Below are 56254 nucleotides of genomic sequence, written 5' to 3' on the forward strand. Positions count from 1 at the left end.
GGGAGCGAGGGCGCGCGGACGCGGCATGGGATCACCGTGGGCGGCAGGGCATGGGCAAGAGGATAGGACAGGGCCCCCGCCAAGCGGAGCGTGGGGACATATCCGTTAATCAAATGACCGCTCCTCGTGGGAGCGAATTCATTCGCGATCGGGCCTCGCTGCGCCCGGCGCCCATCTACGGGCGGGCGCGCTGGCGCCAGCGGCGGTAGATGGGCTCGGCGAGGAACAGCACCAGCAGCAGGCGCAGCACCTGCAGGGCGGTGACCAGGGGGACGGAAAGCTGCAGGGTCTCGGCGGTGAGGCTCATCTCGGCGATGCCGCCGGGCATCATGCCCAGGGTCAGTGAGCGGATATCCAGGGCGGTGAGCCAGCCCAGGCCGAGGGCGCAGAGGGTGGCGGCGCCGATCATCAGCGCGGTGCCCAGCAGGGTGCGGGCGAGGAAGCTGGGGGCGCGGCGGAAGAAGGCCCGGTCGAAGTGGCAGCCCAGGCCGCTGCCGATCAGCAACTGGCCGACCTGGCTGGCGCCGGGGGGCAGGCCCAGGTGCAGGTCGTAGAGGATGCTGGCGGTGGCGCTCACCAGCAGCGGCCCGAACAGCCAGGGGTTGGGTTGGCGCAGGCGTTGCCAGAGCAGCGCCAGCAGCCCGCCGGCCGGCACCAGCAGGGCCAGCCAGGCCCAATCCACCGGGGCGACCGGGTGCAGCGCCGGGCCGTCGCCCAGCAGCAGCTTGAACACCGCCGGCACGCAAAGCACCACGGCCACCACGCGCAGGCTCTGCCCGGCCGCCACGCGGCTGGGGGAGGCGCCGTTGCGCAGGCCGAGGTTGACCATCTCCCCGGAGCCGCCGGGCATGCTGGAGAAGAAGGCAGTGGCCGGGTCTTCCCCGGTGCGCCGCAGCAGCCACACGGCGGCGGCGCTGGAGAGGGTGGTGAACAGGGCGCCGAAGAGGATCAGCCAGAAGTGCACCAGCACCTGCTCCACCACGGCGGGGGAGAAGTGCAGGCCGATGCCGATGCCGATGATCCATTGCCCGGTCTTGCGGCCCCCTGGCAGATCACGGATCTGCCAGGGGGTGGTGCAGCGGAACAGGATGACCGCCACCAGGGCGCCGATCATCCAGGGCAGCGGCCAGTGGGCGAGGCTGGCCAGCAGCCCGCCCATCGCGCCCACCAGTGGGGTGGCCCACCAGGCGCGCCAGTTCTCAGGCACCGGCCAGCTCCCGGCGCTGCCGGGCGCGGCGGCGCCAGATGCGCAGCAGCGGCAGGGCCAGCATCACCAGCACCAGGGCCCAGGTGCCGAGGGTGATGGGGCTGGACCAGAGGATGCCCAGCTCGCCGTTGGAGATGGACAGCGCGCGGCGCAGGTTCTGCTCCATCAGCCCGCCGAGGATGAAGCCCAGCAGCAGCGGCGAGAGGGGGAAGTCCAGCTTGCGCAGGATGTAGCCGAAGATGCCGATGGCGACCATCAGGAACAGGTCGAAGGTGGTGGCGTGCACGGCGTAGACGCCGATGGAGGTGATGATGGCGATCACCGGCACCAGCACCCAGTTGGGCACGTTGAGGATGCGGGTGAACAACCGGATCATCGGGATGTTGAGGATCACCAGCATGAGGTTGGCGATGAACAGCGAGGCGATCAGCCCCCAGACGATATCCGGCTGGTTCTGGAACAGCATCGGGCCGGGGGTGATGTTGTAGAGCGTCAGCGCGCCGATCATCACCGCGGTGGTGCCGGAGCCGGGAACGCCCAGGGTCAGCATCGGCACCATGGCGCCACAGGCGGAGGCGCCGATGGCGGTTTCCGGCGCCGCCAGGCCGCGCATGTCGCCCTGGCCGAACTTGCCCTTGTCGCCGGCGAGCTTCTTCTCGGTCATGTAGGCCACGGCGCTGGCCAGGGTGGCACCGGCGCCCGGCAGTACGCCGAGGATGAAGCCCAGCAGCCCGCAACGCAGGTTGACCACGGCCACCGAGGCGGCTTCCTTGGCGTTGAACAGCATGCGCCCGGTGGCCTGCACGGCGACGTGGCCGTGGTGGGTCTTCTCCAGCAGCAGGAGGACTTCGCTCACCGAGAACAGGCCGAGCACCAGCACCACGAACTGGATGCCGTCGGCGACATGGATGCTGTCGAAGGTGAAGCGGTACACGCCGCTGTTGGCGTCGATGCCGATGGTGGAGAGGAACAGGCCGAGCAGTGCGGCGATGAAGGTCTTCATCGGCCGGTCGCCGGCCATGCCGCCCAGGGCGACGATGGCGAAGACCATGAGCACGAAGTACTCCGCCGGGCCGAAGGCGATGGCCCACTTGGCCAGCAGCGGAGCGAACAGCACCATGCCGCAGGTGGCGATGAAGGCACCGATGAAGGAGCTCCAGGCCGACAGCGACAGGGCCACGCCGGCCAGGCCCTGGCGGGCCATGGGGTAGCCGTCGAGGGTGGTCATCACGGTGGAGGCTTCGCCGGGGATGTTGAGCAGGATGGAGCTGATGCGCCCACCGTACTCGCAGCCCAGGTAGACGGCGGCCAGCAGGATCAGCGCCGACTCCGGCGGCAGGCCGAGGGCGAAGGCCACCGGGATCAGCAGGGCCACGCCGTTGATCGGGCCGAGGCCCGGCAGCAGGCCGACGATGGTGCCGATCAGGGTGCCGATCAGCGCGGTGATCAGGTTGTAGGGGGAAAGGGCAACGCCGAAGCCCTGGCCCAGGTAGCTCAAGGTTTCCATGTCATCACTCCAGGAAGTCGAGGACGCCCAGCGGCAGCGGCACGTCCAGGGTCTTGTCGAACAGCAGGTAGAGGCCGGCACTGATCAGCAGCGCGGCGATGAGGCTCGGGAGCCAGCGGCCGCCGTAGAGGCGCGCCATGAAGACGCCGACGAGGCTGCTGGAGAGGATGAAGCCCAGCGGCTCGAAGAGCCCGGCATAGACCAGCAGCAGGGCGATGCAGGCACCGACCTTGCGCAGGGCGGCGGCGTCCAGCGGTTGCTCGTCGTGCTTGTGCTCGATGACGGTGGGGCGCAGCGTCAGCCAGAGCAGCGCGACGGCCATCAGCCCGAGCATGAGCAGGGGGAAGGCGCGCGGGCCGACCGGCTCGTAGGAGAAGGCAGCGTGGTAATCCCAGGCCAGCACGGCAAAAACCAGGCATGCAGCGAGCCAGCCCAGACTGAACAGGCGTTGAAAAAGCATGGTGAATTCCTCGCGGATCGAAGGCGCGGAGGGCCGGCTGGCGGGGCGCTCAGCCGGCTGCGGCGGTGAGCCTTATTGGGTCAGGCCGAATTCCTGGGCCATCTGCTTGTACTGGGCGACGCGCGTTTTCACGTAGGCGTCCAGTTCCGGGCCGGTCATGGCGAAGGGGAACAGCTCGCGCTGGTCGCGCAGCTTGGCGAAATCCTCGGAAGCCAGCAGCTGGTCGAAGGCGGCCTTCCACCAGGCGTAGTCCTCGTCGCTGACCTTGGGGCCGAGGTAGAAGCCGCGCACCACCGGCCAGCTGATGTCGTAGCCCTGTTCCTTGGCGGTGGGGATGCCGGACTTGTCGTCCCCCGGCAGGCGCTCGTCGGAGAGCACGGCGAGGATGCGCATGTTGCCGGCGAGGATGTGCGGCATGGAGTCGGAGATGTCGGTACTGCCCACCTGGATGTGCCCGCCGAGCAGCGCGGTGGCGATTTCGCCGCCGCCTTCCAGGGCCACGTAGCGCAGGTTGCGCGGGTCGATGCCGGCGGCCTTGGCCAGCAGCGCGGTCTGCATCCAGTCCTGGCTGCCGACGGTGCCGGAGGAGCCGATCACCACCTTGCCCGGGTCGGCCTTGAGGGCTTTGACCAGGTCGTCGAGGTTCTTGTAGGGCGAGTCGTTGCGCACGGCGATGGCGCCGTAGCTGGTGCCGATGCCGGCCAGCCAGCGCACGGCGTTCTCGTCGAAGCGACCGAACTTGCCCTGGGCGAGGTTGAGCAGCGAGCCGCTGGACCAGGCGGTGAGGGTGCCGGCGTCACCGGGGCGCTGTGCGACCACGGCGTTGTAGGCCACCGCACCGACGCCGCCGGGCATGTAGGTGACGCGCATCGGCTTGCTCAGCAGCTTGGCGTCCATCAGGGCGCTTTGCGCCAGCTTGCAGGTGAGGTCGAAGCCGCCGCCGGGCGCGGCCGGGGCGATGCACTCGGGGCGCTTGGGCTCGGCCAGCAGCTGGCTGGAGAGCAGCAGGCAGGATGCGGCGAGGGCGAGGCGGGTGAGGGCGATCTTCATCGGGGGTTCTCCTGTGGAGTCTTATTGTGGATCACCAGATCGGCAGGGCGTAGCTGACGATCAGGCGCAGCTCGTCCGCGTCACGGGCGAAGTTGGAACGGAAGCCGGCGTGGCGGGCGCGGAAGGTGAGGTCCTTGAGCGTGCCGCTCTGCACCACGTACTTGAATTCGACGTCGCGCTCCCACTCGCGGCCTTCCTCGGCGCTGTTGGTGACCTCGGCGTTGTCGCTGGTGATGTAGCGGGTCATGAAGCTCAGGCCGGGCACGCCCATGGCGGCGAAGTCCAGGTCGTAGCGGGCCTGCCAGGACCGCTGGTCGGCGTTGGCGAAGTCGTTGATCTGCACGAAGTTGACCAGGAAGGGGTCGGTGCCATCGATGTAGGCGAAGCCGGTGTCGCCGCTCATGCGCTGGTAGCCGAGGCCGACCTTGTGGCTGCCCTGGCCGTAGCTGAGCATGCCGTTGAGGGCGCGGTTGTCCACCTTGCCGGCGTCGGCGCGGCCGCTGTCGTCGCTGATGGCGTAGCGCAGGTCGGCGCTGAGGGTGCCGCTGCCCAGGGGCTGGCTGGCCAGGAGGCCGAAGAAGTGCTGGCGGTAGACGTCGTCCAGCTCGGCGAAGTAGTAGCGCCCGGTGAGCTGCTTGCTGAAGGCGTAGTCGGCGCCGGCCAGGTCGAAGTGCGAACCGCTGGCGCCGCTGGCGAAACGGCGGTTCTTGTTGTTCAGGGCGAGGTCTTCGGAGTTGGTCGAGGCGCGGTCCTTGACCTCGCGCAGGCGACCACCGTTGAAGGTCAGGCCGTCGAGCTCCTTGGAGGTCAGCAGGCCGCCCTCGAACACCTGGGGCAGGATGCGGCTGTCGCTGGCCTTGACCACCGGCAGTTCGGGGATGTGGCTGCCCAGGCGCAGCTCGCTCTTGGAGAAGCGCACCTTGGCGGTGAGGCCGAGCTTGCCGTATTCGTCCGGGGTGCCGCCGTCGTCCTGCACCGGGAGCAGGTCGGTGCCGCTCTGGCCGCGACCGGAGTCGAGCTTGATGCCGAGCATGCCGAGGGCGTCCAGGCCGAAGCCGACGGTGCCTTCGGTGTAGCCGGATTCGATGTTGAGGATGAAGCCCTGGGCCCACTCGTCGCGGCGGGACTGGCCGTCGCCATCGCGGAAGTCGCGGTTCAGGTAGATGTTGCGGGCTTCGAGGGTCGCCGTGCTGTCCTTGATGAAGTCAGCCTGGGCGAAGGGGGCCAGGGTGCAGCCGGCGATGGCTAGGGTGAGGGTGCGAACAGGCGGCAGCGCCTGCCGGGAGGCAGTGAGCATCGTTGGTCTCCAATTCTTGTTTTTGTTAGCGCGGGCCCGACCAGGAGCCTGCGTCTGTGGGTGGTTCTTGCCACCCTGGCCGGATGCTAGGGGGTGAAACTTTCGCCAGCCTTTCAGCGTGAAAGAAATCCCGCGTGCCATTCACAGCGGCTTTCGGGCCGTTACACTTCAGCCCGATCGCCGTTCTCCGGAGTACCCCCGCCTTGCGAATCCTGCTGGTCGAAGACCACCCCCAACTGGCCGAGAGCATCGCCCAGGCCTTCAAGGCCGTGGGCTGGACGGTGGACGTGCTGCACGACGGCGTGGCTGCCGACCTGGCCCTGGCCAGCGAGGATTACGCCCTGGCGGTGCTCGACGTGGGGCTGCCGCGCCTGGACGGTTTCGAGGTGCTGGCGCGCCTGCGCGGGCGTGGCAAGACCCTGCCGGTGCTGATGCTGACCGCGCGCGGCGAGGTGAAGGACCGGGTGCACGGCCTCAACCTGGGGGCGGACGACTACCTGGCCAAGCCCTTCGAGCTCACCGAGCTGGAGGCGCGGGTCAAGGCGCTGTTGCGGCGCAGCGTGCTCGGCGGCGAACAGCAGCAGCGCTGCGGGCCCCTGCTCTATGACCTGGGCACGCGGCGCTTCAGCCTGGACGACGAGGTGCTGACCCTGACCTCCCGCGAGCAGGCGGTGCTGGAGGTGCTGATCGCCCGGCCCGGTCGGGTGATGAGCAAGGAGCAGCTGGCGTCCCAGGTGTTCGGCCTGGACCAGGACGCCAGCCCCGACGCCATCGAGATCTACATCCACCGCTTGCGCAAGAAGCTCGAGGGCAGCGCGGTGCGCATCGTCACCTTCCGGGGCCTGGGCTACCTGCTGGAACACCAGGATGCGTGAAGCCGGCAGCCTGCGGGGGCGACTGCTGCGGCGCCTGGCGGCGCTGCTGGCGGTGCTGCTGGTGATCGTCAGCATGAGCGCCTACTGGGGCGCCCGCGATGCCGCCGACACCGCCTATGACCGCACGCTGCTGGCCTCGGCGCGGGCCATCTCCGCCGGGCTTTACGAGGCGGATGGCCGGCTCAAGGCCGATGTGCCCTATGTGGCGCTGGATACCTTTGCCTATGACAGCGCGGGGCGCATCTTCTACCAGGTGACCGATATCGAGGGGAAGCTGGTTTCCGGCTACGAGAACCTGCCCGGCCCGCCGAAGGGCACGCCGCGTACCGATGACTATCCGGCCCTGGCGCGCTTCTACGACGCGCGCTACGACGGCGTGGACGTGCGCGTGGTGAGCCTGCTGCGGCCGGTGAGCGAGGAGAGCATCAATGGCATGGCGGAGATCCGCGTGGCCGAGACCGAGGAGGCCCGCGAGCGCCTGGCCCGTGGCCTGCTGGTGGACAGCCTGTGGCGCCTGGCGGTGATGTCGCTGGCGGCCCTGGCCCTGGTGTGGCTGGTGGTGAGCGCCGCCCTGCGCCCGCTGAACCAGTTGCGCAATGCCGTGGAAGAGCGCCAGGCCGACGACCTGCGGCCGTTGCCGGTGGTGGCGGTGCAGGCCGAGCTGAAACCGCTGGTGGATGCGCTTAACCAGTTCACCGAGCGTCTGCGCGGGTTGTTCCAGCGCCAGGCGGATTTCATCGCCAATGCCTCCCACGAGTTGCGTACGCCCCTGGCGGCGCTCAAGGCGCGGGTGGAGCTGGGGCTGCGCGAGCAGGACCCGCAGCAGTGGCGCAGTACCCTGGAAGACACCGCCGCCAACACCGATCGCCTCACCCACCTGGCCAACCAGTTGCTGTCCCAGGCGCGCATCGAGAGCGGCGCGCGAGCCATCGCCGAAGGGGGCGCCGAGCGCATCGAGCTGGGCGCCCTGGCACGTGAGCTGGGCATGGCCCTGGCGCCGTTGGCCCATGCACGGGGCGTGGCCCTGGCGCTGGAGGCTGAGGATGTGGCCTGGGTGATGGGCGAGCCGACCCTGCTCAACGAGCTGCTGAGCAACCTGATGGATAACGCCCTGGCCCACACGCCCAAGGGCGGCAACGTGACCCTGCGGGTGCTGGCGCCGGCGGTGCTGGAAGTGGAGGACGATGGCAGCGGCATTCCCGCCGAGGACCGCGACAAGGTGTTCCAGCGCTTCTACCGCCGCACGCCCCAGGCCAGTGGCGCCGGATTGGGCCTGGCGATAGTCGGGGACATCTGCCGCGCGCACCTGGCGGACATCAGCCTGCATGACGGCAGCGCTGGCGGGTTGCGGGTACGGATCGCCTTTCCGCCGGCCTAGAGTGGCGGCGCTGCGTGCTGGGGAAGGGCAAGAGTTCCCGGGCTGAAGCCCGGGCTACGGGGGCTCGGATTCAGGCCGGGTAGGGGGGGAGCAGTGGGCTCTTGGGCTCCGGAATGCCCGGAGCCCAAGGTTGGAGCGGGGTGCGCTGGCGTTACTGCAGCATGCCCATGGCCGCTTCCATGGCGGCGGAGAGGTCTTCGTCGGCCTGCATGTCCACCTGCGGGTCGAGGCCCAGCTTGGCGAATGCCGGGATCTGGCTCCAGTCCAGTTGGGTGTAGGGGTGCTCGCTGCCCAGGTAGCTCTGCAGGGTGGCGACCTGGACGATATCGACGTAGTCGACCTTGGGCGAGTTGCGGGTGAAGTCGAGGAACTGGCTCGGCACCTGGGCGATCGGCTCGGGGAATTCCCAGGCGCGCAGGATGCGGTCGCCGATGACCGGGTGGATGCGCTCGATCACGTGGTTGAGGCTGATGGAGTCGGCCAGCAGCTCGTAGTGCTCTTCGGCGTAGGTGAGGATCGGCAGCACGCCGATCTGGTGCACCAGGCCGGCCAGGGTCGCCTGGTCCGGGGCGAGGCGGGTGTAGTGGCGGCAGAGTACGTGGCAGATGCCGGCGATCTCGGTGCTCTTGTTCCACACTTCGCGCATCTTGCGGTCGACCACGTCGGAAGTGGCCTGGAACATCTGCTCCATGGCCAGGCCGGTGGCCAGGTTGCAGGTGTAGTTGATCCCCAGGCGGCTGATGGCCATCTGCAGGTCGGTGATTTCCTTGTTGGTGCGCAGCAGCGGGCTGTTGACCACCTTGATGATACGCGCGGTGAGGGCGGCATCGTTGCCGATCACCTTCGACAGGGCGGGGATGCTGACGTCCGGGTCCTCGGCGGCTTCGCGCACCTTGAGGGCGACCTCGGGGAGGGTCGGCAGGACCAGCTCGTCGTTGTCGATGGCGCTGATCAGTTCTTGCTGGACGCGTTCTGCGAGTTTGCTCATGGATGCTCTCTTGGAAAAAGGGGACGGGTCGGTGCTGTCTAGCGCTGAATCTCGCGGTCGGCATCCAGTACGTAAGGCAGGTTCAGCAGAGTCAGGGCGGGGCCATCGGCCGCGCCCAGGTGGATCCGTCCGTCATTCACCGCATCTTCCTGGAGCACGGCGAGCAATTCGAATCCGTTTTCTGCCGGGGCAGCCAGCACCACTTCGCCGACGCTGCTCTGGTGCACCGGGGAGAAGAGTTCGGCGCCCGGCTCCGGGCGTTCCCCGACGGGCAGGGCGAGGCGCTGCAGGCGACGCTTGAGTTTGCCCAGGTACTGCATGCGGGCGACGATTTCCTGCCCGGTGTAGCAGCCCTTCTTGAAGCTGACGCCACCGACCGCCTGGAGGTTGATCATCTGCGGGATGAACAGCTCGCGGGTGGCGGCGAAGACCTGGCCGATGCCGGCGCGGACCTGGCCGAGCAGCCAGGCATCCAGCGGCGCCTCGGGCAGGTCGGCGGCGAGGCGTGCGTGCAGGGTGTCGGCCTGGCCACGCGGTGCCCAGAGTTCGCTGCGGCCATCGGACAGGCGCAGGGCGATCAGACCATTGGCACGGGCCAGGCTGTCGGCTTCCGGCGGCAGCTCCAGGCCCAGGCCTTGCAGCACGGCGTCACCACCGGCGAGGCCGAAGCGCACCCAGTCGCTGCTTTCATCACCGAGGGTGGACTTGGAGAACACGGCGTACTTTTTCAGGTCGGCCAGTTGTGCATCCAGCAGGGCGGCATCGAGCGCCAGCAGGTAGCCGTCGCCTTCGGAAAGGATGCGGAAGCTGGACACCATGCGGCCCTTGGGGGTGCAGCGGGCGCCGAGGCTGGCGGTCTTGTCGTCGAGGTAGGCGAGGTTGCAGGTGACCTGGCCCTGGAGGAACTTGGCGGCGTCCACGCCACGGACGGCGAGCAGGCCTTCGTGGGTGAGCGGGCAGAAGAATGCTGAGTCGGCCATTGGATATCGCAGGAATTGAGGTCCGGAGCGTCATGATAGAGCCCGGCATCCCCGTTGTCAGCGGGTGCCGCATGCCGCTCGGGCCGTTATACTGCCGCCCTCATTCCTGGAGGCGCTCTGATGGCCGACGCAACTGAACTGAACCGACTCTTCTGGCACAGCCGCCGTGGCATGCTGGAACTCGATGTGCTGCTGGTACCTTTCGTCCGGGAGGTCTACCCGAGCCTCGGCGAGGAGGATCAGGCGCGCTTCCGCAAGCTGCTCGAATGCGAAGACCAGGACATGTTCGGCTGGTTCATGCAGCGCGGCGAGCCGGAAGACGCCGACCTGCGCTACATCGTGAAAATGATCCTGGATCGTGTCCAGCCGAAGTAGCGCCTTCGAATGCCACTGGCGCCCGTCGCGGCGCCTGCTGGTGCTCTACTTGTCCCTGTTTTCCCTGGCCCTGATGGCCGTGGCCTGCGCTGACCTGCCCGTGTGGGCGCGGTTGCTGGGCGTTCTCGCCTGCCTGGCCCATGCCGCCTGGGTGCTGCCGCGCCAGGTGCTGCTGGCCCGCTCCTCTTCCGTGCGTGGCCTGCGCTTGGACGCCGATGGCTGGCGGTTGCGACGCCACGACGGCGAATGGTTTCCCGTGCACCTGAGCCCCGACAGCCTGGCGCTGCCGATGGCGGTGCTGCTGGTCTATCGCTGCGAAGGGGCGTTGATCGGGCGGGGATTGTGCATCCCCGCCGATTCACTGGATGGCGAGAGCCACAGGCGCTTGCGTATGCACCTGCGTTTCAATCGCCATAGATGGATGGCGCCAGGATAGTGTCGCGGGCTTCGGCCAGCTGCTCGGGGTAGTCGAGCGTGTAGTGCAGGCCACGGCTCTCGCGGCGCTGCATGGCCGATTCGATCATCAGCTCGGCGACCTGGGCCAGGTTGCGCAGCTCGATCAGGTCGCGGCTGACCTTGTAGTTGCTGTAGAACTCGTCGATCTCGCTGAGCAGCAGGCGCACCCGGTGCTGGGCGCGCTGCAGGCGCTTGTTGGTGCGCACGATGCCGACGTAGTCCCACATGAATCGCCGCAGTTCGTCCCAGTTGTGCGCAATGATCACGTCCTCGTCCGAGTCGGTGACCTGGCTGGCGTCCCAGGCCGGCAGGCTGGCGGGCAGGGGGATGGCGTCGAGCTGGGCGAGCATGTCTTGGGCGGCGGCGCGGGCGTAGACGAAGCATTCCAGCAGCGAGTTGCTGGCCATGCGGTTGGCGCCGTGCAGGCCGGTGAAGCTGGTTTCACCGATGGCGTAGAGGCCGGGGATGTCGGTGTGGCCGTGCTTGTCCACCACCACACCACCGCAGGTGTAGTGCGCCGCCGGCACCACCGGGATGGGCTGGCGGGTGATGTCGATGCCGAAGTCCAGGCAGCGCTCGTAGACGGTGGGGAAGTGGTTTTTGACGAACTCGGCGGGCTTGTGGCTGATGTCCAGGTAGACGCAGTCGATGCCCAGACGCTTCATCTCGTGGTCGATGGCGCGGGCGACGATGTCGCGCGGGGCCAGTTCGGCGCGCGGGTCGAAGCGCTGCATGAAGCGTTCGCCGTTGGGCAGCTTGAGCAGGCCGCCTTCGCCGCGTACGGCTTCGGTGATGAGGAAGCTCTTGGCCTGCGGGTGATAGAGGCAGGTGGGGTGGAACTGGTTGAACTCGAGGTTGCCCACCCGGCAGCCGGCGCGCCAGGCCATGGCGATGCCGTCGCCACAGGCGCCGTCGGGGTTGCTGGTATAGAGGTAGACCTTGGCCGCGCCGCCGGAGGCGAGGGCGGTGAAGCGCGCGCCGTAGGTGTCGACTTCGCCGCTGGCGCGGTTGAGCACGTAGGCGCCGAGGCAGCGGTGGCCATCCAGGCCGAGCTTGCGCTCGGTGATCAGGTCGACGGCGACGCGCTGTTCCAGCAGCTCGATGTTCGGGCGCTGGCGGGCCTGTGCCAGCAGGGTATTGAAGATGGCGGCACCGGTGGCGTCGGCGGCATGGATGATGCGCCGGTGGCTGTGGCCGCCTTCGCGGGTGAGGTGGAATTCGAAGCCACCGTCCTCGCGGTCATGTTCGTCGTCGCGGGTGAAGGGCACGCCCTGGTCGATCAGCCACTGGATGGCCTGGCGGCTGTTCTCCACGGTGAAGCGCACGGCGTCTTCGCGGCACAGCCCGGCGCCGGCGACGAGGGTGTCCTCGACATGGGAGTCCACCGTGTCGGTGTCGTCCAGAACCGCCGCGACACCGCCCTGGGCCCAATAGGTTGACCCGTTGGAAAGGTCACCTTTACTCAGGACGGCGATGCGCAGGTGCGCGGGTAACGTCAGCGCCAAAGTGAGGCCGGCCGCACCGCTGCCGATCACCAGGACGTCGTGCTGAAAGTGTTGGCTCATGTCGGGTTCCCGCGAAAATGCGGCCACTAGTATATAGAGGGGGTGGGCGGCACAATAGCGGGCTTATGTCCGGTAGAGAATCCTGGGAACTTTCTTAGTCCTCATGGTTTCTTACTTCCGTCGCACATGAGATGACATGCTTGCTGAGTTGTGCCGCGGAGCGCTTCCTGTGCTCCAGGCAGCGGCAAATCAGGCGAAAAATTATCCGCGCAGCAGTGGCCAGTGCCTTGCTGCGCGATTCCGTGCAAGACGGAAACAGTCTTGTAGGAAGCTTGCTTGGAGGGGAGAACTTTTGCGCAACGCCCGAGTCTATTTTGGCAAGCCGATCCACTGGCTGGCGCAACGCCCCTCGAGCTCCAACGAGGAGTGTCCATGCTAACCCAGGAACAGGATCAGCAACTGGTCGAACGGGTGCAGCGAGGCGACAAACGAGCTTTCGATCTTCTGGTGCTGAAGTATCAGCACAAGATACTGGGGCTGATCGTGCGATTCGTCCACGACGCCCAGGAAGCTCAGGATGTTGCTCAGGAGGCCTTCATCAAGGCCTATCGCGCACTTGGTAATTTTCGCGGTGACAGCGCTTTCTATACATGGCTGTACCGCATCGCCATCAACACGGCGAAGAACCATCTGGTGGCGCGCGGTCGGCGCCCACCGGATAGCGATGTAAGTGCCGAGGATGCGGAGTTCTATGACGGCGATCATGCCCTCAAGGACAACGAATCACCGGAACGAGCATTGCTGCGGGATGAGATCGAAGGCACCGTCCATCGGACCATTCAGCAATTGCCGGAAGATTTGCGTACTGCGCTGACTTTACGTGAATTCGATGGTCTGAGTTACGAGGACATCGCCAGCGTCATGCAATGTCCGGTTGGTACGGTTCGCTCGCGTATTTTCAGGGCGCGAGAAGCTATCGATAAAGCCCTGCAACCTTTGTTGCAGGAATCCTGAGACAGCGGCGACAGCTAAGAGAGGAATCGCCATGAGTCGTGAAGCCCTGCAGGAATCGCTGTCCGCGGTGATGGATAACGAAGCGGATGAACTGGAGTTGCGGCGTGTGCTCGCTTCCAGCGGCGATGAGGAGCTGCGTTCCACCTGGTCCCGTTACCAGATCGCCCGTGCCGTGATGCACAAGGAACTGATCGAGCCGCGCCTCGACATCGCCGCTGCGGTTTCCGCCGCGCTGGCCGATGAAGCGTTGCCCGCTCAGCCCGTTCGCGGTCCCTGGCGCAACCTTGGCCGCCTGGCCGTCGCCGCTTCGGTGACCCTGGCCGTGCTGGCAGGTGTGCGCATGTACAACCAGGACGAGGTGGGCACGCAGCAACTGGCCCAGCAAGGCGCATCGCAGCCGGTGATCAGTGCACCGCAGGCGAGCCAGGGCACCGTCCTGGCCGGCTACAGCACCGATTCGCAAGGCGTGCGTCCGCCGCTGTCCGGTGCCGCGCAAGCGACGTCCGGCTGGCATGACCAGCGTCTGCCGGCGTACCTGCGCCAGCATGCGCAGCAGGCTGCCATGAGTGGGACCGACAGTGCGCTGCCCTACGCACGTGCTGCCAGTCTGGAAAGCCGCTAAGGAGAAACATGCGCGCATTTCCACTCTTCGTACTGCTCGGCGGCGGATGGCTGGCTCAGGCCGCCCACGCCGCCGATGCGCAGGATTGGCTGAAGCGACTCGCTGATGCCGAACAGCGGCAGAATTTCCAGGGCACTTTCGTCTACGAGCGAAGTGGCAGCTTTTCCACCCATCAGGTCTGGCATCGCGTCGATGCCGCCGGCAAGGTGCGTGAAAGGCTTCAGCAGCTCGATGGCCCCGCCCAGGAAATCCTCCGCGTGGATGGACGCACCGAATGCGTGAGTGGCGCGCTTTCCGACCAGATGGACGATGGCCAGGTCTGGCCGGTCCGCGACCTCGATGCCGCCCAGATCGCCAAGTCCTATGACATGAGCGTGGTGGGCGAATCGCGGGTTGCGGGGCGACAGGCAATCGTTCTGTCGCTCAATCCTCGTGATCAGCATCGCTATGGCTTCGAGTTGCACCTGGACCGGGAGACCGGCCTGCCGCTCAAGTCGCTGCTGCTCAATGAGAAGGGCATGCTGCTGGAGCGTTTCCAGTTCACCCAGATCGATACATCCCAGGTTCCGGGTGATGCCGTGCTTCAGGCAGGGCAGGATTGCAAGCCTGTGCGCTTCGCTGAGGCGCCGAAGACCCTGGCTAACAACTGGCGCTCCGACTGGCTGCCCGAGGGCTTCACCCTCACCAGCGCCATCCAGCGGCAGAGCCCCGTATCGGCCGATCCAGTGGCCTGCCTGCTCTATGGCGACGGCCTGGCGCGCTTCTCGGTCTTCCTCGAGCCCTTGCATGGTGCACCGGTGGAAGACGTTCGCGTCGAGCTCGGCCCGACCGTGGCCGTGTCCCGCCGGCTCGGCACCAGCGACGGTGACGTGATGGTCACTGTGGTGGGTGAGATCCCCGTGGGAACTGCCGAGCGTATCGCGTTGTCTATGCGTACGGCTGGAACCGCATCCCCCCAGGCAGCTCAGTGAATTGAGCGATGCCGTGGGCGGAGCGGCCATGACCACGGCGACCCGCTGGGCGTCGTGGGCTGATCGTTCCTCGGCGACGGTTCCAGCAGAAGAATTCCTATTGTGTTATCTCGGGCTGGGGGCGACCCCCGGCCCGAATTGCGTTTGCCCGCCAGGCCGGTCGGCCCGCGCCGGGTTCACATTCCTCGTTTCATGACGGGAGCTGTATGTCGATGCTAAGCATGAAATCCTGCCTGTCCGCGTTCGCGGCGGTGCTGCTGCTCGGTCAAACCTTTGTCGCGCATGCCGAATTGCCCGACTTCACGCCGCTGGTGGAGGAGGCCTCCCCGGCGGTCGTCAACATCAGTACCCGGCAGAAGCTGCCCTCGCGTGCGGTCGCCGGTAACCAGGCGATGCCCGATCTGGAAGGCCTGCCGCCCATGCTCCGTGAGTTCTTCGAGCGTAGCATGCCGCAGGTTCCGCGCAGCCCGGGGGGCGGTCGCCAGCGCGAGGCGCAGTCCCTGGGTTCGGGCTTCATCATCTCCAAGGATGGCTACGTCCTGACCAACAACCATGTGGTGGCGGATGCCGATGAAATCATCGTGCGCCTGTCCGACCGCAGCGAGCTGGAAGCCAAGCTGATCGGTGCCGATGCGCGTACCGACGTGGCTCTGCTCAAGGTCGAAGGCAAGGATCTCCCCATCGTCAAGCTCGGCAAGTCCGACGCGCTGAAGGTCGGCAGCTGGGTGCTGGCCATTGGCTCGCCCTTCGGCTTCGACCATTCGGTGACCGCCGGCATCGTCAGCGCCAAGGGGCGCAGCCTGCCGAACGAGAACTACGTGCCCTTCATCCAGACCGACGTGGCCATCAACCCGGGTAACTCCGGCGGCCCGCTGTTCAATCTGGATGGCGAGGTGGTGGGTATCAACTCGCAGATCTTCACCCGCTCCGGCGGCTTCATGGGCCTGTCCTTCGCCATCCCGATCGACGTCGCCATGAGCGTGGCCGACCAGCTCAAGGCCGAAGGCAAGGTCAGCCGTGGCTGGCTCGGTGTGGTGATCCAGGAAGTGAACAAGGACCTGGCCGAATCCTTCGGTCTCGACAAGCCGGCCGGTGCTCTCGTGGCCCAGGTGCTGGACGATGGTCCCGCAGCCAAGGGTGGCCTGCAGGTCGGTGACGTGATCCTCAGCATGAACGGCCAGCCGATCGTCATGTCCGCCGACCTGCCACATCTGGTCGGGGCTCTCAAGCCCGGCAGCAAGATCGACCTCGATGTCGTTCGCGAAGGCTCCCGCAAGAACCTGTCGCTGACCATCGGCTCGCTGCCGGAAGACGGTGAGGAAGTCACCTCCACCGGTGCTCCGCAGGGTGCCGAGCGCAGCAGCAATCGCCTGGGCGTACTGGTCGCCGAGCTGTCCAACGAGCAGAAGAAGAGCCTCGACATCAAGGGCGGTGTGGTGATCAAGGAAGTTCAGGATGGCCCGGCAGCCCTCATGGGCCTGCGCCCGGGTGATGTGATCAGCCACCTGAACAACCAGTCCATCGATTCGGTGCAGACCTTCGCCAAGGTGGCCAAGGAACTGCCGAAGAATCGTTCCGTGTCCATGCGCGTGTTGCGCCAGGGACGCGCCAGCTTCATCACCTTCAAGCTTTCGGAATAATCCGATGCACTGAAAAAGGGCGACCAGGGTCGCCCTTTTTCATGCCCGCGCTCCGCCATGCGGGCGTGACGCCTGAGTCGCCTATCAGGTAAACTCCCCGGCTATTTTTCGGCAAGCAACCGGCTTGCGGCTTTTTTCGAGTGTCGACCCTGTGAGTGACCTGAGTCATATCCGCAATTTTTCGATCATCGCCCACATCGACCATGGCAAGTCGACCCTGGCCGACCGCTTCATCCAGATGTGTGGCGGCCTGTCCGACCGCGAGATGGAGGCCCAGGTCCTGGACTCCATGGACCTGGAACGTGAACGCGGCATCACCATCAAGGCCCATAGCGTCACCCTGCACTACAAGTCGCAGGACGGTAAGACCTACCAGCTGAACTTCATCGATACCCCCGGGCACGTCGACTTCACCTATGAAGTCAGCCGCTCGCTGGCCGCCTGCGAAGGTGCGCTGCTGGTGGTGGATGCCGGCCAGGGTGTCGAGGCGCAATCGGTCGCCAACTGCTACACCGCCATCGAGCAGGGCCTGGAAGTCATGCCCGTGCTGAACAAGATGGACCTGCCCCAGGCCGAGCCGGAGCGGGTCAAGGAAGAGATCGAGCACATCATCGGCATCGACGCCACGGACGCCGTGCCCTGCAGCGCCAAGAGCGGCATGGGCGTGATCGACGTGCTCGAGCAACTGGTCAAGGTCATTCCCGCGCCCGAAGGCGAGATCGAGGCGCCGCTGCAGGCGCTGATCATCGACTCCTGGTTCGACAACTACCTGGGTGTGGTCTCCCTGGTACGGGTCAAGCACGGCCGGGTGAAGAAGGGCGACAAGATCCTGGTCAAGTCCACCGGCAAGCTCCACCAGGTGGACAGCGTCGGTGTATTCACCCCCAAGCACACCGAAATGGCTGATCTCAAGGCCGGCGAAGTGGGCTTCATCATCGCCGGCATCAAGGACATCCTCGGTGCCCCGGTCGGTGACACCCTGACCCTCTCCAACACCCCGGACGTCGACGTGCTGCCGGGCTTCCAGCGCATCAAGCCGCAGGTCTATGCCGGCCTGTTCCCGGTCAGTTCCGACGACTTCGAGGACTTCCGCGAAGCGCTGCAGAAACTGACCCTGAACGATGCCGCGCTGCAGTACGAGCCGGAAAGCTCCGAAGCCCTGGGCTTCGGCTTCCGCATCGGCTTCCTCGGCATGCTGCACATGGAGATCATCCAGGAGCGCCTGGAGCGCGAATACGACCTGGACCTGATCACCACCGCGCCGACGGTAATCTTCGAGGTGGTGCTGAAGACCGGTGAGACGATCTACGTCGACAACCCGTCCAAGCTGCCCGACCTCTCGCTCGTCGAGGAAATGCGCGAACCCATCGTGCGCGCCAATATCCTCGTGCCCCAGGAGCACCTGGGCAACGTCATCACCCTGTGCATCGAGAAGCGTGGCGTACAGCGTGACATGCAATTCCTCAGCAGCCAGGTTCAGGTTTGCTACGACCTGCCGATGAACGAAGTGGTGCTCGATTTCTTCGACCGCCTGAAGTCGGTGAGCCGCGGCTACGCGTCGCTGGACTACAGCTTCGACCGCTTCCAGTCGGCCAACCTGGTCAAGCTGGACGTGTTGATCAACGGCGAGAAGGTCGACGCGCTGGCGCTGATCGTGCACCGTGACCAGGCCCACTACAAAGGCCGTGCGTTGACCGAGAAGATGAAGGAACTGATCCCACGGCAGATGTTCGACGTGGCGATCCAGGCGGCGATCGGTGGTCAGATCGTTGCACGTACTACCGTAAAGGCGCTCAGGAAGAACGTTCTGGCCAAATGCTACGGCGGCGACGTCAGCCGTAAGAAGAAGCTGCTGGAGAAGCAGAAGGCCGGTAAGAAAAGGATGAAGCAGGTCGGCAGTGTGGAAATTCCACAGGAAGCCTTCCTCGCAGTGCTCAAAGTGGATAGCTAGGGTCTATGTCGATCAATTTCCCGCTCTTGTTGGTTATCGCCGTGGCTGTCTGCGGCGTACTCGCGCTCATCGATCTGGTTCTGCTGGCTCCGCGCCGGCGCTCTGCGATTGCCGCCTACGAGGGGCAAGTCGGCGAGCCCGACCCCGAGGTGGTGGAAAAGCTCGACAAGGAGCCCTTGCTGGTGGAATACGGCAAGTCTTTCTTCCCGGTGCTGGCCATCGTGCTGGTGCTGCGGTCGTTCCTGGTCGAGCCCTTCCAGATTCCCTCCGGCTCGATGAAACCGACCCTGGAAGTGGGCGATTTTATCTTGGTCAACAAGTTCGCCTATGGCATTCGCCTGCCGGTGGTGGACAGCAAGGTGATCGAGGTCGGTGACCCGCAGCGCGGTGATGTCATGGTGTTCCGCTACCCCAGCGACCCGAACATCAACTACATCAAGCGCGTGATCGGCCTGCCGGGTGATCGCATCGCCTACAGCAGCGACAAGCGCCTGACGGTCAACGGCGAGCAGGTAGCCGAGAAACTGATCGGCGACGAGCCGGGCACCCTGGGAAGCTCCCGTCTGTACGAGGAGAAGCTGGGCGCCGCCGAGCACCTCATCCGCAAGGAAATGAAGCGCTACCGCATGGAGCCGGGCAAGGAGTGGGTGGTGCCGCAAGGGCATTACTTCATGATGGGCGACAACCGCGACAACTCGAACGACAGTCGCTACTGGAACGACCCGAACATTCCCAAGGACCTGCTCGGCATGGTTCCGGATCGCAACATCGTCGGCAAGGCGTTCGCCGTATGGATGAGCTGGCCGGACCCGAAGATGAACAACCTGCCGAACTTCTCCCGCGTGGGCCTCATTCACTGACGGCCCCCGACTTTCGCTTTTGCGGCGCTGTTCAATGCAGCGCCGCCCGCTATATATAGTCTTGCAGGGGGCCATCCGGCCCACACAACTACACTGACATTGAGGTCATCATGACGTTTGCGCACTCGCAGAGGGGCTTGTCGATACTGGGCTGGCTGATTGCCCTGGCCGTCGTTGCGTTCCTGGCCAGTACGGCCTTCAAGTTCATCCCGCACTATATGGATTACTACGCACTTGAGAAAATGATCAAGGCGGTGGAAAACGAGAAAGCTCAGGGCATCTCCACCCCAGCTGATTTCATCAGCCACTTGAACAGGGGGATGCAGGTCAACAGTATCCGCGACATCGATCTGAGCAAGGCTCTTCAGGTCCGGGTCGAGAATAATGACTTCCATGTTGCGCTGAAGTACGAAAAACGCGAGCCGCTGATTGGTAACCTCGATCTGGTGGTGCACTTCGACAAAGAATTCCGTGTGCGGGTCCCGTGAGCGTATCCCTTAGCCGCCTCGAGCGTCAGCTCGGTCACACCTTCCAGGACCAGGGTCTGATGACCCTGGCCCTGACCCACCGCAGTTTCGCCGGGCGCAATAACGAGCGCCTGGAGTTCCTCGGTGATGCCATTCTCAACTTCGTTGCCGGCGAGGCGCTCTACGAGCGTTTCCCCCAGGCCCGCGAAGGTCAGCTTTCACGCCTGCGTGCCCGCCTGGTCAAGGGTGAAACCCTGGCCCTGCTGGCCCGTGGCTTCGAGTTGGGCGAGTACCTGCGCCTGGGCTCCGGCGAGCTGAAAAGCGGCGGTTTCCGTCGCGAGTCGATCCTGGCCGATGCGCTGGAAGCGCTGATCGGTGCCATCTACCTCGATGCCGGCATGGAGCGCGCCCGTGAGCGCGTCCTCGCCTGGCTGCACAACGAGCTGGAAGGCCTGACCCTGGTCGACACCAACAAGGACCCGAAAACCCGCCTGCAGGAATTCCTCCAGTCGCGGGCCTGCGAACTGCCCCGCTATGAAGTGGTGGATATCCAGGGCGAACCCCATTGCCGCACCTTCTTCGTCGAGTGCGAGATCGCCCTGCTGAATGACAAGACCCGTGGCCAGGGTGCCAGCCGACGCATCGCCGAACAGGTGGCGGCGGCAGCAGCACTGGTGGCTTTGGGCGTGGAGAACGGCCATGACTGATACCAATACCCAGCGCTGTGGCTATGTCGCCATCGTCGGCCGCCCCAATGTGGGCAAATCGACGCTGCTCAACCACATCCTCGGGCAGAAGCTGGCGATCACCTCGCGCAAGCCGCAGACCACCCGCCACAACATGCTCGGCATCAAGACCGAGGGTGATGTCCAGGCCGTCTATGTCGACACCCCCGGCCTGCACAAGAACAACGAGAAAGCGCTCAATCGCTACATGAACAAGACCGCCTCGGCCGCCCTCAAGGACGTCGACGTGGTGATTTTCGTGGTCGACCGCAACCGCTGGACCGACGAGGACCAACTGGTGCTCGAGCGCGTCCAATACGTTCAGGGCCCGGTGATCCTGGCCATCAACAAGACCGACCGCCTGGACGACAAGGCCGACCTGATGCCGCACCTGGCCTGGCTCCAGGAGCAGCTGCCCAAGGCCGAAGTGGTGCCGATCTCCGCCCAGCAGGGGCACAACCTCGACACCCTGGAGCGCCTGGTCGCCGAGCGCCTGCCCGAGGGCGAGCACTTCTTCCCGGAAGACCAGATCACCGACCGCAGCAGCCGCTTCCTCGCCGCCGAGCTGGTGCGCGAGAAGATCATGCGCCAGCTCGGTGCCGAACTTCCCTACCAGATCACCGTCGAGATCGAGGAGTTCAAGCAGGAAGGCCGCATCCTCCATATCCATGCATTGATCCTGGTGGAGCGCGACGGGCAGAAGAAGATCATCATTGGCGACGGTGGCGAGCGCATCAAGCGTATCGGCCAGGAAGCCCGCAAGGACATGGAAGTGCTGTTCGACTCCAAGGTCATGCTCAACCTCTGGGTCAAGGTGAAGGGTGGCTGGTCGGACGACGAGCGCGCCCTGCGTTCCCTGGGCTACAACGACCAGTAACCGATGCAGACCAGTGCGCAACCGGCCTTCGTACTGCACAGCAGGGCCTACCGCGAAAGCAGCGCGCTGGTGGATTTCCTCACCCCGGAAGGGCGCCTTCGCGCTGTCATGCGTGGAGCGCGGGGCAAGGCCGGCACTTTGGTCCGGCCCTTCGTGCCGCTGGAAGCCGAATTCCGCGGCCGTGGTGAGCTGAAGAACGTGGGGCGCCTGGAAAGCGCCGGTATCCCCCACTTCCTCACCGGTGAGGCGCTGTTCAGCGGCCTCTACCTCAATGAACTGACCATCCGCCTGCTGCCGGCCGAAGCGCCGCACCCCGCGCTGTTCGAGCATTACGCCGCCACCCTCCAGGCCCTGGCCGGCGGCCGGCCGCTGGAGCCGCTGCTGCGCGCTTTCGAATGGCGGCTGCTGGACGAGCTGGGCTATGGTTTCGCCCTGGACATCGACCTCCACGGCACGCCCATCGCCGCCAGCGGCATCTACCGCCTGTTGCCCGATGCCGGCCTCGAGCCCGTTGGCCAACTGCAGCCCGGCCTGTTCCAGGGCGCCGAACTGCTGGCCCTGGCCGAGGCCGATTGGAGCGCCCCCGGTGCCCTCGCTGCGGCCAAGCGCCTGATGCGCCAGGCCTTGGCACCCCATCTCGGCGGCAGGCCCCTGGCCAGCCGCGAACTCTTCATGACACTCAAGGAACCCTCCCGTGACTGAAGCCAACCGTGTTCTGCTCGGCGTCAACATCGACCACGTCGCCACCCTGCGCCAGGCCCGTGGCACCCGCTACCCGGACCCGGTCAAGGCCGCCCTGGACGCGGAGGAGGCGGGTGCCGACGGCATCACCGTGCATCTGCGCGAGGATCGCCGGCATATCCAGGAGCGTGACGTGCGCGTGCTCAAGGAGGTCATGCAGACCCGCATGAACTTCGAGATGGGTGTCACCGAGGAGATGCTCGCCTTCGCCGAGGAGATCCGCCCCGAACACGTCTGCCTGGTGCCGGAAACCCGCCAGGAACTGACCACCGAAGGCGGCCTCGACGTCGCCGGTCAGGAAGCGCGGATCAAGGCCGCGGTCGAGCGCCTGGCGCGCCTGGGCAGCGAAGTGTCCCTGTTCATCGATGCCGACCCGGCGCAGATCGAAGCCTCCCACCGCGTCGGCGCCCCCGCCATCGAACTGCACACCGGCCGCTACGCCGACGCCCACACCCTGGAAGAAGCCGCCCGAGAGCTGCAGCGCATCCGCGAAGGCGTCGCCCTCGGCCTCAAGCTCGGCCTGGTGGTCAACGCCGGCCACGGCCTGCACTACCACAACGTCGAACCGGTGGCCGCCATCCCCGGCATCAATGAGTTGAATATCGGTCACGCCCTGGTCGCCCACGCGCTGTTTGTCGGTTTCAAGCAGGCGGTGGTGGAGATGAAGGGGTTGATTCAAGCGGCAAGCGGCAAGCTTCAAGCCGCAAGATAAGAGCGCAGCTGTGCCCGGACGGAGCTTCGTCTAGCCCATGTAGGGAGAGGAGGGCGGCGCTCCGCGAACGGAGCGAAACCCAGGCGGTCGAGGTTCGACATGACTCCGAAATGGTGGACCGGTGAAGCGTGGTCCACCCTACGCCCAGGCTGCGAAAGCAGATAAGCCCAGGTGTTGACGCTCTCCGCCGATCCCCCAGGCTCTTGCAGCTTGCAGCTTGCAGCTTGCAGCTTGCAGCTTGCAGCTTGCAGCTTGCAGCTGCTTTAAGGCTTCCTCGCCACCATCACCGCTCGAGCCGGGGCGGGGAGGCCTTCGATGGTGCGGCTGTGGTCGGCCGGGTCGAGGAATTCGGGCAGGGACTGGTAGCGCATCCACTCGGTGCTGCGCTGTTCCTCGACGCTGGTGACGCTGACGTCCACGCAGCGCACGTCGACGAATCCGGCGCGGCGCAGCCACAGCTCCAGCGCCGGCACCGACGGCAGGAACCACACGTTGCGCATCTGCGCGTAGCGGTCCTCGGGCACCAGCACCTGCTGGGCGTCGCCTTCCACCACCAGGGTCTCCAGCACCAGCTCGCCGCCGCGCAGCAGGCAGTCCTTGAGGTCGAACAGGTGGTCGATGGGCGAACGGCGGTGGTAGAGCACGCCCATGGAAAACACCGTGTCGAAGCCTTCCAGCTTCGCCGGCAGTTCTTCCAGGGCCAGGGGCAGGTGCCAGGCGGGGAGGTCCGGCAGGTAGCGCTTCATGGCCAGGAACTGGCAGAAGAACAGCCAGTTCGGGTCGATGCCCACCACGCTGTCGGCACCGGCGCCCAGCATGCGCCACTGGTAGTAGCCGTTGCCGCAGCCGACATCCAGCACGCGCTTGCCGCGCAGGTCGAGGTGCGGCGAGACCCGCGCCCATTTCCAGTCCGAGCGCCACTCGGTGTCGACGTGCACGCCGAACAGCTCGAAGGGCCCCTTGCGCCAGGGGATCAGCCCCATCAGGGCGTCCTTGAGTGCGGTGCGGGTGGTTTCGTCGCAATTGCCGTCGAGGGCGAAGCGTTGTGCCAGTTCCACGTGGGTTGGCGTGATCGGCGGCAGGGCGTCCACCGCCGCGCCCCAGCGCTGCAGGTCGCCGTGACCGATGGCCAGCTTGGCGTCGAGCTGGCCGGGCAGGTCGGCAGCCCAATCCTGCAAGGGGGTGCCCATGAGCCTTTGCTGCAGGGCGTCGAGGTCGAGGGTACGGATCATGGCAGGGCGATCAGCGAGGCAAAGTTGAGGCACTGGAACCAGGGCACCACGCGGGAGAAGCCGGCCGCCAGCAGGCGCTCGCGGTGTTCCTCCAGGCTGTCGGGGCGCATCACGTTCTCCAGGGCGCTGCGTTTCTGGGCGATCTCCAGTTCGCTGTAGCCGTTGGCGCGCTTGAAGTCGATGTGCAAGTCGGTAAGCAGCTCATGCTCCGCGGCATCGGTGAAGCGCAGCTTCTCCGAAAGAATCAATGCACCACCGGGCAGCAACGCCTGGTGGATGCGCGCCAGCAGGGGCTGGCGTTCCTCGCGGGCGACGAACTGCAGGGTGAAGTTCATCGCCACCAGCGAGGTCGGCTGGAATTCCAGGGCGAGGATATCCGCCTCCAGCACCTCCACCGGCAGCAGCTCCTGGTACATGGAGTCCTGGGCATGCAGGTATTCGCGGCAGCGTTCCACCATGGCGGCAGAGTTATCCACAGCCAGCACCCGGCAGCCATCGGTGCGCACATGGCGGCGCAGGGCCTGGGTCACCGCGCCAAGGGAGGCGCCCAGGTCGTACAGGTGGGTGTTGGGCTGGGCGAAACGGGCGGCCAGCACACCGATGTTCTCGACGATGGTCGGGTAGCCCGGCACCGAGCGCTTGATCATGTCCGGGAACACCTTGACCACGTCCTCGTTGAACGCGAAGTCGGAGACTTGAGCCTGGGGCGTGGCATAGATGCGGTCGGGGTTGTGCTTCACGGGCCGGTACCAGCTGTTGGAAAGGCCGGCATTCTAGCCAAGACCGCGCCCGGCCAGAATCCCGGCGTGCCGATCGGTCGAAAATCAGCGTCGCCCGTGCAGCACCGCCGAGGCGACTATGCCCAGTTGCCCGAGCCAGTAGGTGAGCATGATGGCCAGCCCCGCCATCTCGAAGGGCGCGACGAAGCGGTTGATCCCCAGCAGGCTGTCGGACACCACGAAGCACAGCGCACCGGCGGCCGCGACCCGTACCGACCGGCGGCCCGGTTCGCTGGCGCCGAGGCGGGCGAGGGCACGCCAGAGCATGGTGCTGATGGTCAGTGCATAGAGCGCCACCGGCACCAGCAGGCCACCGCTGGCCAGCACCGCGAACATGCCGATGCCGAACAGGGCCGCCGCCAACAGGGCCAGGGGCGCCAGGCGCCGGGTATCCGCCAGGTAGGCACCGATATAGGCCAGGTGCCCGAGCAGGAAGGCGCCCAGGCCGAAGACGAAGAAGTCCGGCGACCACTGCAACAGTACGTCGCCGGCCAGGCACAGCAGCAGCCCCAGCGCCACCCAGCGTCGATAGCGGCCGGGCGGGGCGCTTTGCAGCAGCCAGGCGAGCAGGGCGAGGATGGGCACCGGCTTGGTCCAGAAACACAGCGTATCCAGGTCGGCGGCGTCGCCGTACAGGTAGGCGATAGCACCGATCAGCCCGATCAACAGCCACTGCATGCAAGGTTCTCCATCGTTGTCCATCCGGGCCGCGCGGCGGCCTGCCAGCGGGCCTTCCGGCCCTGGGCTACTCTGCGCAACGGCGGTATCGCGCTCCAGGCGGGAAACGTCAGGGGCAGTCGCCGATTGCGCCGCTAGACTGAAAGGGAACCCGCACGAGGACAAGGACGCGATGAAGACGGTTACCCGTTTACAGGCCGGTTTCCTGCTGGCGATCGGCATGCTGGTACTGAACATCCTGCTGCCCATGGCCACCACCCGCTGGGTCGGCAGCGCCGAGCGTGAGCTGGAGCGCCACGAGCACACCGGGCGCGAGCTGGCCGACATCCTCTCGTCGCTCAAGGATGGCGAGACCGGCCAGCGTGGTTTCGCCCTGACCGGCCGTGATGATTACCTCACCCCGCTGTACCAGGGCTACGGCGATGTCGATCAGGACATGGCGCGCTTCAAGGTGACGCTGGCCAACGATGAGCTGTTCGACGACCTACAGCTGCTGGTCGGGCTGCTCGCCGAGCAGCGCACCTTCTTTGGCCGGGTCATCGAGGCGCGCCGCACCGAGGGGCTGGTCGCCGCCAGCGACCTGGTCAGCACCGGCAAGGGCAAGCAACTGATGGACGCCATCCGCCTGCGCATCGGCGAGATGCAGGGCGTGGTCGACCAGCGCGTGCTGCTGGCCAAGCAGGAGATCGACTGGCGCGGCTGGGCCGGCCTGGCGCTGCTGGGGCTGATCACCCTGCTGGACCTGCTGGTGATCGCCCTGTTGTTCCACTTCACCTTTCGCATGTTGCGCGAGGGCAACGACGCCCGCGCTTCCCAGAATCTGCTCAGCGAGCAGCTCAGCCTCGGCATGCAGCGGGTCGAGTTGCGCAACCACCAGATATCGCTGCTCAGCCGCATGGCCGGAGCACTGCATTCGGTCAACCAGTTCGATGAGTGCTTCGGCATCATCACCCGCTTCGCCGCCCAGCTGTTCCCCCAGAGCGACGGCTGCCTCTACCTCTATCACCCCTCACGTGACGTGCTTGAAGATGCCGGACACTGGGGCAGCTCGCCGGGTGGCAGCGTCGAGCTGTTCGAGCCCGACGACTGCTGGGCGATCCGCCGTGGCCAGAGCCACCTGGTGCTGGACGTGAACAAGGACCTGGTCTGCCCGCACCTGCATGAAAGTCCGTTGGCAGCCAATGGCTCGCTCTGCGTGCCGCTCATGGCCCAGGGCGACCCGCTGGGGGTGATGACGCTGTGCGGCGGCGGTGCCGACCTGGAGCTGGCCGAAGCCTTCGCCGAACAGGTGTCCCTGGGGGTGGCCAACCTCAGCCTGCGCGAGAGCCTGCGGCAGCAGTCGGTGGTGGATGCCCTGACCGGCCTGCACAACCGCCGCTTTCTCGACGAAACCCTGCGCCGCGAGCTGCTGCGCGCCAGCCGCAAGCAGTCACCGGTGATCGTGGTATTGCTGGATGTGGATCACTTCAAGCGCTTCAACGACACCTTCGGCCACGAGGCGGGGGACCTGGTGCTGCGCCACCTGGCCCTGGAAATGAAGCGCCATGTGCGCTCCAGCGACCTGGCCTGCCGCTACGGGGGCGAGGAGTTCGCCCTGGTGATGCCGGAAATCAGCCTGGAGGACGCCATGGAGCGCTGCGAGGCTCTGCGCCTCGGGGTCACCCGGCTGCAGATCCGCTACGGCGGCCAGCCCCTGGGGCCGATCGCCATCTCCCTGGGCCTGGCCTGCTTCCCCGCCGATGGCGAGAGCGCCGATGTGTTGCTGCATGCCGCCGACAGCGCGCTGTACCAGGCCAAGCGCGCCGGCCGTAACCAGCTGTGCCTGTACCAGGGCATACGCGGCCAGCACAGCATCGCCGCCGAGTCCCAGGCCCCGTAGGTTGGCGCCGAGCGCAGCGAGGCCCAACACAGCGCTTCACGAGGAGAAAGGAAGGGGGGGTTAGACCTGCGTATCAGTCGACGCTGACCTTGCAATCGAAGGTCTGCTCCGGCGCCACGTCGGCTTCCCAGGGGCGCTGGTAGACCAGCAGCAGCCGGCCTTCGCCGCTCTGCGCGGCATTGAAGCGCCAGGTGGACTCACCGGCGCCACCCACCAATCCGGCTTCCTCGGGGGTGTCGTAGACCTCCGGGCCGAGGCTGCGCAGCACGCCCGGCGCGGCGTCCTTCACCACCCAGCGGAACCCGGTGGTGGGGTTGCTCGGCAGGGTCAGGACCAGCAACTGGCCCTTGTCCAGTTCGATCGGGCAACTGCTCTGTTTCTGCACCACCAGGCTGGTGGATTCATGGGCGCAGGCGGCCAGCAGCATCAGGGCGGCGGGCAGCAGCAGGCGGGGAAGGCGGGCAGGATTCATGGACGGCTCCATCGTTCAGGGGCCGGTGCAGCATATCCGCTGCATCAGCCCCTGGGTAGGCGCCGCAGGCGTCAGGCGAACAGCACCTTGGCGACGTCGGAGAAGCGCCGGGCGAAATGCACCGTCATGCCGTCGCGCAGGTAATCCGGCAGTTCCTCGTAGGAGCCACGGTTGGCCTCCGGGAGGATCAGCTCGAAGATCTTCTGTCGCCGCGCGGCGATCACCTTCTCGCGCACCCCGCCAATGGGCAGCACCTGGCCGGTGAGGGTCAGCTCGCCGGTCATGGCCACGCCCTTCTTCGGTGCCTGGTCGCGGGCCAGGGAGAGCAGGGCGCTGGCCATGGTGATGCCGGCGCTGGGGCCATCCTTGGGCGTAGCGCCCTCCGGCACATGGAGGTGGACGAAGGCCTGGTCGAAGAACCCGGCATCGCCGCCGTACTTCTTCAGGTTCGAGCTGATGTAGCTGTAGGCGATCTCGGCCGACTCTTTCATCACATCCCCCAGCTGGCCGGTGAGCTTGAAGCCGCGGTTCAGCGTGTGGATGCGCGTCGCCTCGATCGGCAGGGTGGCGCCGCCCATGCTGGTCCAGGCCAGGCCGGTGATCACGCCGGTGCCGGAGAGCAGTTGCTCCTTGCGGAACGGCGGGGTGCCGAGGAAGGGCTCGAGGTCCTTCTGCGCAACCTTGATCTTCGCGGTGGGGTCTTCGAGCATTTTCACCACCGACTTGCGGATGATCTTGCCCAGTTGCTTCTCCAGCTGGCGCACCCCGGCCTCGCGGGCATAGCCCTCGATCACCGAGGTCAGCGCGCCATCAGTGATCGACAGGCGCTCCTTGGGCACCCCGGTGCGCTCCAGCAGGCGTGGCCACAGGTGGCGTTTGGCGATGGCGTGCTTCTCCTCGGTGATGTAGCCGGAGAGGCGGATCACCTCCATGCGGTCCAGCAGCGGCCCGGGGATGGAATCCAGGGTGTTGGCCGTGCACACGAACAGCACCTTGGACAGGTCCATGCGCAGGTCCAGGTAGTGGTCGAGGAATTCGACGTTCTGCTCCGGGTCCAGCGTCTCCAGCAGCGCCGAGGCCGGGTCGCCCTGGTAGCTGGCGCCGAGCTTGTCGATCTCGTCGAGCATGATCACCGGGTTCATCACCTCCACGTCCTTCAGCGCCTGCACCAGCTTGCCGGGCAGGGCGCCGATGTAGGTGCGGCGGTGGCCCTTGATCTCGGCCTCATCACGCATGCCGCCGACGCTGAAGCGGTAGAAGGGGCGCCCCAGGGATTCGGCGATGGACTTGCCGATGCTGGTCTTGCCCACGCCGGGCGGCCCCACCAGCAGCACGATGGAGCCGGCGATCTCGCCCTTGAAGGCACCCACCGCAAGGAATTCGAGGATGCGGTTCTTGATGTCGTCCAGCCCCGCGTGGTGCTTGTCGAGCACCTTGCGCGCATGGGCGAGGTCGAGCTTGTCCTTGCCGTATACGCCCCAGGGCACGCTGGTGGCCCAGTCCAGGTAGTTGCGGGTCACCGCGTATTCCGGCGAGCCGGTCTCCAGGATCGACAGCTTGTTCAGCTCTTCGTCGATGCGCTTCTTCGCCTGCTCCGGCAGCACCTTGCCCTGCAGGCGCTGGGTGAACTGCTCGGCGTCGGCGCTGCGGTCATCCTTGGTGATGCCCAGCTCCTGCTGGATGATCTTCAGCTGCTCCTTGAGGAAGAACTCGCGCTGGTGCTGGCCGATCTTGCGGTTCACCTCGGCGGAGAGCTCGCTCTGCAGGCGGGCCACCTCCACTTCCTTGCGCAGCAGCGGCAGCACCTTCTCCATGCGCTTGAGCACCGGCACCGTGTCCAGCACCTCCTGCAGCTCCTTGGCCGGTGCACTGGTCAGGGCGGCGGCGAAGTCGGTGAGCGGCGACGGGTCGTTGGGGCTGAAGCGGTTGAGATAGTTCTTCAGCTCCTCGCTGTACAGCGGGTTGAGCGGCAGCAGCTCCTTGATCGCGTTGATCAGTGCCATGCCGTAGGCCTTCACCTCATCGCGCTGGTCGCTGGGGTTCTGCGGGTAGTCCACCTCCACCAGGTAGGGCGGGCGATGGCGCTTGAGCCAGCCGCGGATGCGCACCCGCGACAGGCCCTGGGCAACGAACTGCAGCTTGCCGCCTTCACGGCTGGCATGGTGCACGCGCACCAGGGTGCCGTGCTCGGGCAGGGTCGACGGGTCGAAATGGCGCGGGTCTTCCGGCGGGTTCTCCATGAAGAACAGCGCCAGGCAGTGGTGCTCGGTCTTGGACACCAGCTCCAGGGTTTCGGCCCAAGGCTCCTCGTTGACGATCACCGGCAGCACCTGGGCCGGGAAGAAGGGGCGGTTATGGATCGGGATGATGTACACCTTGTCCGGCAGGGTCTGGCCGGGCAGGACGAGGCCTGTGCTGTGCGGGCCGGTCGCTTCTTCGACGAGATCGGCGTGGATGTCCTGATCGCTCATTGGGCACCTGGTAGCTGGGTTCGTAGGGGCTGAAGGTTGGGCATGTGAGGCAGATGGGGCTGTGCCACGGGCTTTTCAAGCGTGGCTGCCAGGGCTGTGCTGCCGGGCGGTGCTGGGCAACAGCTGGCCATTTGCCTAAAATGTGCAAATTCTGACCACGACCCGCCATGCTAGTTGCCCGCCTTCTGCGCCTCGATGAACAGGCCCACGCCCATGCCCACGATCATCACCAACTGGTGATGTCGCTGTCCGGCCGCGCGGAATTCGAAGTGGGCGGCCGGGGCGGCGAGGTCTGCCGCATGCGCGCCTGCCTGGTGCCGGGGGATGCCGAGCATCAGTTCGCCGGCATGGGCGAGAACCGGATGCTGATCCTCGACCTCGACGAGCAGGGCACCAGCAGCGAAGACCGCGAGCTCCTCGCGCGCCTGTTCGAAACCCCGCGCTACCCCGAGCTGGATGCCGATTTCCAGAACCTCCTGAGCTACGCCGGCGCCGAGCTGGCGCGCTATGGCAGCGACCAGATCCTCGCCCGCTCCCTGGGCGGCGTGCTGCTGCGGGCCCTGCACCTGCGCCTGTTCGGCGACCAGCCCCGGCGCCCGGCCGGCGGCCTGGACCTGGAGCCCCTGGATGCACACATCCTGCAGAACCTGTCGCGGCGCATCAGCGTTGCCGAACTGGCGCAGATCGCCTGCCTCAGCCCCAGCCACTTCCACGCCCTGTTCAAGGGCAGCGTCGGCCTCAGCCCCCACCAGTACCTGCTCAAGACCCGCCTTGACCGCGCTGCCCGCCTGCTGCGCGAGAGCGACCTGGCCCTGGTGCGCATCGCCGAGGAATGCGGATTCTCCAGCCAGAGCGCGCTGACCAACGCCATGCGTCGCTACCTCGGCCTCACCCCCCGCCGGCTGCGCAGCGGCCACTGAAGGCGGTTGCAGCCGCTCGGCATGCACGTCTGACGATCGGCAGCTAATCTGCATTGCTAATGGTTTATGCAGGCCAGGGACGCGGCATCCGAGCCGGCACCCACCGGCCGTCGACAGGGTGGACGACATGCTGCGTATGCTTCCAAAGGCCCCGGGGGTGGGCCTGGTCGGGCTGTTGTGGTGCTTCACGGGCGGGCTTTCCGCCGCCACGCTGCAGGGTGAGATAGTCGACGCCGAAGGCCAGCCGCTGGGCAATGCGGTGATCAGCCTCAAGGGGCCGGCGGGGAGTGCGCCTGCCCCCGACAAGGGCGTGATGGACCAGCGCGAAAAGCAGTTCTCGCCCTATGTGCTGGCCGTGCGCACCGGCACCGCGGTGACCTTCCCCAACAGCGACAACATCCGCCACCACGTCTACTCCTTCTCGCCGGCCAAGCGCTTCGAACTGCGCCTCTACCAGGGCACGCCCGCCGAGCCCGTGGTGTTCGACAAGCCCGGCGTGGTGGTGCTCGGCTGCAACATCCACGACTGGATGCTCGGCTACGTCTACATCACCGACGACCCCTTCTTCGCCGTCAGTGACGACGCCGGCCGCCTCAGCCTCGACCTGCCGCCCGGCCGCTACGGCGTCAGCCTGTGGCATCCCCAGGTGGCCAACATGCTGCCGGTGGCGGCGGGGGAGATCGACATCCCGGCTGCCGGGCAACGGCAGCGCTTCCCCCTGACGCTGCAGGCGCCGCCCGCCGTGCAGCCCCACGCGCCGGCGGGCAAGGGTTTCGGCGATGCATTCGAGAAGGCTGCGGGTGAAGCTCAGTAGCAGCTTCCAGGCGCGGATCGCCTGCGTCCTGATCCTCCTCCTGCTGGTGGTGATCGGCGCCCTCTACTTCGCCGTCAAGGCCGCCACCGGTGCCGCTGTCCAGGCCCAGGCCCGCGAGGAACTGGATATCGGCGGCCGCGTCTTCGAGCGCCTGCTGGAGCTGCGCGGTCGCCAGTTGCACGACGCGGTGCAGGTGCTGGCGGCGGACTTCGGCTTCAAGGAAGCGGTGGCCAGCGGCGACGAGGAAACCATCCGCTCCGCCCTGGGCAACTCCGGCGCGCGGATCAATGCCGGTGCGGTGATGCTGCTGAGCATGGACGGCAAGCTGCAGGTCTCCACTGCCGAGCGGGTCGGGGGCGACTCCACCGCACGCCTCGCCGAACTGATGCAGGAGCACCAGCGCAACGGCGGCCAGGGCCTGCTGCAGCCCATCGATGACGACATCTACCTGCTGGTCGAGGCCAACGTCACCGCGCCCATCCCCATCGCCCGCGTGGTCATGGGCTTCCGCCTGGACGCCGATTTCGCCAGCGAGATGCGCGCACTTACCCATCTGGACATGAGCCTGGTGGCGGTGCAGGCGGGCAAGCCGGATATCTGGCTCAGTACCCTGCCCGGCAACCTCGAAGAGGAGTTGCGGGGCGAGATCAAGGCCGGCGACGGCAATATTCTTCATGTCGGTAACCAGCGCTACATGGACCGCCGCCTGGTGCTATCGCGCGGGACGGACTACCAGGTGCTGCTGCTCCTGCACAAATCCCTGGAGCAGGCCCAGCAGGCCTTCGCGCCGCTGGACCGGGACATCCTGCTGATCGCCCTCTGCGCATTGCTTGGCTCCCTGGCCGGCGCGCTGCTGCTGGCCCGCAGCGTGTCGCAACCGGTTCGCGCACTGGCCTCGGCCGCCCGGCGCATCGGTGAGGGCGACTACCAGAGCGCCATCGAGCTGGACCGCTCCGACGAACTGGGGCAACTGGCCGGCGCCATCAACCGCATGCGCGACGACATCGCCGAGCGTGAGCGGCAGCTCGCCCACAATGCCTTGCACGACAGCCTCACCGGCCTGCCTAACCGCACCCTGGCGCTGGAGCGCCTGGGCAGCGCCATCACCGCCGAGCGGCCCACCGCGCTGCTGTACCTGGGCATCGGCAACTTCCGCTCGGTCAACGAAACTTGCGGCCCCGGCGGCGGCGACCTCGCCCTGCAGCAGATCGGCCGGCGCCTGCAGGCCACCCTGCGCCCCGGCGACAGCCTGGCGCGGTTGATCGCCGACGAATTTCTCCTGCTGCTCGAAAGCACCGATAGCGACAGCGCGGTGGCCGCAGCGGACAAGCTCCAGCAACTGCTGCTTAAGCCGCTGCGCATCGGCAGCCTCGATGTCGCCGTCGAGTCTCGCATCGGCATCGCCTGCTACCCCGCCGACGGCAGCACCCCGGACGAACTGCTGCGCCGCGCCGGCATCGCCATGCAGGACGCGGCCCAGGCGCCCGGCCACCTGCAGCTCTACCAGCAGGGCCGCGACGACGCCCAGCAGCGCCAGGTGGTGTTGATCCGCGACCTGCGCCACGCCGCCGCACGGGGCGAACTGCTGCTGCATTACCAGCCCAAGCTGGACATCGCCGAGGGCCGGGTGCTCCAGGCCGAGGCGCTGCTGCGCTGGCAGCACCCGCAGTTCGGCATGGTCTCGCCCGGCGAATTCATCCCCCTGGCCGAGCGCACCGGCAGCATCCAGTCGCTCACCGCCTGGGTCATCGAAGACGTGCTGCGCCAACTGCAGGATTGGACCGGGCGTGGGCTGCGCCTGCAGGTCTCGCTGAACATCTCCGCCGACGACCTGATGGGCCGCGCCCTGGTGGAGCGCATGCGTGGCCTGTTACGGCGCTTCCGGGTGCACCCCGACCAGCTGAATTTCGAAATCACCGAAAGCGCGGTGATGCAGGACCCGGCCCAGGCGCTGCAGGTGCTCAACGGCCTGCGCGACCTGGGCATCAGCCTCTCGGTGGACGATTTCGGCACCGGCTACTCCTCCCTCGCCCAGCTGAAAAGCATGCCGGTGCAGGAGCTGAAGATCGACCAGTCCTTCATCCGCGAGCTGGACGAAACCAGCGAAGACGCGGTGATCGTCCGCTCCACCATCGACATGAGCCACAGCCTCGGGCTCAAGGTGGTCGCCGAGGGCGTCGAGCATGCCCACAGCCTGCGCCTGCTGGAACGCTGGCGCTGCGACACCGCCCAGGGCTACCTGATCAGCCGACCCCTGGCGGCCGGTGCGTTTGAAGCCTGGATCGCCCAACCACTCCGTTCCCCCATCGCCGCAGTGCACTGACCATGAACCGACGCCTCGCCCTGCTCATCGCCCTGTCCCTGCCCGCCACCGCGCTCGCCGATGAGGGCCGCCTGCTGGCCACGGGCGGTGCCACCAACATCGAAGGGTCTGCCGGTGGCGGCATCACGCCCTGGGCGGTGCTGGCCGGGTACGGCGAGAGGGGCGAGTGGGGCGCCACGGCCTTCACCACCCGCGTCGAAACCGGTGACTACCGCCTCGATGCCGCCGGTGTGGCTGCCTCCTGGGACAACCGCGTGGAACTCTCCTACGCCCGCCAGCGCTTCGACCTCGGCACCCTGGCCCGTGACCTGTCGCTGCCGGAAAACACCCTCAGCCAGGACGTGGTGGGGCTCAAGGTGCGGCTGTTCGGCGACCTTATCTACGACCAGCTGCCGCAGGTGACCCTGGGCGTGCAATACAAGCGGCAGAAGGATTTCCTCATCCCCTCCCTGGTCGGCGCCCAGCGCGACGAGGACACCGAGGGCTACCTCGCCGTCAGTCGCCTGATCCTCGGTGGCGCCTTCGGCTACAACCTGCTGCTCAACGGCGGGCTGCGCTACAGCCGGGCCAACGAGCTGGGCCTGCTGGGCTTCGGCGGTGACCGCCGCGACCAACGCTCGGTGCTCAAGGAGGGCTCCATCGCCGTGCTGCCCAATCGCCACTGGGCCATAGGGGTGGAATACCGGGAGAAGCCCGACAACCTCAACTTCGCCGGCGAAAGCGATTGGGCGGACCTGTTCGTCGGCTACTTCCCCAACAAGCACCTGTCGGTGGTGCTGGCCTATGCGCGCCTCGGCGAGATCGCCACCCTCGACAACCAGGACGGCGTCTACCTGTCCGTGCAGGGGAGCTTCTGACATGCGCCGCCTGATCCTCCTCGCCACCCTGGCCCTGGCCGCCTGTGCCCAGCAGCCGCCGAAGGACGACAGCCTCTACCAGGACCTGGGCGGCAAGCCCGGCATCACCCGCATCGTCGAAGGCATGCTGCTGAACATCGCCAAGGACGAGCGCATCGTCGAACACTTCCGCAAGATCGACATCGAGCGCCTGCGCGACAAGCTGGTGGAGCAGTTCTGCGTCGAGGCCGGCGGCCCCTGCACCTACACCGGCGACAGCATGGAAGAAAGCCATAAGGGCCAGCAGCTCACCGAGAGCGATTTCAATGCCCTGGTGGAAGACCTGCAGGACGCCATGGACGCCGAAGGCATCTCCAGCCGTACCCAGAACCGCTTGCTCGCACGCCTCGCGCCGATGCGCGGTCAGGTCATCCACAAGTAGCATTGCAGAGCGGCGGTTGCACCTGCTGGTGCAACCGGGTTGCACGTCTTGTCGGACAGTCGGAGGATTTCGCAATAACTCCGGAGCTTTTCGAAAGAAAAGGGCGCCACCGCTCTCTACATTCCGCTGTCCCTTTCGCGCGTACGGGTCGACACTTGATCAGGCGGCGAATCGATATGGCCAGACCGGACCAGGAAGACCAGGTGCAGTCCGGGTGGCTTGGCGTCTCGTCCTGAGGCGAGGCATGACGCCTGAGCACCGATGACGGGCAGAGGTTGCACCCCAAGGGTTGCGCCGGGCCCGCAAACCAATCGGTAATTGCCACGAGCAACTGCCAAATGCCAACCAGAGAGATGCGAAATACCCGTCGCACCTCCATAACAACAAACGACAGGGGAGACCCCCAATGAGTATGAGCAACCCGATGCTGATCACCTTCGTGATCTATATCGCTGCCATGGTGCTGATCGGCTTCGCGGCCTATCGCTCCACCAACAACCTTTCCGACTACATCCTCGGTGGCCGCAGCCTCGGCAGCTTCGTCACCGCACTGTCCGCTGGCGCTTCCGACATGAGCGGCTGGCTGCTGATGGGCCTCCCGGGCGCCATCTACCTCTCCGGCCTGTCGGAAAGCTGGATCGCCATCGGCCTGATCATCGGTGCCTACCTCAACTGGTTGTGGGTTGCCGGCCGTCTGCGCGTGCAGACCGAGCACAACGGCAATGCCCTGACCCTGCCGGACTACTTCACCAACCGCTTCGAAGACGACAGCCGCATACTGCGCATCTTCTCGGCCCTGGTGATCCTGGTGTTCTTCACCATCTACTGCGCCTCCGGCATCGTCGCCGGTGCCCGTCTGTTCGAGAGCACCTTCGGCCTCTCCTACGAGACCGCCCTCTGGGCCGGCGCCGCCGCCACCATCGCCTACACCTTCGTCGGTGGCTTCCTGGCGGTGAGCTGGACCGACACCGTGCAGGCCTCGCTGATGATCTTCGCCCTGATCCTCACCCCCATCGTGGTGATGCTGGCCACCGGCGGCGTGGACACCACCTTCCTCGCCATCGAGGCGCAGAACCCGAGCAACTTCGACATGCTCAAGGGCGCGTCCTTCATCGGCGTGATCTCGCTGCTGGCCTGGGGCCTGGGTTACTTCGGCCAGCCGCACATCCTGGCGCGCTTCATGGCCGCCGATTCGGTCAAGTCGATCCCGGCCGCCCGCCGCATCTCCATGACCTGGATGATCCTCTGCCTCGGCGGCGCCGTGGCCGTGGGCTTCTTCGGCATCGCCTACTTCTCGGCTCACCCCGAGCTGGCCGGCCCGGTCACCGAGAACCCCGAGCGCGTGTTCATCGAGCTGGCCAAGCTGCTGTTCAACCCCTGGGTTGCCGGCGTGCTGCTGTCCGCCATCCTCGCCGCCGTGATGTCCACCCTCAGCTGCCAGCTGCTGGTGTGCTCCAGCGCCCTGACCGAAGACTTCTACAAGGCCTTCTTCCGCAAGAATGCCAGCCAGGTCGAACTGGTCTGGGTCGGCCGCGCCATGGTGCTGCTGGTGGCCGTGGTCTCGATCCTCATCGCCGCCAACCCCGAGAGCAAGGTCCTGGGCCTGGTGTCCTACGCCTGGGCCGGCTTCGGTGCTGCCTTCGGCCCCGTGGTCATCCTCTCCCTGCTGTGGAAGGGCATGACCCGCAACGGCGCCCTGGCCGGCATGATCCTCGGTGCCGTCACCGTGGTGCTGTGGAAGCAGTTCTTCGGCTGGACCGGCCTGTACGAAATCATCCCGGGCTTCATCCTCGCCACCCTCGGCATCCTGATCTTCAGCCGCATCGGCAACGGCCCGTCCGCTGCCATGGTCAAGCGCTTCGACGAAGCCGAGCAGGAATACCAGGACGCCCACGTCTGATGATCTGACCACCCGGGCCGCAGAGCCCGCGCGGTAAACAGTTTGATAGTGCTTCAACGGCCCTCGTCCTCGGACCCGGGCCGTTTTTTTATGCCTGGCGCCCGACCATGCCGCACTCTTCACCGAGCCGCAGGGCAGGTGGACGTAGGGGCGTAGGTGGGGCGTAGGGTGGGCTTCAGCCCACCGCTCTCCCTCGGGTTGCACCCAACTATCGAGGGGAGCGAGCTCCCGATTCGGGCGCTACTCCCACCTCCCGGCTCAACCAATCGAAGAACGCCTTCACCGGCGGGTGCCGCTCGCGGCCCGGTACGCAGAGGGTGGAGTAGCCCGCGCCCTCCACGCTGATCTCCGGCCGGTAGGGCACCAGCAGGCCGCTGGCGACGCTTTCGGACACCAGGATGGAGCTCGCCAGCACCAGCCCCTGGCCGGCGATGGCTGCTTGCAGGGCGTAGTGCTCCTCGTCGTATTCGCGCTGCGGCGCGGTCTCCAGCAGGCGCTGCTCGCCGGCGGCCTGGCACCAGGCCTTCCAGCCCAGTTCGTAGAGCTGCGCGTTGCGCCAGCGGATGGTGATCAGCGTCGGCTGGCGGTTGCCCAGCTCGGCCACCAGCGCCGGCGAGCCATAGACGCCGAAGCACTCGTCCAGCAGGCACTGGCTGTGCAGGCTTGGGTAGCTGCCGACGCCATAGCGGATCACCAGGTCGATGCTGGCGTCCTGGTGCAGGTCCACCAGGGTGTTGCTGGTGTCCAGGCGCAGGCTGATGGCCGGGTGCGCGGCATAGAAGCGCCCCAGGCGGGGGATCAGCCACAGCGCAGCGAAGGCCGGCGTGGTGGACAGGGTCAACTGGCCGCCGCTGCGTTGCGGGCGCAGTTGGTCGAGGGTCTGGGTCACGTCCAGCAGGGCCCCGTGCAGGCTGCCGAACAGCTGCTGGCCGCAGGCCGTCAGGCGCACGCTGCGGGGCAGGCGCTCGAACAGCGGTGCCCCGAGCCAGCCTTCCAGGCTGCGGATCTGGTGGGACACGGCCGTGGGCGTCACCGCCAGCTCTTCGGCGGCGGCCTTGAAGCTCAGCAGGCGCGCGGCGGATTCGAAGGTGCGCAGGGCGGTGAGGGGCAGGTTGGCGAACATCTGGGCTCCACGGATGAAATGGATTCATCCCGATGAACTATCGGTCATTTGTCCAGAAATACGGCTGGGCCTAGCTTAGTGCCTGTGTTCAGGCCCGTCACCGGCCTCGAAGAAATGACCCGAACCCAGGAGCCACAGATGAACCGCATTCTCTCGATCCAAGGCAGCCCCCGTGGCGAACGCTCCCACTCGCGCCGCCTGCAGGACGCCTTCCTCGCCGCCTGGCAGGGCCAGGACGCCGCTCGCCAGGTGACCCACCGCGAAGTCGGGCGCTCGCCCATCGCCCCGGTGACCGAGGGCTGGATCGCCGCCGCCTTCCACCCCGAACCGGAGAACCGCACCGAGGTGATGAAGGCCGACCTGGCCCTCAGCGATCTGCTGGTGGACGAGCTGTTCGCCGCCGACCGCCTGGTGATTTCCGCGCCCATGTACAACTTCGGCGTGCCCAGCGGGGTCAAGGCCTGGGTCGACCAGATCGTGCGCATCCGCCGCACCTTCGATTTCCACCCCGACCGTCCCGGCAACCCCTACACACCGCTGGTGCTGGGGCGCAAGGCGCTGATCATCACCACCCGTGGCGACCACGGCTACGGCCCCGGCGGTGTCAACGCCCACATGAACCACGCCGACGCCTACCTGCGCACCGTGCTGGGCTACATCGGCATCACCGACGTGACGGTGGTGGCAGTGGAGAACGACGAGTTCGGCGGCGACGCCTTCCAGCAGTCCTACCAGCGCGCCGAGCGCGCCCTGGTGGAACTGGCCGAGGTCTTCTGAGGAGGTCGCCATGGCCTGGTTGTTCCTGCTGATCGCGGCGTTCTTCGAGGTGCTCTTCGCCATGAGCATGAAGTACGCCAACGGCTTCACCCAACCGCTGCCCAGCACCCTGGTGGTGCTGGCGGCCACCGCCGGCATCTACTTCCTGACCCTGGCCATGCGCGTGCTGCCGGTGAGCGTCGCCTACCCGATCTGGACCGCCATCGGCACCCTCGGCACCGTCATCCTCGGTGTGGCGCTGCTGGGCGAATCCATCACCCCGATGAAGCTGCTGTCGGTGGCGCTGATCATCGCCGGGGTGGCGGGGTTGAAGTGACACCAGAAGCCAAGGGGCGGCGGATGGGCTCCACCGGTGTGGTGGAGGTCGCTTTTTACCTCCACCAGACGGAGTTGGGCGTGGCACGCCCTTCGCGAATGAATTCGCTCCCACAAGGGCGGCGCTGGGCGACTGAAGTCGCCCCTACGGGAGGTTCCTCTTCGCAAGGCACGGCCATTGCCCTAAGCTGCCACGCTTTCCCATCCCCCATCGAGGCGTTTACGTGAGCTCCCAAGACCCCCTGCACGGCATGACCCTGGCGAAGATCCTCGAGGAGCTGGTCGCCAAGTACGGTTGGGACGGGCTGGCCAAGCGCATCGATATCCGCTGCTTCAAGAGCGACCCGAGCATCAAGTCGAGCCTGACCTTCCTGCGCAAGACGCCCTGGGCGCGGGAGAAGGTCGAGTCGCTGTTCATCGACGTGCGCCGCCGCCAGGAGTGAGCCCTCAGAGCCGGCTGGCCTGCACCGAGGCTTCCGGCATCTGGCAGAGGGTGGCGCGGCCCGGCTCCAGGTAGGGCTGCAGGATCGGCGCCATGCCCTTCATCACCTGCACCGGCAGCGCCGAGGTGAAGCGGAAGTTCGATGCCTGGCTGCCTGCCACATAGGCGGTGAGGGTGCCGAAGTGTCGGGGCCCCAGGTAGAAGACGAAGGTGGCGGTACGGTTCAGTGCCTTGGAGCTGATCACCTGGCCGCTGCGCCCCACCGTCTGCAGGCGGTTGTCACCGGTGCCGGTCTTGCCGCCCATCACCAGCGGCTTGCCGTCGGGCTGGGTGAAGGTGCCTTGCAGGCGCCGCGCGGTACCGGCATCCACCACTTGCGAGAGCGCTTCGCGCAACGCCGTCGCCACTTCCGAGGCCATCACCCGCTTGCCCGGTGCCGCCGCGTGACTGAGCAGGGTTTCGTAGGGCGTGTCGGCGGCGAAATGCAGGCGGTCGATGCGCACCGTGGGCAGGCGCACGCCGTCGTTGACGATGATCCCCATCAGCTCCGCCAGGGCCGCCGGGCGGTCACCCGAGCTGCCCAGGGCGGTGGCCAGGGAGGGCACCAGGTGATCGAAGGGGTAGCCCAGCTGGCGCCACTGCTGGTGGATGTCGAGGAAGGCTTCCACCTCCAGCATGATGCGGATGCGCTTGTCCCGGGCGTTCTTGCGCTGCGACTTGAACAGCCAGCCATACACCTCGCTGCGCGGCCCGCCGCTGGCTTCCACCGCCTCGCGGTAGGTGGCCTGCGGGTGGCCCTGCAGGTAGGCCAGCAGCCACAGCTCCAGCGGGTGCACCCGCGCCACGTAGCCCTGGTCGTTGAGGTTGAAGGCACCGGGGCCGTAGCGGTCGTACAGCTGGTTGAGGCGCTTCTCGCCCAGGGCCTCGTTGGGCAGGCGCTCGCGCATGAAGGCGGCGAAGGTCGCGCGGTCGGCCTGGGGCTGCAGGTAGCGGTGGATGGCCGCGAGGCGCGAGGCCCAGGGGCGCAGGCCATCGAGGAAGGTGGCCATGCGCTCGTCGGCGTCCTTGCCCTTGTACTTGTTCCAGAAGCGCAGCAGGTAGGTCTGGCTCTCGCGGGAGACGAATAGGTCCAGGTAGCCCTGGCGGCGCGGGTCCTTGTCGTCGGAGAGCAGCGCCACCTTGCCGCCGTCGGGGCGGTAGATGTCGTGGCGCACGATGTCGCGCAGCAGGCGCACGAAGGGCAGGTTGATCGACTCGCGCAGGGCGTCGCGCAGGGTCGGCATGCGGCCGTTGTCCTCCTTGCGGAAGTTGCTGAAGGTGTGCAGCCCGCCGCCGGTGAAGAAGCTCTCGAAGGGGCTGGCCGAGTAGGTGCGATCCAGCGCCGCCGCCAGCATCGGCGCCAGGCTGCGGTCGTTGGTGGTGGCCAGGTAGTCGAGGGCCCAGCGGCTCAGGGCGTCCAGCGGGTCGACCTGCACCTTGCGCAGCTCCGCCGCCGGCATCTCGCCGTAGTGGATATGCAGCGCGGTGATGTAGTCCAGGTAGGTGGCCAGCACCCGCAGCTTGGCGGTGGAGCCCAGCTCCAGCTTGCTGCCCTCGTTGATGTCGAAGGGCTGGTCGGTGTTGTCGGTCTGCACCCGCACCTGGTTACCCGAAGGCGTGCGCTCGAAGAGGGTGAAGCTGTAGCGCACCTCGCGGGTCTTCTCCGGCGACAGCAGGCGCTCGCCGAACAGCCCGGCCTGCTCGGCATAGGCCGGCTCGGCGAGGTCGTGCAGGTAGGTGGTGACGGCCTGCTGCAACTCACCCTGCAGGCTGCTGCTGGCGGCCAGGTCGAGGCGGTCGAGGTCGTAGAGCGGCATCTGCAGCATGCTCGACAGGCGCGCCCGCGCCAGGCTGATGCCCTTGTTGCCTTCGATGCGCGACAGCGCCGGCTCCTGCTGCAGGTCGCGGAAGCCCAGGCGTGCCTCCAGGGCCGCCTGGCCCAGGGCCGGGCGCAGTACGCCGGCGTTGCCCAGCAGGCGCAGGTGGCTGTCGGTCAGCGCCTCCAGCTCCTCGCGCCCGCGTGACAGGTAATAGGAGGGGCGGCGCTGGGCGATCATCAGCGACACCACCTGGCGCAGCGCCAGGCCCCGTGCCTGCAGGTGTTCGGGCTCGTCCTGGTCCTCGGCCAGCAGGCGGTTCACCTGCTCGAAATCGGCGCCGTACCAGACCCGCAAACCATCGGCCATGCCGTGCACCTCGCCATGGCCCGGCACGGCGGAGAGCGGCACGCTGTTGAGGTAATCGAGCACCACGTGCTGGCGGGCGGCCAGGGTTTCCGGGCCGCCGCGGTAGGCGCGCACGCTGGCCGAAGCCATCTGGCGGATCTTCTCGCCGGCCGAGAGGGTGAGGCCGGAGGGCGAGTGGCGGTACTTCTCCAACTGGGTCGCCAGGGTGCTGCCGCCGGCGCTCTGCCCGGGCATGTCGAGCACCTTGCCGGCCTGGCTCAGCGCCGCCTTGACGAAGCGCGGCCAGTCCACCGCCGGGTTGGCCAGGGGCTCGTCCGCCAGCAGGTAGCGGTTCTCGATGAACAACAGGCTGCTGGTGAGCAATGGCGGGATGGCGGAGAAATCCGGGTAGAGCTGTTGTGGGTAGCTGAAGCGGTACAGCGGTTCGCCCCGGCAATCGGTGATGTCGATGCCCGCCTGGACCTTCTCCCGGTACGGCGGAAACAACCCGTGGCGGCTGTACTCCATCAGCTCCGGGGAGAAGCGCACCTGCTGGCGGATGGCATAGCCGCGCTGGTCCAGGCGCTGCAGCATCGGCGGCAGGTAGACGTAGCCCAGGCGCTTGTCGAAGGGGCCGTCGTGGGGGTAGAGGATGGCATCACTGGGGCCTTCCTCGAGGCTGTAGTTCAGGGTCGCGGCATAGCGGGTGATTTCGCGGGATTGGAGCCAGGAGCTGCGCATCTCCTCGCGGGCGGCGAGGGCGATGGCGACACCGGCCAGCAGCATCAGGGTCCAGAACGTCAGGCGGTGTTTCTTGCGGCGGGAGCGGCCAGACCGCAAGGTGACCTCGTTGAGGCTACCTTTCGGTATCTCGGTGGACGATGCGTCGGTTTGCCATAAAACGCCCATGATCGATGGCCTGGCTGGCGCGTTACCGCTCTTGTACAAAGCGTAGTTGCTGTGTAACGCAGCGCGCCCCGAAACGACGTAAAACAGGGTGATGGGCCATGCCAGACGATAACCGGCAGCAAATAGACCGCAGTTGGCGCGCCAATGCCGCCGCCTGGACCGACGCCGTGCGCGGGCAACGCATCGAAAGCCGTCGCCTGGCCACGGACGGGGCCATGCTCGATGCGCTGGTGGCGCGGGCACCGCAGCGGGTGCTGGACCTGGGCTGCGGCGAAGGCTGGTTGTGCCGGGCCCTGGCCGAGCGGGGCATTGCCACCCTGGGCGTGGATGCATCCCCCGCGCTGGTGGCGCTGGCGCAAGCGGCGGGTGGCGACTTCGAGTGTTGTGATTACCAGGGCCTTATCGAGCAGCCCCTGCGCTTCGGCCGCTTCGATGCGGTGGCCTGCAACTTCGCCTTGCTGGAAGAGCACCTGCAGCCCCTGCTCACGGCGATAAGCCAGGCATTGGCAGCGGGCGGCGCGTTGCTGCTGCAGACCGTCCACCCCTGGACGGCGACGGGCGAGGAGGGCTACCGCGATGGCTGGCGCCTGGAGACCTTTGCGGCCTTCGACGGGGCCTTCGCCGAGCCCATGCCCTGGTACTTCCGCACCCTGGAATCCTGGCTGGCCCTGCTGGGGCGCAGCGGCCTCGTGCTGGAGGCGCTGCACGAGCCCCGTCATCCCGACAGCGGGGTGCCGCTGTCGCTGCTGCTCATCGCCCGCCCTCAGGGCTGAATGCGGTAGAGGGTGCGGGTCACCCCGTAGTCGGGGTTGGCCAGGCGCACGGGCGTGGGTGTGGCCTGCGGCGGCTTGCGCTGGTTGAGGCGGTTGCTCAGGTCCAGCCAGGCTGCCAGGGCCGACATCAGCAATACCCCGGCGCAGGCCAGCGCCACCTGGCCCACGGCATTGAGCCCGTAGAGGGTGGCCACGGCGTCCGCCAGGGGTGCCAGCAGCACGCTGAGGCAGAACACTTCCAGCGAATGCATGCCCATGCGGCACACCTCGCGGGCGGGCCAGCGGGTCAGCCAGTCGGTGCGCGGCAGCAGCACGGCCACGCAATAGGCGAGGGCGAGGAAGTGCAGCAGGCGCATGGGCGAGAGGTCGGTCTTGTCTAGTGGGTAGAGCACATCGCGCACCACCATGGGCATCCAGGCGTCGTGCAGGCCGGGCACCTTCCAGCTCAGGGCGACCACCGCGCTGAACACCAGGTAGCCGGCGGCGGCGAAGAACAACGGCGACTTCCAGGTGGCCGGCGGTGCATCGGCCGGCCGCGTCTGCGCATGGCGTGCGGCCACGCCGCCGAGGACGAAGAGGAACTGCCAGGCCAGCGGATTGAAGAACCATTCGCCGCCCGGGTGCGAGCTAAGGTTCCACCAGGGTGCACACAGGTACAGCGCGCCGGACAGCGCCAGGGCGGCGAAGCTCCAGCGCATCAGCAACGGCAGGATCAGCGGCAGCCCGGCCAGCAGCACCACGTACAGCGGCAGCGGGTCCATCAGGTTGGGCTTGAAGCGCAGCAGCAGCTCGTCGATCAGTGCCTGCTGCGGGTTGGCGAGGAAGTAGTCCAGGCCCATCTCGTTGATGAAGTTGCGGCTGTCCACATGGCTGTTGGTGAAGAACACCATGCCCATCAGCACCGCCAGCAGGAAGATGTGGGCCACGTACAGCACCCAGACCCGGCGCAGCACCCGCAGGCAGGCCACCGCGTAGCCGTCGCGCAGCAGCAGCTTGCCGTAGGCGAGCACGGCGGCGTAGCCGGCGAGGAAGACGAAGATCTCCGCCGCATCGCTGAAGCCGAAGTTGCGCGGCGTCACCTGGCCCAGCGGGTTGTGCGGAATGTGGTCCCAGAAGATGAACACCAGGGCCAGCCCACGGAAGAAGTCGATACGGAGGTCGCGTCCTGTCTGCATGGCGGCATACTCGCGGCAAGTCTCTCGCCCGGGCTGGGCGAACGATGGGTCCTGAAGTTCTGACTGTGCGCCCGTGGCGAGTTTCCCCATGCAAGACCAACGGTCGTGCACGGCCCGACGCGTGGCTTTACCGCTGCGGCGGGAAGCCGCACTATCCGCGCGTTTCGATGCGTGCTTTCAAGGAGAGAAGATGAGTAAGGCGTTGCTGGTCGTGGACATGCAGGCGGGGCTGTTCCTCACCACCCCGGAACCCTGGCGCGCCGGGGATATCCTCGAGCGCATCAACCGCCTGGCCGATCGCGCCCGGGGTGCCGGGGTGCCGGTGATCTACGTGCAGCACGACGGCGAGCCGGGCAGCGAGCTGGAGCCCGGCTGCATCGGCTGGCAGCTGCACCCGGGCCTGGAGCGCACCGAGAACGACTGGGTGGTGCGCAAGACCGCCTGTGACGCCTTCTTCGAGACCGAGCTCAAGTCCACCCTGGAAAAGCTGTACGTCACCGACCTGGTGGTGACCGGCTACGCCACCGAATTCTGCGTCGACACCTCCATTCGCCGCGCCGCCAGCGAAGGCTTCAACGTCATCCTGGCCAGCGACGCGCACACCACCCGTGACCGGCCGCACCAGCGCGCCGAGGCGATAGTCGCCCACCACAACTGGGTCTGGAGCGAATTCATCCAGCCACGGAACCCCATGCGCCTGCAGCAGGCCGAAGAGATTCACTTCTGAGGAGAGACACCATGGGCCGCATCACCTTTCCCGACGGCACCGCCGTGCCCGTCATCGGCCAGGGCACCTGGCACATGGGCGAGCGCCCCGACCAGCGCGCCCGCGAGGTTGCCGCATTGCGCCTGGGCCTGGAACTGGGCATGAACCTGATCGACACCGCCGAGATGTACGCCGAGGGCGGCGCCGAGCAGGTGGTGGGCGAGGCCATCGCCGGGCATCGCGACGCGGTGTTCCTGGTCAGCAAGGTGTACCCCTGGAACGCCAGCCGCCAGGGCGTCGAGCAGGCCTGCGAACGCAGCCTCAAGCGCCTGGGCACCGACCGCCTCGACCTCTACCTGCTGCATTGGCCGGGTGAGCACCCGCTGGAGGAAACGGTGGAGGGCTTCGAGCGCCTGCGCGAGCAGGGCAAGATCCTGCGCTGGGGCGTTTCCAACTTCGACCAGGCCGACCTGCGCGACCTGCCGGCGGGCTGCGCCGCCAACCAGGTGCTGTACAACCCTGAATCCCGCGGCATCGAGTTCGACCTGTTGCCCTGGCAGCAAAGCCAGCGCCTGCCGCTTATGGCCTACTGCCCGGTGGGGCAGGGTGGCAGCCTGCTGCGTGACGCGGCGCTCGTCGAAGTCGCCCGCCGCCACGACGCCACCCCGGCGCAAGTCGCCCTGGCCTGGGCCCTGCGCCAGGACGGCGTGATCGTCATCCCCAAGGCCGTCGACCCGGTGCACATCAAGCAGAACGCCAGCGCCGGCGAGCTGCGCCTGAGCGCCGACGACCTCGCCCTGATCGACCGTGCCTACCCGGCGCCGACCCGCAAGCAGCGGCTGGACATGGTCTGACCGCACCAACCCGCAGATTGGCGCCGAGCGCAGCTGTGTAGAGTGGGCGTGGGGGGGGGCGTAGGGTGGGCTTCAGCCCACCGTTTTTCGTCGGCCGGCTCAAGGCTTGGCTGATCACCAAGCCTGTCACCGAGCCTTGAGATGGGTCTGGCGGCGTTCCGCGAGCGAAGCGAAACCCATCACCCTGGAGCGATCTCCCGGTCCTATCCGGCCAATCCGAAGAAGCGTCTGTCGCCCAGATTCCTATTGTCCTACAGCTCCCATAGACTCGCGGCTCAGATACCCAAGGAAGGATTTCCATGAATCGCATGCTGTGGACGCTGTTGGGCCTGTCTGGGCTGGCCATGGGTGCCTGGGCGCAGGACACCGCGACGCCGGACCCGCTGCTGGATGCCCCCGCTGCGTCGGCCGCGACCGCCGGCAGCGGTGCCCGTGGTGTGCTGCGGGCGCAGGACCAGGCCGTGCTCGCCAGCGAGCTGGCCGGGCGTATCACCGAGATGCCCTATGCCGAAGGCCAGGCGTTCAAGAAGGGCGAGGTGCTGGTGCGCTTCGACTGCAGCGCCTACCAGGCCCAGCTAAACGCCGCCAACGCCGCCACCCGCGCCGCCCGTGAAGAGCTGAAGAACAAGCAGCAACTGGCCGCGCTCAATTCCGTCGGCCGCTTCGAAGTGGCCCTGGCCGAGGCGCGCCAGGCGCAATCCCAGGCGGAAGCCCAGGTCTACCAGGTGCAGGTGCAGCGCTGCCAGGTCAAGGCACCCTTCGATGGCCAGGTGGTCAGCCGGCGCGTACAGCCCCATGAAAGCGTGCCCAGCGGCGCGCCGCTGCTGGAAATCGTGGATAACCGCACCCTGGAAATCCACCTGCTGGTGCCGTCGCGCTGGCTCGGCCGGCTCAAGCCCGGTGAAACCTTCGAGTTCGTTCCCGATGAAACCGGCCAGCCGTTGCAGGCCAAGGTCAAGCGCCTGGGCGCACGCATCGATGAAGGCAGCCAGACCCTGCTGCTGATCGGCGAACTGCCGAGCGAGGCCGCCGGCCTGCTGGCCGGCATGAGCGGCAGCGCGCGATTCCCGGAGACGCGATGAACGCGCCGCTGCCCGGGCTGGCCGAGCGCATCTTCGCCAGCTTCCTCGGCCTGGAATCCCAGGCCCGCCAGGCTGCCAGCACCGAGCAGCTGGCCTTCGCCATGGTCAACGATGGCCAGCCGCTGTTCGGCTACCGCCACGCCGCGCTGCTGATCGCCGGCAAGGTGCAGGCGCTCACCGGCATCAGCGTGGTGGAGCCCAATGCCCCCTTCGTCGCCTTCGTCGAACGTGCCGCCGGGCGCTTGCTGGCCCAGGGGCTGGCGGATACGCCGGGCGCCGTGGACCCGGAGCGGCTGGACGAGGCCGCCCGTGCCGACTGGCAGGCGCTGTCCGCCGCCCAGGCGTTCTGGCTGCCGCTGAAGGACCGCAAGGGCGAGGTTTTCGGCGGCCTGTGGATCGCCCGTGACCAGGCCTGGAGCGAGGCCGAGCACGCACTGCTGGTGCAGCTCGGTGGTACCTATTCCCATGCCTGGCTGGCCCTGCAACCGCGCAAGCCCTGGCGCATGCGTTGGCCGAAGAAGAAGCTGCTGGCCCTGGCCGCCGTGCTGGCCCTGGTGCTGCTGGTGCCGGTGCGCCAGTCGGTGCTGGCGCCCGCCGAAGTGGTGCCCCAGGGTGGCCGCGTGGTGGCCGCGCCGCTGGACGGGGTGATCGCCGAATTCCTGGTCAAGCCCAACCAGACCGTCGCCGCCGGTGACCTGCTGGTGCGCTTCGACGCCACCAGCCTCAAGGCCCAGGCGGATGTCGCCGAGCGTGCCCTGGGCGTGGCCGAGGCCGAGCTCAAGGCCAACACCCAGCGCGCCTTCAGCGATGCCGAGTCCAGTGCCCGTATCGACCTGCTCGCCGCCCGTGTCGAGCAGAAGCGCGCCGAGCGCGACTACGCCAAGCAGTTGCTGGCCCGCAGCGAAGTGCGCGCCGAGCGGGCCGGCATCGCCGTGTTCGCCGATGCCGAGCGCATGACCGGCCGCCCGGTGCAGACCGGCGAGCGGCTGATGCAGATCGCCGACCCGGCCCAGGCGGAGCTGCGCATCGAATTGCCGGTGGGCGACGCCATCGCGCTGCAACCCGGCGCCGAAGTGGCGCTGTTCCTCGACAGCGACCCGCTCAACCGCCATGACGGCCGCCTGGAGCGTTCCGCCTACGAGGCCCAGACCACCGCTGCCGGCCAACTGGCCTACCGCCTGGACGCGGCCTTCGTCGAGGCGCCACCGCGCATCGGCCTGCGTGGCACCGCCAAGCTCTTCGGTGATCGCGCGCCGCTGGCCTATTACCTGCTGCGCCGGCCCCTGGCCGCGCTGCGCCAGAGCCTGGGCTTCTGATGTTGCCCGCCCTGCGCGCCGACCTGCAGCTGTCGCCGGCCGCCCCCGGGCTGGACGGCGCACCGCAATGGACCCTCGCCGACCCCCTGCGCGGGCGCTACTTCAAGCTGGGCGCGGCGGCCGTGCGCCTGCTGCGCCACTGGGCCCTGGGCGACCCCGGGCGGGTGCTGCAGGCGGCCAACGGCGAACCGGGCGAGCCCCTGGGTGGGCCCGAGCTGGAGGAGATGCTGCGCTTCCTGCGCGGGCATGACCTGATCGCCGCCCTGGATGCCGAGCAGCGCGACAGTTACGCGCGCAAGGCCGGCGCCCAGAAGCAGGGCCTGTGGCAGAGGGTGCTGCACCAGTACCTGTTCTTCCGCATTCCGCTGTGGCGCCCGGACGCCTTTCTCAACCGCGCCTGGCCGGTGCTGGAGCGCCACGGCCCCTGGCTGCTGCGGCGCGGCTTGCCGCTGGTGTTCGTGCTGGGCCTGTTCCTGGTGGCCCGGGACTGGCAGCGCTTCCTCGCCACCTTCCCGCACCTGTTCAGCATGGGCGGCGCCCTGGCGTTCGGCATCGCCCTGACCTTCGCCAAGCTGTGCCACGAGTTTGGCCACGCCTTCATGGCCAAGCGTGCCGGCTGTCGGGTGCAGAGCATGGGCCTGGCCTTCATGGTGCTGCTGCCGATGTTCTACACCGACGTCAGCGACGCCTGGCGCGTGCGTGACCGCCGCTCGCGATTGCTCATCGGCGCCGGCGGCGTGCTCGCCGAGCTGGTGCTGGCGGTGCTGGCGCTGCTGGCCTGGTCACTGCTGCCGGATGGCCCGCTGCGCACGGCGGCTTTCATGCTGGCCAGCGCCACCTGGATCACCACGTTGCTGATCAACCTCAACCCCTTCATGCGCTTCGACGGCTACTTCCTGCTCACCGATCTCTGGGGTGTGGATAACCTGCAGAACCGTGCCTTCGCCCTGGGCCGCTGGCGCCTGCGCGAGGTGCTGTTCGGCTACGGCGAGCCGGCCCCCGAGCCCTGGTCGCCGACCATGAGCCGACGCCTGCTGCTGTGGAGCTATGGTTCCTGGCTGTGGCGCGCGGTGCTGTTCTTTGGCATCGCCCTGGCGGTGTACCACCTGTTCTTCAAGGTGCTGGGCATCTTCCTCATGCTGGTGGAACTGGTGTGGTTCATCGGCTTGCCGATCTGGAAGGAACTGGGCGAATGGTGGCAGCGCCGCGAGCAGGCGGACCCACGCAAGGTGCTGCTCACCGGGGTTGGCCTGCTGGCGTTGCTGAGCGTGCTGGTGGTGCCCTGGCGTGGCTCGGTGGAAGTGCCGGCCATGCTCGAGGCCGCCCGTGCCAGTGCGCTGCATGCGCCGGTTGCCGCGCGGCTCAAGGCGCTGCATGTGAGCGACGGCCAGGCGGTGGAGCAGGGCGCGCTGCTGCTGGAACTGGAGTCGCCGGACCTGGACTCGCGCCAGGCCATCGTCCGCCGCGAGATCGAGATCCTCCAACTGCAGCTGCGCCGCCAGGCCGGCCGCAGCGAGACCGCCGCCGATGTCGGCATCCTCGAACAACGCCTGGCCGAAGCCGTGGCCGAATACCGCGGCCTCGCCGCCCAGCGTGAGCGCCTGCAGATGCGTGCGCCCCGTGCCGGTGTGGTACGCGACCTGCAACCGGACCTGGAGCCCGGCCGCTGGCTGAGCCCGCAAGAAGCCCTGGCGCGGGTGGTGGAGCCGGGCCTGCGCCTGCGCGGCTACCTGGCCGAAGAAAACCTCTGGCGCGTGCAGCCCGGTGCCGAAGGCCGCTTCATCGCTGACGACCCGGCGCGCCCGGCCGTGCCGGTGCGGCTCGACGAGGTGGACACCACCGGCGTCGCCAACCTGGAACTGGAGGCCCTGAGTTCCGATCACCACGGCCCCATCGCCGTGCGCCGCGATGCGCAGAAGCGTGCCGAGCCGGTGCAGGCCCAGTACGGCGTGCGCCTGAGCCTACTGGACGAGGCCGTGCACCCGGCCCAGCCCCTGCGTGGCGTGGTGGTGCTGGACGGCGACCGGCAATCGCTGCTGGGCACGGCCTGGCGCCGGATGGCCGCGCTGGGTGTGCGGGAAAGTGGCTTTTGACGCGCGTGGGCGGGCCGGCTGAGCCCGGGGCCCGGTCGTAACGGCGCGAAATCGATAACGAGGAGCAAGGACGTTCCATGATCCCCTTACCCATCTGTTCGCAACTGCCCCTGGCCATCGAGCTGCCGCCCCTGCTGGCGGCGCTGGCTCGGGTGCCGGGCACGGCCTGGCAGCATCACTTCAACACCGGTTACTACGACGGCGACTGGAGCGGGGTGGCCCTGGTCGCCGCCGAGGACGCGCCCCTGCCTCTCGCCCCGGGCCAGGGCGCGCCACGGCGCACCGACTGGTGGCAGGGGGAAGCGGCCTGGGAAGACCTGCTCGGCTTATTTGGCGAGAGCGTCCGCAGCGCCCGCCTGCTGCGCCTGGGGGCAGGGGCGCGCATCCATGAGCACCGCGACTACGACCTGGGCCAGCCGGGGGCCGACCTGCGCCTGCATGTGCCCTTGCTCAGCCCGCCGGAGGTGGAGTTCCTGGTGGAGGGGCTACGGGTGCCGATGCAGCCCGGGCAGTGTTGGTTCATCGACCTGTCCCGGCCCCACCGTGTGGATAACCACGGCACGAGCGAGCGCGTGCACCTGGTGCTCGACTGCCGCCCCGATGACTGGCTGCTGAAGCTGGTCGCCCAAGGCCTGCCCGGCACCCCGGCCTTGTTGCCGGGGCGTGCGATAGCGGCGTTCGAGCGCTTCCGCCAGTTGGTCGCCAGCGATGCCGGCCTGGCGCGGCAGCTGCAGGCACTGAGCGAGCCGGAGGCATTCATCCGGGCAACGGTCGAGCTGGGCGCTGCTGCCGGGCTGGTGTTTTCCGAGTCGGAAGTGAAGGGCGCCATGCGCCGGGGCAAGCAGGCATGGAGCGACCAATGGCGGGTGTGAACGAGGTGGATTTCAGCGGTTGGCTGCCGGTTCGCGCCTGGCAGCGGGAGGGCGATTGGCGCCTGGATTGGTGCTGGTTCGGCGAACAACGCCTGACCCGGCCCTTCTTCCGTGACGATGTGGAACTGGCCCTGCGCCTGCCCTTCAACCAGGCCTTTCGCCGCGAAACCGACCTGCAGGCGTTGCTGGACTGGCAGGCGGCGAGTCCCGGCCTGACGCCCACGGCGCTGATCTTCCACGCCTCGCGCTGCGGCTCGACGCTGATGGCGCAGATGCTGGCGGCGCTGGAGGGCAATATCGTGCTCTCCGAGCCGCCACCGCTGGATGCCTTGCTGCGCGCCCATTTGGTGGCGCCGGGCGCCGCCGCGCAGCAGCCGGCCTGGCTGGCGGCGCTGCTGTCGGCCTATGGCCAGCGCCGTCGCGCTGACGATCGCCACCTGTTCATCAAGCTCGATGCCTGGAACCTGTTCGAGGCGCCGTTGCTGCAAGCGCTCTACCCGGACACGCCGCGCATCTTCCTCTACCGCGACCCGCTGGAGATCGTCGTCTCGCAACTGCGCCAACCGGGCATGCACCGGGTGCCGGGCCTGCTCGGGCCCTCGGCGCTGGACATGCCCCTGGACGACGCCTTGCGGCTGTCACCGGCCGAATACGCCAGCCGCACGGTGGGCGCCATCCTCCAGCAGGGCCTGGTGCTGTGCCGGGAGCAGGGGGCCGTGCCGGTGAACTACAGCGAGTTGCCCGATGTGCTCTGGGGGCGGCTGGCGCCGCTGTTCCGCCTGCACGAGGCGGATGTGCCGGCATTGCGTGATATCGCCGCGTTCGATGCCAAGCAGCCGTCGCTGTGGTTCAGTGCCGATACCCAGGGCAAGCGCGAGGCCGCTGACGAAGGGCTTCGCGAAACGGTGGAAAACTGGGCGGGCGAGGCCTACAGGGCGCTGGAAAAATGGCGCCAGACAGGGGGTGTAGAAGAAAGTTCCTGCACGGGTCCAAGAATGTGACTACCGTCTATCCGGATGGTGGCGATTGACTATGCACTTCAGTTACTCTCCGACCCACTAGTCGCATAGTGGCAAAACAATACGGACCGGTCCGGCACCTCGCCGCGGCAGCACGGAAGCCAACAAGGAAGCCCCACGTCATGCGTTCCCCCGAGTTGCATCTTCGGCCCGCCGAGGAGGCCGATCTGAGCTTCCTGCGTGGGCTTTATGCAAGCACCCGCGCCCAGGAAATGGCCCTGACCGGCTGGACCCAGCCAGCCATCGAAGCCTTTCTCGACCAGCAGTTCGATGCCCAGCACCGCTACTACCAGGAGCACTACCAGGGCTCCGATTTCTCCCTGATCTGCCAGGGCGAACAGGCCATCGGCCGCCTCTACGTCTTCCGTGGCCCGACCACCCTCAACCTGATCGATATCTCCCTGCTGCCCGAATGGCGCGGCCAGGGCATCGGCACCCGCTACCTGCAGGCGCTGACCGACGAGGCGGATGCCGGCGGCACGTCGATCCGCCTGTTCGTCGAACCGGCCAACCCCGCCAAGCGCCTCTACGAGCGCTTCGGTTTCGGGGTCACCGGTTCCAACCACATCTACCAGCAGATGCACCGCGAAGCCGTGCCCGCTCTGGCGGTACCAGCATGAGCCAGGTACCCAGTCTCGAAGACTTCGAACGCCACCTGCAGCAGCCCTGGCAACTGCGCTGGGACGAGGGCGAAGGGGTGGCCATCACCCTGGTGGAAGCCTACGAAGGCGTGGCGATGAGCGCCCGCTACCACTGCTACAGCGCGATTTTTGCCCAGCCTGAGGGGCTCCAGCTGCCCCAGCACGGCTATCGGCTGCGCAGTCCGCAAGGCGAGGAGTGGGAAGTGGTGCTCACGCCCATCGGGCCGGATGAGGAAGGCGAACGGCATCTGTTGCAGGCGCTGTTCCATGTGAAGCGGCCGAAACCGGCCGAGGTTCCGCTCTAAGAACAACACACAACAGTGCCGCGTGCGCGGCTGCATCAAGGAGAGATAGGCAATGAGCGATCCATTCATGGGCGAAATCCGCATGGTGGGCTTCAACTTCGCGCCAAGGGGCTGGGCCACCTGCCAGGGGCAGGTCATCGCCATCCAGCAGAATACGGCGCTGTTCTCGCTGCTGGGGACCGTCTATGGCGGCAACGGCCAGACCACGTTCCAGCTGCCGAACTTCAGCAGCCGCAGCCCGGTCGGGCAGGGGCAAGGCCCTGGCCTGTCGTCCATTACCCTGGGGGAAGTGGCGGGTAGCGAAAGCATCACCCTGACCATCAACCAGATGCCGATCCACAACCATGTCGTCACCGTGTCCGCCGTCACGGGCACCGCTCAGGTGTCGGTGCCTGCCAATGCCACGTCGACCGCTGCGGTCGCTGTACCGGGAGCGACCACGGTGCTCGGGCCGATTGCGGCAGGTGGCCGTCCGGGCACCCTCTACACCGCAGACGCGGCCACTACCAACCTGGCGCCTTTCTCGGCCGCCGTGTCCTGTGGGGCGCCCACCGCGACCTGCAGCACTGCGGGTGGCAGCCAGCCGTTCGGCCTGCGCAACCCGTATCTGGGCACCAACTTCGTCATTGCGCTGGAAGGCATCTACCCGTCGCGCAACTGATCCGCATCGCGGGTCTGTAACCGGAAAAAGGGGAAAGCCTGGCTTTCCCCGATTTTGAAAGCTGTAGGAGGCTCATATGTGGTGGACAAAGACTGCAACGGCACAACCGGCCAATCTGCCGGCCAGAAGCGCACTGGCCATGGCGCTGGAGCCGCGCATGCTGTTCGACGGCGCGGTCGCCGCCACCGTCGCGGAAACGGCTGACGCTCAGCCCACCGCCGATGCCTCCCACGACCCGGCGTCCACCCAGGACACCCATTCGAGCACCGACACCCTGGCGGCCACGCCGACCGGCACGACGGACAACCGCCAGGAAGTGGTGTTCATCGACAACCAGGTCAAGGACTACCAGCAACTGATCAGCGGCCTGAAGCCCGGCACCGAAGTGGTGGTGCTCGACGGCAGCAAGGACGGCCTGCAGCAGATTGCCGACTACCTCAACGGGCGCAGTGGCATCGATGCCATCCACATCATCAGCCACGGCGATGTGGGCAAGGTGCAACTGGGCAATGACTGGCTCGACAGCAGCGACCTCGCCAGCCGCAGCACCACCCTGAACGCCATCGGCCAGGCGCTGGACAAGGATGGCGACATCCTGCTGTACGGCTGCCAGGTGGGCGCGGACGGTGCCGGCCGTGACTTCATCACTGGCCTGGCCAATGCCACCGGCGCGGATGTCGCCGCCTCCAACGACCTGACCGGCGCCGCGAGCAAGGGTGGGGACTGGGTACTTGAGGTCAACCAGGGAAGCGTTGAAACGGCAGCTCTGGACCTTGCCAGTTATGGGAATGTCCTGGCGGCCTTTACCGACAATCTCAGCGATGCCAGTGCCGTCAACGGCGTTACCAGCTTTACCCGGACCCTGGGCGGTGTCTCCTACACGTTCACCTTTACCAGCACTGGTGAGGGTGGCGACTTTGTCTGGGAGGGCGCCAATGGCGCTGGCGGCAGTGCTTCGATAAACATGCGATCCGGAAGCGCCAGCGGTTCTATGGAGCTTGTCACCATCGCTCGGACGGACGGACAGGATTTCACATTCAGCAGTATCTTCATTGACAACGCTGGCGGTGAGATCACAAACGTCCGAGGCTATCTCGATGGTGTAGCGGTCGGGACCAACCAGTCCATGGCCCAAGGGGCCTCCGGCGTTCTGAGTTTCGGCAGTCTCCGGGTCGACCAGGTGCAGATCACTTCCCTGGACTTCTTCAACACCAACTTCGATGATTTCACCGGCGATACGGCACCGCCCAACGCCACCCCCGTCATCACCAACCTGAACGGCGACAGCGTCGCCTGGGCCGGGGTCGGTAATACGGTCACGCTCGACGCCAGTGGCAATGCTTCGTTCAGCGATGCCGAGTTCGGTGCACTCAATAGCGGCAACGGCAACTGGCTGGGCGCCACCCTGACGGTGCAAAACTCGGGCACCGCTGTCTCGACCGACATCTTCGGGTTCAACACCGCAGGCGCGAACTTCACCATCAGCGGCAACGCGCTGCAGTCGGGCGGGCAGACCTTCGCCACCTTCACCAATACCGGCGGCGTGCTGACCATCAGCTTCACCAGCAGCGGCACCACTGCCA

At 67.0% G+C, this 56254-nt stretch carries 54 protein-coding genes (2 of these 54 running past the window's edge); 37 read left to right on the forward strand and 17 right to left on the reverse strand.

Annotation, left to right across the window (positions count from 1 at the left end; all coding sequences use genetic code 11):
- The 6 genes from OEJ36_RS24010 to OEJ36_RS24035 all read right to left on the reverse strand — a co-directional run.
- Positions 1–27: the beginning of a DUF6279 family lipoprotein gene (locus OEJ36_RS24010; RefSeq protein ID WP_263403656.1), read on the reverse strand. 840 nt of this gene lie to the left of the window's left edge; the window shows 27 of its 867 coding nt (coding positions 1–27); its start codon is at positions 25–27; the stop codon falls past the left edge of the window.
- Positions 28–175: 148 nt separating this feature from the next.
- On the reverse strand, positions 176–1207 hold the full coding sequence (locus tag OEJ36_RS24015; protein WP_263403657.1) for an AbrB family transcriptional regulator: 1032 nt from the start codon (positions 1205–1207) through the stop codon (positions 176–178).
- Entirely contained in the window at positions 1200–2714 is a 1515-nt protein-coding gene (locus OEJ36_RS24020; RefSeq protein ID WP_263403658.1) for a tripartite tricarboxylate transporter permease, read from the reverse strand. The genes OEJ36_RS24015 and OEJ36_RS24020 overlap by 8 nt, the downstream gene beginning before the upstream one ends.
- A 4-nt stretch (positions 2715–2718) precedes the next feature.
- Positions 2719–3174, reverse strand: a complete 456-nt coding sequence (locus OEJ36_RS24025) for a tripartite tricarboxylate transporter TctB family protein (protein WP_263403659.1) — start codon at positions 3172–3174, stop codon at positions 2719–2721.
- A gap of 72 nt (positions 3175–3246) precedes the next feature.
- The gene (locus OEJ36_RS24030) at positions 3247–4224 is read right to left on the reverse strand and encodes a Bug family tripartite tricarboxylate transporter substrate binding protein (RefSeq protein ID WP_263403660.1); all 978 of its coding nucleotides are present in this window, start codon (positions 4222–4224) and stop codon (positions 3247–3249) included.
- A gap of 31 nt (positions 4225–4255) precedes the next feature.
- Positions 4256–5521: an OprD family porin gene (locus OEJ36_RS24035; RefSeq protein ID WP_263403661.1), complete on the reverse strand. Its 1266-nt coding sequence runs from the start codon at positions 5519–5521 to the stop codon at positions 4256–4258.
- A 203-nt stretch (positions 5522–5724) separates the two neighbouring features.
- Here OEJ36_RS24035 and OEJ36_RS24040 point away from each other — a divergent pair, with 203 nt between their 5' ends.
- Both OEJ36_RS24040 and OEJ36_RS24045 read left to right on the forward strand, forming a co-directional pair.
- The gene (locus OEJ36_RS24040) at positions 5725–6396 is read left to right on the forward strand and encodes a response regulator (protein ID WP_021221251.1); all 672 of its coding nucleotides are present in this window, start codon (positions 5725–5727) and stop codon (positions 6394–6396) included.
- Complete coding sequence (locus OEJ36_RS24045) at positions 6389–7774, forward strand: sensor histidine kinase (RefSeq protein WP_263403662.1); 1386 nt, start codon at positions 6389–6391, stop codon at positions 7772–7774. The genes OEJ36_RS24040 and OEJ36_RS24045 overlap by 8 nt, the downstream gene beginning before the upstream one ends.
- Positions 7775–7925: 151 nt before the next feature.
- Here OEJ36_RS24045 and OEJ36_RS24050 read toward each other — a convergent pair whose 3' ends face one another.
- Entirely contained in the window at positions 7926–8762 is an 837-nt protein-coding gene (locus OEJ36_RS24050; RefSeq protein WP_263403663.1) for an HDOD domain-containing protein, read from the reverse strand.
- Between the two features lie 38 nt (positions 8763–8800).
- Positions 8801–9742, reverse strand: coding sequence for a YgfZ/GcvT domain-containing protein (locus OEJ36_RS24055; protein WP_263403664.1), 942 nt, complete (start codon positions 9740–9742; stop codon positions 8801–8803).
- A 120-nt stretch (positions 9743–9862) separates the two neighbouring features.
- Between OEJ36_RS24055 and OEJ36_RS24060 the strand changes: the two genes are divergently transcribed.
- Positions 9863–10117: a succinate dehydrogenase assembly factor 2 gene (locus tag OEJ36_RS24060; protein ID WP_021221246.1), complete on the forward strand. Its 255-nt coding sequence runs from the start codon at positions 9863–9865 to the stop codon at positions 10115–10117.
- Positions 10101–10553 (forward strand): protein YgfX, encoded by a 453-nt coding sequence (locus OEJ36_RS24065; RefSeq protein WP_263403665.1) that lies wholly within the window; start codon positions 10101–10103, stop codon positions 10551–10553. Before OEJ36_RS24060 ends, OEJ36_RS24065 begins: the two co-directional genes overlap by 17 nt.
- Here OEJ36_RS24065 and nadB read toward each other — a convergent pair.
- On the reverse strand, positions 10522–12138 hold the full coding sequence (nadB, locus tag OEJ36_RS24070; protein WP_263403666.1) for an L-aspartate oxidase: 1617 nt from the start codon (positions 12136–12138) through the stop codon (positions 10522–10524). The genes OEJ36_RS24065 and nadB overlap by 32 nt on opposite strands.
- 372 nt (positions 12139–12510) lie before the next feature.
- Between nadB and rpoE the strand changes: the two genes are divergently transcribed.
- From rpoE to pdxJ, 11 genes are all read left to right on the forward strand, one after another.
- Positions 12511–13092 (forward strand): RNA polymerase sigma factor RpoE, encoded by a 582-nt coding sequence (gene rpoE / locus OEJ36_RS24075; RefSeq protein WP_021221243.1) that lies wholly within the window; start codon positions 12511–12513, stop codon positions 13090–13092.
- A gap of 31 nt (positions 13093–13123) precedes the next feature.
- Complete coding sequence (locus tag OEJ36_RS24080) at positions 13124–13714, forward strand: sigma-E factor negative regulatory protein (protein WP_021221242.1); 591 nt, start codon at positions 13124–13126, stop codon at positions 13712–13714.
- 8 nt (positions 13715–13722) lie between these two features.
- A complete protein-coding gene (locus OEJ36_RS24085) occupies positions 13723–14685 on the forward strand; it encodes a MucB/RseB C-terminal domain-containing protein (RefSeq protein ID WP_263403667.1) in 963 nt (320 codons plus the stop codon).
- Positions 14686–14897: 212 nt separating this feature from the next.
- Positions 14898–16325 (forward strand): DegQ family serine endoprotease, encoded by a 1428-nt coding sequence (locus OEJ36_RS24090; RefSeq protein ID WP_037022080.1) that lies wholly within the window; start codon positions 14898–14900, stop codon positions 16323–16325.
- 151 nt (positions 16326–16476) lie between these two features.
- A complete protein-coding gene (lepA, locus tag OEJ36_RS24095) occupies positions 16477–18276 on the forward strand; it encodes a translation elongation factor 4 (RefSeq protein ID WP_021221239.1) in 1800 nt (599 codons plus the stop codon).
- A 5-nt stretch (positions 18277–18281) separates the two neighbouring features.
- On the forward strand, positions 18282–19136 hold the full coding sequence (gene lepB / locus OEJ36_RS24100; RefSeq protein ID WP_021221238.1) for a signal peptidase I: 855 nt from the start codon (positions 18282–18284) through the stop codon (positions 19134–19136).
- Positions 19137–19246: 110 nt separating this feature from the next.
- Complete coding sequence (locus OEJ36_RS24105) at positions 19247–19624, forward strand: DUF4845 domain-containing protein (protein ID WP_263403668.1); 378 nt, start codon at positions 19247–19249, stop codon at positions 19622–19624.
- Positions 19621–20310 (forward strand): ribonuclease III, encoded by a 690-nt coding sequence (rnc, locus tag OEJ36_RS24110; RefSeq protein ID WP_031288390.1) that lies wholly within the window; start codon positions 19621–19623, stop codon positions 20308–20310. The genes OEJ36_RS24105 and rnc overlap by 4 nt, the downstream gene beginning before the upstream one ends.
- Entirely contained in the window at positions 20303–21205 is a 903-nt protein-coding gene (era, locus tag OEJ36_RS24115; protein ID WP_021221235.1) for a GTPase Era, read from the forward strand. The genes rnc and era overlap by 8 nt, the downstream gene beginning before the upstream one ends.
- Positions 21206–21208: 3 nt before the next feature.
- A complete protein-coding gene (gene recO, locus OEJ36_RS24120) occupies positions 21209–21907 on the forward strand; it encodes a DNA repair protein RecO (RefSeq protein WP_043245193.1) in 699 nt (232 codons plus the stop codon).
- Entirely contained in the window at positions 21900–22658 is a 759-nt protein-coding gene (gene pdxJ, locus OEJ36_RS24125; RefSeq protein ID WP_263403669.1) for a pyridoxine 5'-phosphate synthase, read from the forward strand. Before recO ends, pdxJ begins: the two co-directional genes overlap by 8 nt.
- A 263-nt stretch (positions 22659–22921) precedes the next feature.
- Here the strand turns inward: pdxJ and cmoB are convergent, their stop codons facing one another.
- The 3 genes from cmoB to OEJ36_RS24140 form a co-directional block, all read right to left on the reverse strand.
- On the reverse strand, positions 22922–23890 hold the full coding sequence (gene cmoB / locus OEJ36_RS24130; protein WP_263403670.1) for a tRNA 5-methoxyuridine(34)/uridine 5-oxyacetic acid(34) synthase CmoB: 969 nt from the start codon (positions 23888–23890) through the stop codon (positions 22922–22924).
- A complete protein-coding gene (gene cmoA / locus OEJ36_RS24135) occupies positions 23887–24630 on the reverse strand; it encodes a carboxy-S-adenosyl-L-methionine synthase CmoA (RefSeq protein ID WP_184487806.1) in 744 nt (247 codons plus the stop codon). Before cmoA ends, cmoB begins: the two co-directional genes overlap by 4 nt.
- An 84-nt stretch (positions 24631–24714) precedes the next feature.
- Positions 24715–25347, reverse strand: coding sequence for a lysoplasmalogenase (locus tag OEJ36_RS24140; protein ID WP_263403671.1), 633 nt, complete (start codon positions 25345–25347; stop codon positions 24715–24717).
- A 172-nt stretch (positions 25348–25519) separates the two neighbouring features.
- On the opposite strand from OEJ36_RS24140, the gene OEJ36_RS24145 reads away from it, so the two are divergent.
- The gene (locus tag OEJ36_RS24145; protein ID WP_263403672.1) at positions 25520–27226 is read left to right on the forward strand and encodes a diguanylate cyclase; all 1707 of its coding nucleotides are present in this window, start codon (positions 25520–25522) and stop codon (positions 27224–27226) included.
- A gap of 73 nt (positions 27227–27299) precedes the next feature.
- On the opposite strand, the gene OEJ36_RS24150 is transcribed toward OEJ36_RS24145, so the two are convergent.
- Both OEJ36_RS24150 and lon read right to left on the reverse strand, forming a co-directional pair.
- Positions 27300–27698 carry a protease inhibitor I42 family protein gene (locus OEJ36_RS24150; protein WP_263403673.1) on the reverse strand — a complete coding sequence of 133 codons (399 nt, stop codon included), beginning with the start codon at positions 27696–27698 and terminating at the stop codon, positions 27300–27302.
- Between the two features lie 71 nt (positions 27699–27769).
- Entirely contained in the window at positions 27770–30169 is a 2400-nt protein-coding gene (gene lon / locus OEJ36_RS24155; RefSeq protein ID WP_021222107.1) for an endopeptidase La, read from the reverse strand.
- A 167-nt stretch (positions 30170–30336) separates the two neighbouring features.
- Here lon and OEJ36_RS24160 point away from each other — a divergent pair, with 167 nt between their 5' ends.
- From OEJ36_RS24160 to putP, 6 genes are all read left to right on the forward strand, one after another.
- The gene (locus OEJ36_RS24160) at positions 30337–31089 is read left to right on the forward strand and encodes an AraC family transcriptional regulator (protein WP_263403674.1); all 753 of its coding nucleotides are present in this window, start codon (positions 30337–30339) and stop codon (positions 31087–31089) included.
- Between the two features lie 127 nt (positions 31090–31216).
- Positions 31217–31903, forward strand: coding sequence for a methylamine utilization protein (locus tag OEJ36_RS24165; protein ID WP_263403675.1), 687 nt, complete (start codon positions 31217–31219; stop codon positions 31901–31903).
- Positions 31890–34226, forward strand: coding sequence for a putative bifunctional diguanylate cyclase/phosphodiesterase (locus tag OEJ36_RS24170; protein WP_263403676.1), 2337 nt, complete (start codon positions 31890–31892; stop codon positions 34224–34226). The genes OEJ36_RS24165 and OEJ36_RS24170 overlap by 14 nt, the downstream gene beginning before the upstream one ends.
- A 2-nt stretch (positions 34227–34228) precedes the next feature.
- Positions 34229–35083: a DUF3034 family protein gene (locus tag OEJ36_RS24175; protein WP_263403677.1), complete on the forward strand. Its 855-nt coding sequence runs from the start codon at positions 34229–34231 to the stop codon at positions 35081–35083.
- A gap of 1 nt (position 35084) precedes the next feature.
- The gene (locus OEJ36_RS24180; RefSeq protein WP_263403678.1) at positions 35085–35504 is read left to right on the forward strand and encodes a group I truncated hemoglobin; all 420 of its coding nucleotides are present in this window, start codon (positions 35085–35087) and stop codon (positions 35502–35504) included.
- A 406-nt stretch (positions 35505–35910) separates the two neighbouring features.
- Positions 35911–37404, forward strand: a complete 1494-nt coding sequence (gene putP, locus OEJ36_RS24185; protein WP_263403679.1) for a sodium/proline symporter PutP — start codon at positions 35911–35913, stop codon at positions 37402–37404.
- A 208-nt stretch (positions 37405–37612) separates the two neighbouring features.
- Here the strand turns inward: putP and OEJ36_RS24190 are convergent, their stop codons facing one another.
- A complete protein-coding gene (locus tag OEJ36_RS24190) occupies positions 37613–38527 on the reverse strand; it encodes a LysR substrate-binding domain-containing protein (protein WP_263403680.1) in 915 nt (304 codons plus the stop codon).
- A 138-nt stretch (positions 38528–38665) separates the two neighbouring features.
- Between OEJ36_RS24190 and OEJ36_RS24195 the strand changes: the two genes are divergently transcribed.
- From OEJ36_RS24195 to OEJ36_RS24205, 3 genes are all read left to right on the forward strand, one after another.
- A complete protein-coding gene (locus OEJ36_RS24195; protein ID WP_263403681.1) occupies positions 38666–39304 on the forward strand; it encodes an FMN-dependent NADH-azoreductase in 639 nt (212 codons plus the stop codon).
- A gap of 10 nt (positions 39305–39314) precedes the next feature.
- Entirely contained in the window at positions 39315–39620 is a 306-nt protein-coding gene (locus OEJ36_RS24200) for a DMT family transporter (protein ID WP_263403682.1), read from the forward strand.
- A gap of 223 nt (positions 39621–39843) precedes the next feature.
- Positions 39844–40062 (forward strand): VF530 family DNA-binding protein, encoded by a 219-nt coding sequence (locus OEJ36_RS24205; RefSeq protein ID WP_021222097.1) that lies wholly within the window; start codon positions 39844–39846, stop codon positions 40060–40062.
- Positions 40063–40066: 4 nt separating this feature from the next.
- On the opposite strand, the gene OEJ36_RS24210 is transcribed toward OEJ36_RS24205, so the two are convergent.
- On the reverse strand, positions 40067–43174 hold the full coding sequence (locus OEJ36_RS24210; protein ID WP_411861049.1) for a transglycosylase domain-containing protein: 3108 nt from the start codon (positions 43172–43174) through the stop codon (positions 40067–40069).
- A gap of 98 nt (positions 43175–43272) precedes the next feature.
- Between OEJ36_RS24210 and OEJ36_RS24215 the strand changes: the two genes are divergently transcribed.
- Positions 43273–43947, forward strand: a complete 675-nt coding sequence (locus OEJ36_RS24215; RefSeq protein ID WP_263403683.1) for a class I SAM-dependent methyltransferase — start codon at positions 43273–43275, stop codon at positions 43945–43947.
- Here OEJ36_RS24215 and OEJ36_RS24220 read toward each other — a convergent pair.
- Positions 43938–45122, reverse strand: a complete 1185-nt coding sequence (locus OEJ36_RS24220) for an OpgC family protein (protein WP_263403684.1) — start codon at positions 45120–45122, stop codon at positions 43938–43940. The two genes, OEJ36_RS24215 and OEJ36_RS24220, sit on opposite strands and share 10 nt — an antisense overlap.
- A 190-nt stretch (positions 45123–45312) precedes the next feature.
- Here OEJ36_RS24220 and OEJ36_RS24225 point away from each other — a divergent pair, with 190 nt between their 5' ends.
- The 11 genes from OEJ36_RS24225 to OEJ36_RS24275 form a co-directional block, all read left to right on the forward strand.
- Positions 45313–45849: a cysteine hydrolase family protein gene (locus OEJ36_RS24225; RefSeq protein ID WP_263403685.1), complete on the forward strand. Its 537-nt coding sequence runs from the start codon at positions 45313–45315 to the stop codon at positions 45847–45849.
- An 11-nt stretch (positions 45850–45860) separates the two neighbouring features.
- Positions 45861–46682, forward strand: a complete 822-nt coding sequence (locus OEJ36_RS24230; RefSeq protein WP_263403686.1) for an aldo/keto reductase — start codon at positions 45861–45863, stop codon at positions 46680–46682.
- A 299-nt stretch (positions 46683–46981) separates the two neighbouring features.
- Positions 46982–47764, forward strand: coding sequence for an efflux RND transporter periplasmic adaptor subunit (locus OEJ36_RS24235; RefSeq protein WP_263403687.1), 783 nt, complete (start codon positions 46982–46984; stop codon positions 47762–47764).
- Positions 47761–49080, forward strand: a complete 1320-nt coding sequence (locus tag OEJ36_RS24240) for an efflux RND transporter periplasmic adaptor subunit (RefSeq protein ID WP_263403688.1) — start codon at positions 47761–47763, stop codon at positions 49078–49080. The genes OEJ36_RS24235 and OEJ36_RS24240 overlap by 4 nt, the downstream gene beginning before the upstream one ends.
- Entirely contained in the window at positions 49077–51173 is a 2097-nt protein-coding gene (locus tag OEJ36_RS24245; RefSeq protein WP_263403697.1) for an HlyD family efflux transporter periplasmic adaptor subunit, read from the forward strand. The genes OEJ36_RS24240 and OEJ36_RS24245 overlap by 4 nt, the downstream gene beginning before the upstream one ends.
- A 77-nt stretch (positions 51174–51250) precedes the next feature.
- A complete protein-coding gene (locus OEJ36_RS24250; RefSeq protein ID WP_263403689.1) occupies positions 51251–52045 on the forward strand; it encodes an aspartyl/asparaginyl beta-hydroxylase domain-containing protein in 795 nt (264 codons plus the stop codon).
- Positions 52033–53046: a sulfotransferase family protein gene (locus tag OEJ36_RS24255; RefSeq protein WP_263403690.1), complete on the forward strand. Its 1014-nt coding sequence runs from the start codon at positions 52033–52035 to the stop codon at positions 53044–53046. Before OEJ36_RS24250 ends, OEJ36_RS24255 begins: the two co-directional genes overlap by 13 nt.
- A 140-nt stretch (positions 53047–53186) precedes the next feature.
- Positions 53187–53684 (forward strand): GNAT family N-acetyltransferase, encoded by a 498-nt coding sequence (locus tag OEJ36_RS24260; RefSeq protein WP_263403691.1) that lies wholly within the window; start codon positions 53187–53189, stop codon positions 53682–53684.
- The gene (locus tag OEJ36_RS24265; RefSeq protein ID WP_263403692.1) at positions 53681–54010 is read left to right on the forward strand and encodes a DUF6916 family protein; all 330 of its coding nucleotides are present in this window, start codon (positions 53681–53683) and stop codon (positions 54008–54010) included. The genes OEJ36_RS24260 and OEJ36_RS24265 overlap by 4 nt, the downstream gene beginning before the upstream one ends.
- Before the next feature lie 52 nt (positions 54011–54062).
- Positions 54063–54671: a phage tail protein gene (locus OEJ36_RS24270; RefSeq protein ID WP_263403693.1), complete on the forward strand. Its 609-nt coding sequence runs from the start codon at positions 54063–54065 to the stop codon at positions 54669–54671.
- 76 nt (positions 54672–54747) lie between these two features.
- On the forward strand, positions 54748–56254 hold part of the coding region annotated (locus tag OEJ36_RS24275) for a DUF4347 domain-containing protein (RefSeq protein WP_263403694.1) (this coding region is incomplete at its 3' end). 3554 nt of the annotated region lie beyond the right edge of the window; 1507 of 5061 annotated nt are visible.

The organism is Pseudomonas sp. PDM13 (assembly GCF_025685765.1).
Classification (GTDB): domain Bacteria; phylum Pseudomonadota; class Gammaproteobacteria; order Pseudomonadales; family Pseudomonadaceae; genus Metapseudomonas; species Metapseudomonas solani.

Bases quoted from the DNA above. Each gene is read 5' to 3' on its own strand.
- OEJ36_RS24195 (WP_263403681.1), top strand. From the start codon at position 38,666: ATGAACCGCATTCTCTCGATCCAAGGCAGCCCCCGTGGCGAACGCTCC.
- OEJ36_RS24020 (WP_263403658.1), bottom strand. From the start codon at position 2,714: ATGGAAACCTTGAGCTACCTGGGCCAGGGCTTCGGCGTTGCCCTTTCC.
- putP (WP_263403679.1), top strand. From the start codon at position 35,911: ATGAGTATGAGCAACCCGATGCTGATCACCTTCGTGATCTATATCGCT.
- OEJ36_RS24255 (WP_263403690.1), top strand. From the start codon at position 52,033: ATGGCGGGTGTGAACGAGGTGGATTTCAGCGGTTGGCTGCCGGTTCGC.
- OEJ36_RS24085 (WP_263403667.1), top strand. From the start codon at position 13,723: ATGCGCGCATTTCCACTCTTCGTACTGCTCGGCGGCGGATGGCTGGCT.
- OEJ36_RS24260 (WP_263403691.1), top strand. From the start codon at position 53,187: ATGCGTTCCCCCGAGTTGCATCTTCGGCCCGCCGAGGAGGCCGATCTG.
- OEJ36_RS24250 (WP_263403689.1), top strand. From the start codon at position 51,251: ATGATCCCCTTACCCATCTGTTCGCAACTGCCCCTGGCCATCGAGCTG.
- OEJ36_RS24140 (WP_263403671.1), bottom strand. From the start codon at position 25,347: ATGCAGTGGCTGTTGATCGGGCTGATCGGTGCTATCGCCTACCTGTAC.
- OEJ36_RS24270 (WP_263403693.1), top strand. From the start codon at position 54,063: ATGAGCGATCCATTCATGGGCGAAATCCGCATGGTGGGCTTCAACTTC.
- OEJ36_RS24025 (WP_263403659.1), bottom strand. From the start codon at position 3,174: ATGCTTTTTCAACGCCTGTTCAGTCTGGGCTGGCTCGCTGCATGCCTG.
- OEJ36_RS24230 (WP_263403686.1), top strand. From the start codon at position 45,861: ATGGGCCGCATCACCTTTCCCGACGGCACCGCCGTGCCCGTCATCGGC.
- OEJ36_RS24150 (WP_263403673.1), bottom strand. From the start codon at position 27,698: ATGAATCCTGCCCGCCTTCCCCGCCTGCTGCTGCCCGCCGCCCTGATG.
- OEJ36_RS24190 (WP_263403680.1), bottom strand. From the start codon at position 38,527: ATGTTCGCCAACCTGCCCCTCACCGCCCTGCGCACCTTCGAATCCGCC.
- OEJ36_RS24030 (WP_263403660.1), bottom strand. From the start codon at position 4,224: ATGAAGATCGCCCTCACCCGCCTCGCCCTCGCCGCATCCTGCCTGCTG.
- lon (WP_021222107.1), bottom strand. From the start codon at position 30,169: ATGAGCGATCAGGACATCCACGCCGATCTCGTCGAAGAAGCGACCGGC.
- OEJ36_RS24225 (WP_263403685.1), top strand. From the start codon at position 45,313: ATGAGTAAGGCGTTGCTGGTCGTGGACATGCAGGCGGGGCTGTTCCTC.
- cmoB (WP_263403670.1), bottom strand. From the start codon at position 23,890: ATGATCCGTACCCTCGACCTCGACGCCCTGCAGCAAAGGCTCATGGGC.
- OEJ36_RS24180 (WP_263403678.1), top strand. From the start codon at position 35,085: ATGCGCCGCCTGATCCTCCTCGCCACCCTGGCCCTGGCCGCCTGTGCC.
- rpoE (WP_021221243.1), top strand. From the start codon at position 12,511: ATGCTAACCCAGGAACAGGATCAGCAACTGGTCGAACGGGTGCAGCGA.
- OEJ36_RS24160 (WP_263403674.1), top strand. From the start codon at position 30,337: ATGCTAGTTGCCCGCCTTCTGCGCCTCGATGAACAGGCCCACGCCCAT.
- OEJ36_RS24220 (WP_263403684.1), bottom strand. From the start codon at position 45,122: ATGCAGACAGGACGCGACCTCCGTATCGACTTCTTCCGTGGGCTGGCC.
- OEJ36_RS24090 (WP_037022080.1), top strand. From the start codon at position 14,898: ATGCTAAGCATGAAATCCTGCCTGTCCGCGTTCGCGGCGGTGCTGCTG.
- recO (WP_043245193.1), top strand. From the start codon at position 21,209: ATGCAGACCAGTGCGCAACCGGCCTTCGTACTGCACAGCAGGGCCTAC.
- OEJ36_RS24210 (WP_411861049.1), bottom strand. From the start codon at position 43,174: ATGGGCGTTTTATGGCAAACCGACGCATCGTCCACCGAGATACCGAAA.
- OEJ36_RS24050 (WP_263403663.1), bottom strand. From the start codon at position 8,762: ATGAGCAAACTCGCAGAACGCGTCCAGCAAGAACTGATCAGCGCCATC.
- OEJ36_RS24145 (WP_263403672.1), top strand. From the start codon at position 25,520: ATGAAGACGGTTACCCGTTTACAGGCCGGTTTCCTGCTGGCGATCGGC.
- era (WP_021221235.1), top strand. From the start codon at position 20,303: ATGACTGATACCAATACCCAGCGCTGTGGCTATGTCGCCATCGTCGGC.
- OEJ36_RS24165 (WP_263403675.1), top strand. From the start codon at position 31,217: ATGCTGCGTATGCTTCCAAAGGCCCCGGGGGTGGGCCTGGTCGGGCTG.
- OEJ36_RS24200 (WP_263403682.1), top strand. From the start codon at position 39,315: ATGGCCTGGTTGTTCCTGCTGATCGCGGCGTTCTTCGAGGTGCTCTTC.
- OEJ36_RS24035 (WP_263403661.1), bottom strand. From the start codon at position 5,521: ATGCTCACTGCCTCCCGGCAGGCGCTGCCGCCTGTTCGCACCCTCACC.
- OEJ36_RS24240 (WP_263403688.1), top strand. From the start codon at position 47,761: ATGAACGCGCCGCTGCCCGGGCTGGCCGAGCGCATCTTCGCCAGCTTC.
- nadB (WP_263403666.1), bottom strand. From the start codon at position 12,138: ATGAGCCAACACTTTCAGCACGACGTCCTGGTGATCGGCAGCGGTGCG.
- OEJ36_RS24080 (WP_021221242.1), top strand. From the start codon at position 13,124: ATGAGTCGTGAAGCCCTGCAGGAATCGCTGTCCGCGGTGATGGATAAC.
- OEJ36_RS24045 (WP_263403662.1), top strand. From the start codon at position 6,389: ATGCGTGAAGCCGGCAGCCTGCGGGGGCGACTGCTGCGGCGCCTGGCG.
- OEJ36_RS24060 (WP_021221246.1), top strand. From the start codon at position 9,863: ATGGCCGACGCAACTGAACTGAACCGACTCTTCTGGCACAGCCGCCGT.
- OEJ36_RS24215 (WP_263403683.1), top strand. From the start codon at position 43,273: ATGCCAGACGATAACCGGCAGCAAATAGACCGCAGTTGGCGCGCCAAT.
- OEJ36_RS24105 (WP_263403668.1), top strand. From the start codon at position 19,247: ATGACGTTTGCGCACTCGCAGAGGGGCTTGTCGATACTGGGCTGGCTG.
- OEJ36_RS24055 (WP_263403664.1), bottom strand. From the start codon at position 9,742: ATGGCCGACTCAGCATTCTTCTGCCCGCTCACCCACGAAGGCCTGCTC.
- OEJ36_RS24265 (WP_263403692.1), top strand. From the start codon at position 53,681: ATGAGCCAGGTACCCAGTCTCGAAGACTTCGAACGCCACCTGCAGCAG.
- OEJ36_RS24235 (WP_263403687.1), top strand. From the start codon at position 46,982: ATGAATCGCATGCTGTGGACGCTGTTGGGCCTGTCTGGGCTGGCCATG.
- OEJ36_RS24175 (WP_263403677.1), top strand. From the start codon at position 34,229: ATGAACCGACGCCTCGCCCTGCTCATCGCCCTGTCCCTGCCCGCCACC.
- lepB (WP_021221238.1), top strand. From the start codon at position 18,282: ATGTCGATCAATTTCCCGCTCTTGTTGGTTATCGCCGTGGCTGTCTGC.